The organism is Kitasatospora sp. NPDC032121, from assembly GCF_055580145.1.
The window spans coordinates 1,074,767-1,131,259 of sequence record NZ_JBVILX010000001.1 but is presented as its reverse complement, the minus strand read 5'-3'; the positions used below and the strand labels follow the sequence as shown (position 1 = coordinate 1,131,259).

The 56,493-nt window shown below is 70.0% G+C and carries 54 protein-coding genes, 6 tRNA genes and 1 pseudogene (1 of these 61 running past the window's edge); 50 read left to right on the top strand and 11 right to left on the bottom strand.

What is annotated here, in order from left to right:
* The 6 genes from ACZ5OX_RS05235 to ACZ5OX_RS05210 form a co-directional block, all read right to left on the bottom strand.
* Positions 1-488: the 5' portion of a hypothetical protein gene (locus tag ACZ5OX_RS05235; RefSeq protein WP_465628776.1), read on the bottom strand. Its footprint begins 835 nt before the window's first position; the window shows 488 of its 1,323 coding nt (coding positions 1-488); the start codon lies at positions 486-488; its stop codon lies off the left edge, out of view.
* 270 nt (positions 489-758) lie between these two features.
* Positions 759-1,181: a phage terminase small subunit gene (locus ACZ5OX_RS05230; protein WP_465628775.1), complete on the bottom strand. Its 423-nt coding sequence runs from the start codon at positions 1,179-1,181 to the stop codon at positions 759-761.
* Between the two features lie 236 nt (positions 1,182-1,417).
* Positions 1,418-1,493, bottom strand: a tRNA-Ala gene (locus ACZ5OX_RS05225).
* A gap of 57 nt (positions 1,494-1,550) precedes the next feature.
* Positions 1,551-1,626: transfer RNA gene (locus ACZ5OX_RS05220), tRNA-Trp, on the bottom strand.
* A 31-nt stretch (positions 1,627-1,657) separates the two neighbouring features.
* Positions 1,658-1,730 (bottom strand) — tRNA-Pro (locus ACZ5OX_RS05215).
* Positions 1,731-1,766: 36 nt separating this feature from the next.
* Complete coding sequence (locus ACZ5OX_RS05210) at positions 1,767-2,024, bottom strand: HNH endonuclease (RefSeq protein WP_465628902.1); 258 nt, start codon at positions 2,022-2,024, stop codon at positions 1,767-1,769.
* Positions 2,025-2,482: 458 nt separating this feature from the next.
* Here ACZ5OX_RS05210 and ACZ5OX_RS05205 point away from each other — a divergent pair, with 458 nt between their 5' ends.
* The 20 genes from ACZ5OX_RS05205 (at position 2,483) to ACZ5OX_RS05110 (ending at position 15,969) form a co-directional block, all read left to right on the top strand.
* Positions 2,483-2,980: a hypothetical protein gene (locus tag ACZ5OX_RS05205; RefSeq protein ID WP_465628774.1), complete on the top strand. Its 498-nt coding sequence runs from the start codon at positions 2,483-2,485 to the stop codon at positions 2,978-2,980.
* Between the two features lie 234 nt (positions 2,981-3,214).
* Positions 3,215-3,571 (top strand): hypothetical protein, encoded by a 357-nt coding sequence (locus tag ACZ5OX_RS05200; protein ID WP_465628773.1) that lies wholly within the window; start codon positions 3,215-3,217, stop codon positions 3,569-3,571.
* 4 nt (positions 3,572-3,575) lie between these two features.
* Positions 3,576-4,334 carry a PD-(D/E)XK nuclease family protein gene (locus tag ACZ5OX_RS05195; protein WP_465628772.1) on the top strand — a complete coding sequence of 253 codons (759 nt, stop codon included), beginning with the start codon at positions 3,576-3,578 and terminating at the stop codon, positions 4,332-4,334.
* 203 nt (positions 4,335-4,537) lie between these two features.
* On the top strand, positions 4,538-5,272 hold the full coding sequence (locus tag ACZ5OX_RS05190) for an AAA family ATPase (protein ID WP_465628771.1): 735 nt from the start codon (positions 4,538-4,540) through the stop codon (positions 5,270-5,272).
* A 23-nt stretch (positions 5,273-5,295) separates the two neighbouring features.
* Entirely contained in the window at positions 5,296-5,646 is a 351-nt protein-coding gene (locus ACZ5OX_RS05185; protein WP_465628770.1) for a hypothetical protein, read from the top strand.
* Complete coding sequence (locus ACZ5OX_RS05180; RefSeq protein WP_465628769.1) at positions 5,639-6,064, top strand: endonuclease VII domain-containing protein; 426 nt, start codon at positions 5,639-5,641, stop codon at positions 6,062-6,064. The genes ACZ5OX_RS05185 and ACZ5OX_RS05180 overlap by 8 nt, the downstream gene beginning before the upstream one ends.
* A gap of 115 nt (positions 6,065-6,179) precedes the next feature.
* The gene (locus ACZ5OX_RS05175; protein WP_465628768.1) at positions 6,180-6,569 is read left to right on the top strand and encodes a CHC2 zinc finger domain-containing protein; all 390 of its coding nucleotides are present in this window, start codon (positions 6,180-6,182) and stop codon (positions 6,567-6,569) included.
* Positions 6,493-7,095: a toprim domain-containing protein gene (locus tag ACZ5OX_RS05170; protein ID WP_465628901.1), complete on the top strand. Its 603-nt coding sequence runs from the start codon at positions 6,493-6,495 to the stop codon at positions 7,093-7,095. Before ACZ5OX_RS05175 ends, ACZ5OX_RS05170 begins: the two co-directional genes overlap by 77 nt.
* Entirely contained in the window at positions 7,092-7,406 is a 315-nt protein-coding gene (locus ACZ5OX_RS05165; RefSeq protein ID WP_465628767.1) for a DUF3310 domain-containing protein, read from the top strand. The genes ACZ5OX_RS05170 and ACZ5OX_RS05165 overlap by 4 nt, the downstream gene beginning before the upstream one ends.
* Positions 7,306-7,515: a hypothetical protein gene (locus ACZ5OX_RS05160; RefSeq protein WP_465628904.1), complete on the top strand. Its 210-nt coding sequence runs from the start codon at positions 7,306-7,308 to the stop codon at positions 7,513-7,515. The genes ACZ5OX_RS05165 and ACZ5OX_RS05160 overlap by 101 nt, the downstream gene beginning before the upstream one ends.
* The gene (locus ACZ5OX_RS05155; protein ID WP_465628766.1) at positions 7,512-8,324 is read left to right on the top strand and encodes a metallophosphoesterase; all 813 of its coding nucleotides are present in this window, start codon (positions 7,512-7,514) and stop codon (positions 8,322-8,324) included. The genes ACZ5OX_RS05160 and ACZ5OX_RS05155 overlap by 4 nt, the downstream gene beginning before the upstream one ends.
* Positions 8,317-8,868 (top strand): RNA polymerase sigma factor, encoded by a 552-nt coding sequence (locus tag ACZ5OX_RS05150; RefSeq protein WP_465628765.1) that lies wholly within the window; start codon positions 8,317-8,319, stop codon positions 8,866-8,868. Before ACZ5OX_RS05155 ends, ACZ5OX_RS05150 begins: the two co-directional genes overlap by 8 nt.
* 19 nt (positions 8,869-8,887) lie before the next feature.
* Positions 8,888-10,930 (top strand): ribonucleoside-triphosphate reductase, adenosylcobalamin-dependent, encoded by a 2,043-nt coding sequence (gene nrdJ / locus ACZ5OX_RS05145; protein ID WP_465628764.1) that lies wholly within the window; start codon positions 8,888-8,890, stop codon positions 10,928-10,930.
* A gap of 77 nt (positions 10,931-11,007) precedes the next feature.
* Positions 11,008-11,529, top strand: a complete 522-nt coding sequence (locus ACZ5OX_RS05140; protein ID WP_465628763.1) for a hypothetical protein — start codon at positions 11,008-11,010, stop codon at positions 11,527-11,529.
* A 100-nt stretch (positions 11,530-11,629) separates the two neighbouring features.
* Complete coding sequence (thyX, locus tag ACZ5OX_RS05135; RefSeq protein WP_465628900.1) at positions 11,630-12,316, top strand: FAD-dependent thymidylate synthase; 687 nt, start codon at positions 11,630-11,632, stop codon at positions 12,314-12,316.
* A gap of 400 nt (positions 12,317-12,716) precedes the next feature.
* On the top strand, positions 12,717-12,899 hold the full coding sequence (locus ACZ5OX_RS05130) for a hypothetical protein (RefSeq protein ID WP_465628762.1): 183 nt from the start codon (positions 12,717-12,719) through the stop codon (positions 12,897-12,899).
* A gap of 94 nt (positions 12,900-12,993) precedes the next feature.
* Positions 12,994-14,808 carry a DNA polymerase gene (locus tag ACZ5OX_RS05125; protein WP_465628761.1) on the top strand — a complete coding sequence of 605 codons (1,815 nt, stop codon included), beginning with the start codon at positions 12,994-12,996 and terminating at the stop codon, positions 14,806-14,808.
* A gap of 20 nt (positions 14,809-14,828) precedes the next feature.
* On the top strand, positions 14,829-14,969 hold the full coding sequence (locus tag ACZ5OX_RS05120; protein WP_465628760.1) for a hypothetical protein: 141 nt from the start codon (positions 14,829-14,831) through the stop codon (positions 14,967-14,969).
* 135 nt (positions 14,970-15,104) lie between these two features.
* Positions 15,105-15,353, top strand: a complete 249-nt coding sequence (locus tag ACZ5OX_RS05115) for a hypothetical protein (RefSeq protein WP_465628759.1) — start codon at positions 15,105-15,107, stop codon at positions 15,351-15,353.
* 70 nt (positions 15,354-15,423) lie between these two features.
* Positions 15,424-15,969, top strand: a complete 546-nt coding sequence (locus ACZ5OX_RS05110) for a deoxycytidylate deaminase (protein WP_465628758.1) — start codon at positions 15,424-15,426, stop codon at positions 15,967-15,969.
* A 121-nt stretch (positions 15,970-16,090) separates the two neighbouring features.
* On the opposite strand, the gene ACZ5OX_RS05105 is transcribed toward ACZ5OX_RS05110, so the two are convergent.
* On the bottom strand, positions 16,091-17,704 hold the full coding sequence (locus ACZ5OX_RS05105) for a recombinase family protein (RefSeq protein WP_465628757.1): 1,614 nt from the start codon (positions 17,702-17,704) through the stop codon (positions 16,091-16,093).
* Positions 17,705-18,582: 878 nt separating this feature from the next.
* Here ACZ5OX_RS05105 and ACZ5OX_RS05100 point away from each other — a divergent pair.
* The 5 genes from ACZ5OX_RS05100 (at position 18,583) to obgE (ending at position 25,868) form a co-directional block, all read left to right on the top strand.
* Entirely contained in the window at positions 18,583-19,383 is an 801-nt protein-coding gene (locus tag ACZ5OX_RS05100; RefSeq protein ID WP_465628756.1) for a TIGR03936 family radical SAM-associated protein, read from the top strand.
* 397 nt (positions 19,384-19,780) lie between these two features.
* Positions 19,781-23,410, top strand: coding sequence for an Rne/Rng family ribonuclease (locus ACZ5OX_RS05095; RefSeq protein WP_465628755.1), 3,630 nt, complete (start codon positions 19,781-19,783; stop codon positions 23,408-23,410).
* A 227-nt stretch (positions 23,411-23,637) separates the two neighbouring features.
* The gene (rplU, locus tag ACZ5OX_RS05090; RefSeq protein WP_045696828.1) at positions 23,638-23,955 is read left to right on the top strand and encodes a 50S ribosomal protein L21; all 318 of its coding nucleotides are present in this window, start codon (positions 23,638-23,640) and stop codon (positions 23,953-23,955) included.
* A gap of 14 nt (positions 23,956-23,969) precedes the next feature.
* A complete protein-coding gene (gene rpmA / locus ACZ5OX_RS05085) occupies positions 23,970-24,227 on the top strand; it encodes a 50S ribosomal protein L27 (RefSeq protein WP_030058248.1) in 258 nt (85 codons plus the stop codon).
* Positions 24,228-24,386: 159 nt separating this feature from the next.
* Positions 24,387-25,868, top strand: coding sequence for a GTPase ObgE (gene obgE / locus ACZ5OX_RS05080; protein ID WP_465628754.1), 1,482 nt, complete (start codon positions 24,387-24,389; stop codon positions 25,866-25,868).
* An 84-nt stretch (positions 25,869-25,952) separates the two neighbouring features.
* Here obgE and ACZ5OX_RS05075 read toward each other — a convergent pair whose 3' ends face one another.
* Positions 25,953-26,723 (bottom strand): hypothetical protein, encoded by a 771-nt coding sequence (locus ACZ5OX_RS05075; protein WP_465628753.1) that lies wholly within the window; start codon positions 26,721-26,723, stop codon positions 25,953-25,955.
* Between the two features lie 319 nt (positions 26,724-27,042).
* On the opposite strand from ACZ5OX_RS05075, the gene proB reads away from it, so the two are divergent.
* From proB to ACZ5OX_RS05050, 5 genes are all read left to right on the top strand, one after another.
* Positions 27,043-28,179, top strand: coding sequence for a glutamate 5-kinase (gene proB, locus ACZ5OX_RS05070; protein ID WP_465628752.1), 1,137 nt, complete (start codon positions 27,043-27,045; stop codon positions 28,177-28,179).
* Between the two features lie 165 nt (positions 28,180-28,344).
* Positions 28,345-28,869 (top strand): hypothetical protein, encoded by a 525-nt coding sequence (locus ACZ5OX_RS05065; RefSeq protein WP_392869914.1) that lies wholly within the window; start codon positions 28,345-28,347, stop codon positions 28,867-28,869.
* A 126-nt stretch (positions 28,870-28,995) separates the two neighbouring features.
* The gene (locus ACZ5OX_RS05060) at positions 28,996-30,318 is read left to right on the top strand and encodes a glutamate-5-semialdehyde dehydrogenase (RefSeq protein WP_465628751.1); all 1,323 of its coding nucleotides are present in this window, start codon (positions 28,996-28,998) and stop codon (positions 30,316-30,318) included.
* 89 nt (positions 30,319-30,407) lie between these two features.
* Entirely contained in the window at positions 30,408-30,992 is a 585-nt protein-coding gene (locus ACZ5OX_RS05055) for an SCO2584 family spore wall biosynthesis protein (RefSeq protein ID WP_465628750.1), read from the top strand.
* A gap of 171 nt (positions 30,993-31,163) precedes the next feature.
* Positions 31,164-32,228, top strand: a complete 1,065-nt coding sequence (locus tag ACZ5OX_RS05050) for an SCO2583 family membrane protein (protein WP_465628749.1) — start codon at positions 31,164-31,166, stop codon at positions 32,226-32,228.
* A gap of 87 nt (positions 32,229-32,315) precedes the next feature.
* Here the strand turns inward: ACZ5OX_RS05050 and ACZ5OX_RS05045 are convergent, their stop codons facing one another.
* Positions 32,316-33,446 carry a M48 family metallopeptidase gene (locus ACZ5OX_RS05045; protein ID WP_465628748.1) on the bottom strand — a complete coding sequence of 377 codons (1,131 nt, stop codon included), beginning with the start codon at positions 33,444-33,446 and terminating at the stop codon, positions 32,316-32,318.
* 334 nt (positions 33,447-33,780) lie between these two features.
* Between ACZ5OX_RS05045 and ACZ5OX_RS05040 the strand changes: the two genes are divergently transcribed.
* From ACZ5OX_RS05040 to ACZ5OX_RS04965, 16 genes are all read left to right on the top strand, one after another.
* The gene (locus tag ACZ5OX_RS05040; RefSeq protein ID WP_392869904.1) at positions 33,781-33,927 is read left to right on the top strand and encodes a hypothetical protein; all 147 of its coding nucleotides are present in this window, start codon (positions 33,781-33,783) and stop codon (positions 33,925-33,927) included.
* Between the two features lie 209 nt (positions 33,928-34,136).
* Positions 34,137-34,292, top strand: a complete 156-nt coding sequence (locus ACZ5OX_RS05035) for a hypothetical protein (protein WP_181970583.1) — start codon at positions 34,137-34,139, stop codon at positions 34,290-34,292.
* Positions 34,293-34,415: 123 nt separating this feature from the next.
* Positions 34,416-35,048 carry a nicotinate-nucleotide adenylyltransferase gene (gene nadD / locus ACZ5OX_RS05030; protein WP_465628747.1) on the top strand — a complete coding sequence of 211 codons (633 nt, stop codon included), beginning with the start codon at positions 34,416-34,418 and terminating at the stop codon, positions 35,046-35,048.
* Between the two features lie 14 nt (positions 35,049-35,062).
* Complete coding sequence (locus ACZ5OX_RS05025) at positions 35,063-36,925, top strand: LytR C-terminal domain-containing protein (RefSeq protein ID WP_465628746.1); 1,863 nt, start codon at positions 35,063-35,065, stop codon at positions 36,923-36,925.
* 204 nt (positions 36,926-37,129) lie between these two features.
* On the top strand, positions 37,130-37,588 hold the full coding sequence (gene rsfS, locus ACZ5OX_RS05020) for a ribosome silencing factor (RefSeq protein WP_355265854.1): 459 nt from the start codon (positions 37,130-37,132) through the stop codon (positions 37,586-37,588).
* A complete protein-coding gene (locus ACZ5OX_RS05015; protein WP_465628899.1) occupies positions 37,585-38,235 on the top strand; it encodes a histidine phosphatase family protein in 651 nt (216 codons plus the stop codon). Before rsfS ends, ACZ5OX_RS05015 begins: the two co-directional genes overlap by 4 nt.
* Before the next feature lie 204 nt (positions 38,236-38,439).
* Positions 38,440-38,512: transfer RNA gene (locus tag ACZ5OX_RS05010), tRNA-Ala, on the top strand.
* 43 nt (positions 38,513-38,555) lie between these two features.
* Positions 38,556-38,628: transfer RNA gene (locus ACZ5OX_RS05005), tRNA-Ala, on the top strand.
* A 378-nt stretch (positions 38,629-39,006) separates the two neighbouring features.
* A tRNA-Ala gene (locus ACZ5OX_RS05000) sits at positions 39,007-39,079 on the top strand.
* Between the two features lie 98 nt (positions 39,080-39,177).
* Complete coding sequence (locus ACZ5OX_RS04995) at positions 39,178-40,473, top strand: hypothetical protein (protein ID WP_465628745.1); 1,296 nt, start codon at positions 39,178-39,180, stop codon at positions 40,471-40,473.
* Between the two features lie 403 nt (positions 40,474-40,876).
* Complete coding sequence (gene leuS, locus ACZ5OX_RS04990) at positions 40,877-43,768, top strand: leucine--tRNA ligase (protein WP_465628744.1); 2,892 nt, start codon at positions 40,877-40,879, stop codon at positions 43,766-43,768.
* A 425-nt stretch (positions 43,769-44,193) separates the two neighbouring features.
* On the top strand, positions 44,194-45,021 hold the full coding sequence (locus ACZ5OX_RS04985) for a hypothetical protein (protein ID WP_465628743.1): 828 nt from the start codon (positions 44,194-44,196) through the stop codon (positions 45,019-45,021).
* A 138-nt stretch (positions 45,022-45,159) separates the two neighbouring features.
* Positions 45,160-46,005: a DegV family protein gene (locus tag ACZ5OX_RS04980; protein ID WP_449791794.1), complete on the top strand. Its 846-nt coding sequence runs from the start codon at positions 45,160-45,162 to the stop codon at positions 46,003-46,005.
* Positions 46,006-46,229: 224 nt separating this feature from the next.
* Positions 46,230-47,258, top strand: coding sequence for a helix-hairpin-helix domain-containing protein (locus ACZ5OX_RS04975; protein WP_465628742.1), 1,029 nt, complete (start codon positions 46,230-46,232; stop codon positions 47,256-47,258).
* Between the two features lie 84 nt (positions 47,259-47,342).
* Positions 47,343-50,030 carry a ComEC/Rec2 family competence protein gene (locus ACZ5OX_RS04970; protein WP_465628741.1) on the top strand — a complete coding sequence of 896 codons (2,688 nt, stop codon included), beginning with the start codon at positions 47,343-47,345 and terminating at the stop codon, positions 50,028-50,030.
* 140 nt (positions 50,031-50,170) lie between these two features.
* Entirely contained in the window at positions 50,171-50,551 is a 381-nt protein-coding gene (locus ACZ5OX_RS04965; protein ID WP_465628740.1) for a hypothetical protein, read from the top strand.
* A gap of 13 nt (positions 50,552-50,564) precedes the next feature.
* Here ACZ5OX_RS04965 and ACZ5OX_RS04960 read toward each other — a convergent pair.
* Positions 50,565-51,908 (bottom strand): annotated as a pseudogene (locus ACZ5OX_RS04960) (tetratricopeptide repeat protein).
* Positions 51,909-52,125: 217 nt separating this feature from the next.
* On the opposite strand from ACZ5OX_RS04960, the gene ACZ5OX_RS04955 reads away from it, so the two are divergent.
* The 3 genes from ACZ5OX_RS04955 to ACZ5OX_RS04945 are packed head-to-tail and all read left to right on the top strand — an operon-like array spanning position 52,126 to position 53,884.
* A complete protein-coding gene (locus ACZ5OX_RS04955; protein ID WP_465628739.1) occupies positions 52,126-52,662 on the top strand; it encodes an ATP-binding protein in 537 nt (178 codons plus the stop codon).
* A gap of 53 nt (positions 52,663-52,715) precedes the next feature.
* Positions 52,716-53,408 carry a phytanoyl-CoA dioxygenase family protein gene (locus ACZ5OX_RS04950; protein ID WP_465628738.1) on the top strand — a complete coding sequence of 231 codons (693 nt, stop codon included), beginning with the start codon at positions 52,716-52,718 and terminating at the stop codon, positions 53,406-53,408.
* Between the two features lie 44 nt (positions 53,409-53,452).
* Positions 53,453-53,884, top strand: a complete 432-nt coding sequence (locus ACZ5OX_RS04945; RefSeq protein WP_465628737.1) for a hypothetical protein — start codon at positions 53,453-53,455, stop codon at positions 53,882-53,884.
* Positions 53,885-53,945: 61 nt separating this feature from the next.
* Here ACZ5OX_RS04945 and ACZ5OX_RS04940 read toward each other — a convergent pair whose 3' ends face one another.
* On the bottom strand, positions 53,946-55,157 hold the full coding sequence (locus ACZ5OX_RS04940) for an MFS transporter (protein ID WP_465628736.1): 1,212 nt from the start codon (positions 55,155-55,157) through the stop codon (positions 53,946-53,948).
* 249 nt (positions 55,158-55,406) lie between these two features.
* Between ACZ5OX_RS04940 and ACZ5OX_RS04935 the strand changes: the two genes are divergently transcribed.
* The gene (locus ACZ5OX_RS04935; RefSeq protein WP_465628735.1) at positions 55,407-56,246 is read left to right on the top strand and encodes a protein kinase domain-containing protein; all 840 of its coding nucleotides are present in this window, start codon (positions 55,407-55,409) and stop codon (positions 56,244-56,246) included.
* Positions 56,247-56,493 lie beyond the last annotated feature (247 nt).

The following is a 56,493-nucleotide window of genomic DNA, read 5'->3' as shown; positions in this document are numbered from 1 at the left end:
AGCCAGTAGCCCTGACGGACCATCTCTGACTCGTGGATCTGCTGAGCAACCGAATCTTCGTTCGGATTGTAAGCATTTGTGGTGGAGACCCATCGAGAGCCTGCGGAGGTAGTCTTCTCGATATTTCGTTTGAGGGTTTGGAAGAAGTCCGGGCCCCCATTTGACCCTACCCAGTGATGGCATTCGTCCATCAAGCAAAACGATGGGCGGTTACCTTCGCTGGTGCGGCCAGCAGTTGCCTTCGGTCGGATCGTTCCCGGCTTGCCGCTCTTGAACTGGATGACGGCCTTGCCAATGTCGAGGCCGTATTCTGCCTCGGCCGGCGACTCCGACAGCATTCCACGGATCATCTCCATGGTCTGGTCGGTCTGGTCGAGCGCGGTCGCGCCAATCTGCACCGTTGGCAGAGGCACCCGCTTAGCTACTGGTAGCCCAAAGGCATCCCAGTGCGAGAATCGGCAGGGGCCGATAAATTCAACGATCGCCAAAGCGGCGAGAAGGGGGGTCTAACTTTCCCCAGCCCTTCGCACGCCGCAGCGTGCCGGCTGAGTAGACCCACCTCCCATCCGGCTTAATCCGGTAGAAGTGGAGGACAAAGCGGAGCTGTTCCGGGGTGAATTGCCAAGGCTCTCCAGCCCTCTCACCATCAGGCTGGACGATGTACTTCTGACACCACCGGATGACCTGGTAGCCGAGCGTTTCGTTCGGAGCTGGAACCCCTGCGGGCAGGTTGCCTGTCTGCAAGGGCTCACCTCTCGTTACGAATTCAGTAGTCGGAACAGCTCCTCATCGAGGTCTGTGGTCTCGGCCGGCGCCTGGTCGGCGTCCTCGGCCTGGTCCTCGTCGTCCTTGATGGACATGCGGAGGCGGGCGCGGTCCTCGACCGTGCCGCCCCATTTGCTCGTTCGCTGCCGGATCTCACCGGCGTGCCGAAGGTCGCCCTGGTAGAGGGCGTCAACGAGGCGAGTGGTGATCTCCAGTTCGGCCCAGTCGGTCTCAGCCCAGGCGGCTGACTGCGGCGAGGTGGCCCAGGTCTTCCAGAACCTTTTGGCACCGCTGGTGGAGATCCCGAGGCCTCGGGGGAGTTCCCGGCCGGGCTGGGCAAGGGCCGGTAGCTCCTGCGCGTGCTCGTGCTTGTTGCGCCTGACGGCGTTCGGTTTGGGCTGCGGGCCTCGGGTCATCGGAGCCTCACCCGGCTCACGTCGACCTCGTAGAAGTCGGCCAGGTCCTCCAGCTCGTCACGGGCGTCCTGATGCCAGTCGCGGCGGCGAACCGCTCGCGCGTGCCAGGCCGGAGCCGGCCGACTGGACATGCAGTCGTCACAGCCCCCAGTGCAGCGGGTAGACGACATGACGAGCCTCCGAGAGTGGGTGAGGCCCGCTCCCCTATATAGGGGACGGGCCGGGAACGTGGTTGGTGGTGTGCTGGACCGGATTCGAACCGGCGTTGCCTCCCTGCACGGGAGGAGTCCTAGGCCGCTGGACGACCAGCACCGCCCTTCTGCCCTCCTGGTACCGGGAGGGGTTCCGGGCCTGCGGGAGCTACCCGCATGGCAGGAGTGGGAGGGCTCGAACCTCCGGCACGCGGTGTTGGAGACCGCTGCTCTACCAGCTGAGCTACACCCCTGTTTCCCGTGTTACACGGCACGGGCACCTCGTCTGATCGGCAGGACTCGAACCTGCGGCCCCTCGGTCCCAAACCGAGTGCGCTACCAACTGCGCTACGACCAGAAAGCCGGACTAGATCCCGACCGGCGGGGAAGGCGTTTAAGTGTGGCGGTCGTCGCCGTATGTCTTCAGGCGGTGACAGTCACGGCAAAGAGTCCACAAATTGTCCGGCTCCCAGGAGCCACCGCGGGCCACCGGTACGAGGTGATCCACCTCCAGGCGCTCACGGCCTCCGCAGAGCTGGCAGCGGAACCGGTCCCGAGCCAGGACCCGAGCCCGCCGGGAGCCCCAGTCACTCGGACGGGCCGCATTCCGGGCCGAGGTTCGATCCCAGGATCGTCGGGTTTGGTGGCCCACACACCGCCCGTCCCGCACGGTCACGGAGGTGCACCCGCTCTTCAGGCAGATGGATTTGGCTCTGGGCACGGGCACCTCCCTGGGTGGTCGAAGTTGGGCCCCGGCTGGATGCTGGACTGGCAGCCGGGGCCGGCCTCCTTAACTCTGGAGTCTCACCAGAGACTCAACTGAGAGGAGGAGATGAAGGAGATCGAGGAGTTAGTTCGAGTTTGAACACAGATTCCGTTTGGAAAGTGTCGTTCGCTCGTTTCTCTCGCTCTCTCACTAATGATGTATGTGTCAACTGGTGTGGAGGTAGGACACCTTTCGACAAAGTGAGACCCGGGTCACATTGGGCCGTGCGAACAGACGTTCGAACGACTTGACGTAACTTGCAACTGGGGCGTATGGCCCGTAAACTCCGCTCCAACTTGATCATTAATAGACATCGCTGAGACAGACATAACGAGAAGGTTCGGATGCCCGAATACAAGCTGCCGAGCGACAGTGAGCTAAGTAAGCGCTTCATCGAAGGCAAGAGCGACCCCGAGATTGCGGCGCTGTACGGCTGCTCCAGGCAGGCAGTCAACCTTGCACGGCATCGGCTCAAGTTCACGCGCCGGCCTTATGTCAATCAGGCCAATGCCCTGATCGGCTCCGTCTGGAGAGTGCAGACCTCAGCGGGACACCAGAACGAGGGGCCGATCCAGGCGCTCAGAGTGTGGGTGCGGATGCGGCTCGGGGATGACTCCCTCAGTGCGAAGCAGAAGCTCACGGCGACGAACTTTCAGGCCCGCATACAGAGGGAGGAGGTCGTACTACAGTACGACCCTTCGTCTAGCAAGGGGTTTTCCTACGTGCCTAGGGAGCCGAAGGACGGTGACCTAGTGATCCGGTGGCCTGAGCTCAGCCCCGGCGAGGTGCGCAATCCCGAAGCTGAGAAGTACCTGAGTCTCCCTGCCGCCCCTGCGTCCTAGCCCCCATAACTCCGTCCTGATCCTCACAGGCTCCGCACAGGAAGCGGGGCCTGTTTTGTGTTTCTGACGATTCGTTAAAGATCCTGGGATCACGATTTGGTATCGAAACAGCCAAGTCGGTGTATAGGTGAGTTAGGTCACCATTAATGCGGAGGAGGTATCGGAGCGAGTGCGGTAAGTTATGCCCTGACCTCGCCGGAAACCCCTAAGCGAGGCTGATCGCGGAGGCGGTAAATGCTCGCAGTGCTTAGCCTTACCTCATCCAGCAAAGCCGAGGCAGTGGCTGCACAGATTGCGGACAGCGAGACTCGCTCATCGTCCCTCTTCCAGTCGGAATGCCTGGTGATCGCCCACCACCTCGCGACAAAGGTGGGCGAATATTGGGACATCGTCTATGCCCCGTGCATCAATGATGACGAGATTGATGAACTCGTGGACCTGGAGGAACGGGTCTTTCAGCGCTACGGGGTCCGCCTTGAGCGGCTGGTTGTCGAGAGGACAGAAAGCACTCGGCCACACCCCTGGTTTCCACACTGCACCTCCTACACCTACGTTCGACTCTGCCCGAGGATGGCCCTTGACTTCAATTGAAAACATGCCCCGAAGCGTCAGCCAGACTGAGCAGTATGAGAAGTGCGGCTGGCGCTTTTTCCTACAGCGCGTCGAACGCGTCACGCCCCTGCCGGCGGCCTGGAGCCACCACGGAACCGCCTTCCACAGCGCGGCCGAGGCCGTTGAGAGGAGCGGTCGACGGATGGGAGAGGAGGAGGCCGTGCAGCTCTTCTCCGACGAGTACGCGGCCCTGGTGAACCGGGCCCTGGACCAGGAGCCCAACACCGATCGTTGGCTGTCTGCCTCCGGCCCTGGTGGCGCCGACATCGAGCGGCGATACGTCCTCGGCCAGGAGCAGACAGCCGAGTACGTTCGGTGGGCCCAGGAGCATCAGCCGGCCATCTGGCAGACGGCCAAGGACAAGCCGGCTCTTGAGCTGTACTTCAAGGTCGAGCTGGGCGGCGTCGCGGTACGCGGCTACATTGACCAGCTCATCGCCGAGGCCGACAACTCGGTAAGGGTCCGAGACCTCAAGACCGGTGTGACGAAGAGCCGCTTCCAGCTTGAGACGTACAAGGTGGCGGTGGAGCTGGCGCACGGCATCCAGGTGAACCGAGGGGACTGGTACCTCGCGAAGAAGAGCGGGTTGTCCAAGCCTGTAGACCTTAGGGCAGTCACCGCGGATCAGGTGGGTGAGCGATACGCGGCCATGGATGAAGGTGTCAAGGCTGGGAGGTTCGAGGCCAGCCCTGGATTCCTTTGCCGCTTTTGTGACGTAAGGCACAAGTGCGATTTTTTTTAGTTTTTTACTTGCAACTGGGGAAGTTGTCGACGTAAGCTCAGAGTGTGAGGGCAGCCCGCTGAAGCGGGCCTATTTTTTCCCCTCTTACTTGCAACTGGGGAACCTCATCGGAAAGGACTGCTATGTATTCCCTGACACAGTCCGTGGACATCAGAGGTGCGGCCGGTGAGCCCATCCCGAACCCGTTCAAGGGCCTCAGTCGGATGGAGGTCGAGTTCCTTCGCGGCGCGTTCAGTCTGGGCGTTGCCGGACCCGGCACGGGCAAGTCTCTGTTCGCCCTGAACCTGGCGCTCTACGGGAACGTGCCGGCCCTGTACTTCTCGGCGGACTCTGGCGCGGCAACACAGGTCAGCCGTGCGACCTCCATCATCACGGGAGCGGATTCCAAGGAAGTCAAGCGCCGACTACTGGAAAACGACTTCGGTGACTATGCCGAAGTGCTCGGGGAACGCTGGTGGGTCCGATTCGTCTACGAGGCCCGGCCTACGCTGGCCGACCTGGAGACGACCATCGCGGCCTATTTCGAGGTCTTCGGGTGTTACCCCCACCTGATCGTGATCGACAACATCACGAATATCGATGTGGGGGGTGTGGGAGACGCGGAGAGCTTCACGTTCAGCCTGGAGGGGCTGTGTGAATACCTTGCCGAGATGGCCCGGGAAACCAGGTCTCACGTCCTCGCCCTGCACCACGTGACCGGTGAACACTCGGACGGCATGAACCCCATTCCGCTCTCCGGCGTGAAGGGGAAGATCGGCCGCGTACCGAGCCTGATCCTGACCATCTTCAAGGAGATCGACGGAATGGACGGCCGGGTACTTCACGTGAGTGTCGTGAAGAATCGAGAGGGCTTCGAAGATTCCTCCGGCAACACCTTTGCTTCCTTCGAGCTCAACCAGTCGAATTTGCGTCTCACTGACGTCACCCTCGCCTTCTGACAACGACGAGAGAGATAAGCGCCATGACTCACTCCTGCACCGGCGGCTACAGCATCAAGAAGGAAATCGTTGACCTCCTCCTGATGGAGAATGAGGCGATCACGGCCGATGAGGTCGAGGCGGCCGGCGGCGGCGTCGTGGCGGTGGTCCTCCAGGTCGAGGACCCCCGCAGGCTGAACCTCCGGTCGATGCTGCGGGATCTGCTCCAGTCGTCCGGGAAGGGCATCAACGTGGCGGCGGTCGGCCTGGTGGACGACGGCGGAGCCACGGACTGGCGGGTCGTTTCGCTCGACTACCTTCGGGGCCTCGTTGACGGCGCGGCCGACATGCGGCGCATGCTCCGTCTGGAGTCCTCCCTGCGGGCCCGTGGCTGAGCCGAGGGCTGGCTACCGCAAGTGCTCGAAGTGCGCGAAGAACCGGGCCAGCAGGTTCTTCGTCGGCCCGAGAGGCCGGGTCTGCGAAAAGTGCCGCAAGGCTACTAGTCGCGCCTCCTCTCGGGCCGCTCGCCTCCAAGCTACCTACGGGCTCTCTGCCCAGGACTATCAAGCCCTTTTTGAGGCACAAGACGGCCGGTGCGCGATCTGCCGGGAAACCCGTCGTACGAATTTGGCCGTGGACCACTGTCACAAGACAGAGGCGATCCGCGGCCTTCTTTGTCAGCGCTGCAACGGACAGTTGCTAGCCCGCGGTGCGAGAGATCGCCCCGAGGTCTTGAGGCGGGCGGCTGATTACCTCGAAGACTATCCGGCCTGGCGGGTTCTCGGGCCGAGATTCACGTTCGACAAGGACTGAAACAACATGCCCAAAGGCATTCAGTTTGACTTCCGAAAGTGGCGCGGAGAGCACGAGACCGCGAACAGCGCCTTTCGCCGATACGACTTCCCCGTGACAATTCGAAGGGTCGGGAATGAGCCCCAGCCCGAAGCCGCCGATAAGTGAAGTCCTGCGGCACTACTACGGAATAGCCCTCCGAGACCGTGGAGGGTGGCAGAAAATACTCTGCCCACTCCACTCTGAGGAGAACCCGAGCGCGAGCGCGAACACGGAGAAACAGCGGTGGAGTTGCTTCGTGTGTGATGTCTCGGAAGACAGCTACGACGTGATTCAAAGAGAGGAAGGCATTGGGTTCAGAAGCGCTCAAGAGTTCGCACATACCCGGTTCGGTGGAAGCGGCGAAGGACTACTTCGGCCAGTACACCAACAGCCCGGCCGAGAAGTACATGAACGCCCGCGGTTTGGGGGAAATGGCGAGCCGGTTCGGAATCGGATACGTCGGTTCGGCCAGAACGGGGCATGAGCGGTCTAGGGGGATGCTGGTCATCCCATACGCCCGGCCGGCGGGCGGAGAACACGGCGTCGCGACACTCCGTTTTCGGTGCATCGCCGAGGAGTGCGTGAAGGACGAGGCCGGCGAGTACCTGGCCCCGGACCGCAAGGAGAACCACCAGGGCCACGGCAAGTACCAGTCCCTCCCCGGTGACCATCCCCGCCTCTACAACACCGGGGCCCTGATCGTCCCCAGCCCGTACATCGCTTTGTCTGAGGGTGAGTTCGATGCCCAGGCGTCCGAGCTGGCCGGCGTCCCGTGCATCGCGGCTCAGGGCACCTCTGCTTGGCGCCCCCATTTCAATCCGGCCCTCGCCGGCTACGAGGTCGTTTTTATCGTTGCGGATAACGACGAGCCTGGGATCGCAGCGGCAGACAAGCGCGCCGCCGAGCTGCCGAACGGCAAGGTCATCATCCTCGGTGATCAGGGAACCGACATCAATTCATTCGTTCACAGTCATGGGGCTGCCGCATACCGGAAGGCGCTGGGTCTGTGAAGCCGGAAGTGGAATCGGATGCCGTTAACCACCCGAGTCACTACACGTGGCTTCCGGTAGAGGTCATTGAGATTACCCGGCATTTCAACTTCGTACGGGGAAACGCGCTCAAGTACCTCCTGAGGGCCGACCTCAAGAACAACACGGTCGAGGACCTGAAGAAGGCCCGATGGTATATCGACTATGAGATTCGACAGTTGGAGGCCCAGCATGAGGCGGATCCAGTTCGGCGATATCGACCTCGCCGGAATGCACTTCTTCGAGGTTCAGACCTTTGGCGGAAGGTTCGTCGGAATCGATCTCGTCTATGACGGACCGCAAGGCATGAAGCGGGTTGCTGTCAACATCTCGGCCCGAGAGGCCCGCTGCATCCGGCGGGCGCTCAAGAAGGCCATCCACCGGATAGAGGAGAAGGCTTGAAGCGAGTCGTCGTAATCAGTGACACGCAAATTCCGTTCGAGGACAAGCGGGCGCTGAAGAACGTCATCGCGTTCATTGGCGAGTACCAGCCGGACGAGGTGATCCAGATCGGCGACCTGGTGGACTACCCGGCTCCGTCCCGCTGGTCGGCCGGCACCCGGGCTGAGTTCGAGGGCAATGTCATCAAGGACTCCGAGTACGCGAAGAAGGTCTTCCTCTCCCCGCTCCGCGAGGTCTACGGCGGCCCGGTGAAGGTCCTCGAAGGCAACCACGACGAACGGCCGCGGAAGTACCTCGCCAGCCGGGCGCCGGCCCTCGCCGCCGAGGATCAGTTCTACAAGTTCGAGAACCTGTTGGACTTTCAGGCCTACGAGGTAGAGAAGGCAGAGCCGTACTACCCGTTTGCGCCTGGATGGCTTGCGATCCACGGCCATGAGTCCCCGGGGCTCAATCAGGTACCCGGTGCGACTGCCCGAATGAAGGCCATCAAGGCCGGCGTCTCGGTAGTCATGGGGCACACCCATCGGCTAGCCATCTCGCCGCACACCACCGGCCACAATGGCAAGCTCAAGACCATTTATGGATTTGAGGTCGGACACCTGATGGATGTGCGTCAGGCAAGCTACCTCAAGAATGGCCCGGCAAATTGGCAAAAGGGCTTCGGTCTTTTCTATGTCGGGAAGTACAGCGCAACCCCTCACGCCATTCCGGTGGCTGACGACGGCTCTTTTGTGGTCGAGGGCAAGCGGTTCGGAGAGATCAAGCGCGTTGGCGGAAAATTCGCCAAGGGGGAGAACAAGAGTGCCTGAGCTGGACTGGGATCGCCTTGACGGGATCGCTTACAAGGTTGCCCGTGAGATGGCGCTGAAGTGGCCCATCGTTGAGGCCGACGACGTGCGCCAGGAAATCATGGTCCACATCGTTGAGCAGGCTGAGCACGTGGCGAAGAAGGCCGACGATGATGAATTCATTCGTCAGCTTTCCTGGCGGGTCGCCAAGTCGTACGCCAGTCGAGAGCAGAATCAGCGCGATTTGCTCGATGACCAGTACTACTACACGCCGGACGAGGCTCGCACCGCGCTCCGGTCTTTCCTCCACACCGACGAGGAGATTTCCTCTCTGATCGGGAAGAAGGATGACCTCACTCGGTGTCTGATCTCCGACAACATTTTTTCCGCGCGAATGGATGCCTCGGCCGGCCTCCGAAAGCTGACCGACCGGTACCGGGAAGTCCTCACGCGGATCTACATTCAGGGACTCCCTCCAAGGGATGACGCTGAACGGCGAACTTCGTATCGAGCTGTCGATGCCCTCGCAGTGGCAATGAATAGCCATGTCCGCAGCAAGCGGTAACCAACTAGAAAGAGACTGCATGACCTTCAAAACTGAGACCGCACAGACCGTCTATGAGCGCACTTACCGCCGGGAAAAGGCTGATGGCACGCTGGAGACTTGGACGGAGACCGTAGAGCGGGTGGTGAGCGGAAACCTCTCGCTGGTCCCGGCCCGGTACATTGAGCCGGGTGAGCGCGAGGCCCTGACTGCCCTCATAGAGTCGTTCAAGGTGCTGCCCGCCGGCCGACACTTGAAGTCCTCCGGGGTGAACGACTTCGCGCTCAACAACTGCTGGGCCGCAGGCTGGGATTCGAGCCGCCCGGAAGAGCACTTCACCTTCACCCTGCTCCGCCTGGCCGAGGGCGGTGGCGTCGGATCGAACTACTCGGCCCGGTACCTCGCTGAGTTCCCGGCCGTGGAGAACACCATCCGGGTACACATCGTCTGCGACCCGGATCACCCCGATTACCTCGACCTGGTCGATGCTGGCCTGATCTCCGATGAGTACGCCCACACCTGGGCGGGGGCCTACGCGGTTGAGGACTCGCGCGAGGGCTGGGCGAGCGCCCTGGGTGACCTGATCCAGACCGCGCACCGGAATGACCTGTGCCGCCTTGTGCGGCAGGACCGTGTGTACGACGTGAGCCGGGTCCGCCACAAGGGCGCCGCGTTGCGGAAGTTCGGCGGTACGGCCTCCGGGCCGGTTCCGTTCGCCTCGATGCTGATCGAGGTCGGCAAGGTCCTGGCGGGTGCGGCCGGCGGGCCGCTCACTGGCATGGACGCCATGGCCATTGATCACGAGATCGCTCGATGCATCGTGTCTGGCGGCGTGCGCCGAAGCGCCCGGATGTCGATCATGCATTGGGCTGACCCGCAGATCAGTGAGTTCCTGGCCTGTAAGGAGGACCAGGGCCAGCACTGGACGACCAACATCAGCGTGGAAGTGGATGACGCTTTCATCGCCTATGCCCGTGGCGAGGTCGTCGAAGACATCGGCCCTGGCGGCACCGAGGCCGCTCGGGACGTCCTGTCGCGCCTGGCGGCCGGCGCGCTCGGGAACGGTGAGCCCGGATTCTGGCACTCGGACCTGACGGCCGTTGGTGAGGTGGACGGCACATTCACGACCAACCCATGTGGAGAAGCGACCCTTACACCCTGGGAGCCGTGCAATCTCGGCTCGGTGAACCTCGGCGCTTACGTGGACCAGATGGGGCACGTCGACTTCGAGGGGCTCCACCAGGCCCACCGGCTACTGACTCGCTACCTGATCCGGGCGACGTGCGCGCCGGTGGCTGACCCGCGATCCGCGGAGGCCATCAAGCGGTATCGCCGCATCGGAGTGGGGCACTTCGCGTTCGCCGATTTTCTGGCGAAGCAGGGCGTGAAGTACTCGGACGCGCCTGACTTCTGGTTGATCGCGGCGAACCTCCGCGAGTTCGCGGCCGTCGTGGACCAGGCCGCCGCGGACTACTCCAACGAGCTTCGCATCCCGAGGCCGATCAAGAGCCGCGTGATCGCCCCAACAGGGACCATCTCCAAGCTGGCCGGCGCATCGGGGGAGGGGATTCACGCGCCCTTCGCGGACTACTTCATCCGCCGCATTCGCTTCTCGACCGTAGAACCTGCGGAGGCTGCACAGGTCGAGGACTACCGCCGACGCGGCTACCACGTCGAGCCGTGCGTCTACGCGGCCAACACGATGGTGGTCTCGATCCCGACCAAGGATCCTCTGGTGGATGAGGTCCTGGACCCGGAGTACGTCCAGCACGCTGGACAGCTGACCCTTGAGGACATGCTTCGGGTCCAGCAGCTCTATCAGGAGCACTGGGCCGATCAGGCCGTGTCCTACACGGCCTCCGTCGATCCCGAGCGGTACACCGTCGAGGACGTGAAGCGGGTCTTGCTCGACTTCATGCCCACCCTGAAGGGCAGCACGATTTTCCCCGAGCTGAGTCGTGCCCAGGCTCCTTACGAGCGGATCACCCGAGAGGAATACGAAACGGAGGCAACTCGCCTCGGAATCCGGGTGTCTGATACCTCGTATGACGAAATCTGCGCATCGGGCGCATGCCCTGTGTGAATGTCGTCACCAAAATCTAACTTGCAACTGGGGAAGTTGCTAAGCAATACTGAACCCAGAGGGAAGGAAGCCCGCTAATGAGTTCCTATCCGGCCCCTTTCGATGAGACCTCTCCGTGGGATGAGCCGCAGCCGGCACCCACGACCGACACCACCCCCAATGCCTCGGAGGCGCCTATGTCCCAGCCTGAGCCCGTCAAGACCTTCCAGCCGGCCCCCGAGAACGTAACGCTCTCTTTCAAGGGTGGATCTGGCTATGACGCCTCACTCCTGGTCCTCCGCGCTGGCAGCGTCGGTGAGATGGATGACCTGCTGAATTCCCAGTCCGCAGCGCTCAAGAGCCTGCTGGAGCGGGCCGCGAAGGTGCAGGCCTTCAATACGGGCCTGAATGCGCCATCCGGCTCCGGGGCAGCTCCGAAGCGATTCGAGGGCGGGAAGGTCACCCCCAAGAACTCGGCTGACGACGGCGATAGCTGCCCCCACGGTCGGAAGCTTTTCGAGAAGGCAGACTGGGCGGCAATGTTCTGCCAGGCTCGCGAGAAGTCCGATCAGTGCCCGCCTCTGTGGCGACAGAAGGACGGTTCGTTCAAGCCGAAGTAGGCCGCAAGGCCTTATTTTTTTGCTCTTTTACTTGCAACTGGGGGCCGGGCCTCGCGCCCGGTCCCCGCACCCGGGGAGAGACATGGAAATCCGCTCGGATATGCGCGTGGATCTGATCAAGCATGCCGCCGAGGACGCTGATGTGACCTTCGCCGCCAGGGTCTCCACCCTGGGAGGCGAGACGCGTTTCGTCGAGGCGACGGAGAAGGACGCTGGCCTGATCAACTACCTGATGCGCGACCGACACGGATCGCCATTCGAACACGCCAACTTCACGTTCTACATCGAATGCCCCATCTTCGTGGCCCGTGAATTCATGCGTCACCGCGCGGGCTGGAGCTACAACGAGGAGAGCGGGCGCTACAAGGAGCTTCAGCCGGTCTTCTACGCACCTGGCCGACACCGGAAGCTGGTCCAGGTTGGTAAGCCGGGCGCCTACGAGTTCGAGGCCGGCACCGCAGCCCAGCGGAGTGCCCTCGAACGAGACCTCTACTCGGCATTCATCTGGGCCACCGACCACTACCGCTCAATTCTGAGTCGTGGGATCGCCCGGGAAGTCGCCCGGGTCGTACTTCCGGTAGGCCTCTACACCTCGTTCTACGCGACGTGCAACGCGCGCTCGCTAATGCACTTCCTGAGCCTCCGGACGAAGCATTCCGCGGCCTCCGTCCCTTCCTTCCCTCAGCGGGAGATTGAGATGGTCGCGGAACAGATGGAAGAGCAGTTCAAGAAGCTCATGCCGGTGACCTACGCCGCATTCAACACCCACGGAAGGGTAGCCCCGTGAAGTTCCTAGTCCCATTCGTGGCCCTGGTGGCTGTTCTTGCGGTTCCCGTCGTCGCCCTTTGGATCTGGGCAGCAGCCCCCTGCGGGGTGTGGTCCTGGACCCGGGCGGGTGACACGCCGGCCCGCTGCCTCATGGAGCGGTGATGAGCCGGCTTATGCACTTCTACGTCGAGGGCTGGGAAAACGGCGGCGTAGAACTTACTCACGGCCCTTGTAAGGAGTCCGTGGCCTCCGGCGGGTGCACCTGTTGCGAGGGCCAAGCGGTGACCCTCTTCGACCTCATACAGGCCTCCAAAGACCATCTCTGCGAAGAGAAGGTGGCTTGCTAGAAGTCCTGTCTCACGTGCCCGGAATCCTGCTGGGCTACATCATCGGTCGTCTTCTTCTGAAATGGGTGAAACGTGGCTAACAAGATTCGAGTGACGGTCGTTTACGAGTACGAGCCGGACATGAAGGATTATCCGGGCTGTGGAGACGTGCATGCTGCTGCACTTCTCGATGCCGAGGAGAACGATATCCGCCTGTTCCCCGAGGCGTACGACGAAGACATTGTGTCGGTCCGCTACGAGGGAATCCCCGGCTGATGGCCGCCGCCCTCGTTACCTGGGGAGTGATCGGGTTCGCCGTGGTCTACCTGATCGCACACATCTACCTTGAATCTAGGAAGTAAGGAGCCCAATGCAGGTCATCACCTACAAGATTCGGCGGCAGACCGTACGGATCCACGTCGTAGAGACGGTGATGGACCTCTGGGGCTTCATCGACTTCGTAGAAGCCAACCCGGTCATGGGTTTCGACACCGAGACCACGGGCCTCAACTGGTGGGATTCTGACCGAGGTTTCCGAATTCGTCTGGCTCAGTTCGGTAATGCCAGCGAGGCGTGGGTTCTGCCCGCTGAGCTGAGCCAGGAGTTCCGGCAGGCCGCGGCTTGGGCTCTGCGAAGGGCAGAACGCCTTATCGCGCACAACGGAACATTTGACCAGCACGTTTCGGAGCACTGCCTAGGGGTGCCGCTCGAAGAGCTGGCGCCCAAAACCCTCTGCACGAAGATCACATCCCACCTCGTGGACCCGCGCCAGGTCAAGGAAGGTGGTCCGGGGCTCAAGCTGGAAGAGCTGACCAAGTGCTACATCTCTCCGGAGCTGGCCGAAGAGGTCAAGGGCTCCATGACCCGAATAGCCCAGCGCTACAAGGTCAAGAAGGATGACATCTGGCCCGTCGTCAGACTTTTCGATGAGGAATACCTCCTTTACGCAGGTATGGACCCCATTCTCGCTTACCGGCTGTTCCACATCCTCTATCCGCTCATCCCGCTCCGCAGTCGACGCAAGGGCCTATTCGGCTGGGAACACCGCCTAGCACACATCACAGCCAAGATGGAGCGAACGGGCTACCTCCTCGATCCGCAGTATGCAGAGGCGCGAATAGCGGAGCTGAAGGCTGAGCAGGAGCAATGGGAGGCCGTAGCCCTTCAGCATGGCGTCGAAAACGTCAACTCGAATGCCCAACTCATCGATGCCTTCACCGGGTTCGGGATCAAGCTCACCAAGCGGACCAAGCCGAGCAAGAACCACCCTCGGGGCCAGCCGGCCATGGACGACGAGGTTCTGTCGTCCATCGAGCACCCGCTAGCCGATGCGGTCATGAAGGCCAAGAAGGCCGGGAAGTGGCGGAAAACCTGGTTCGAGCGAGCTCTCAACGGGATGGACTCGCGGAATCGCGTACATGCCTCGATCAATTCTCTCCAGGCCATCACGGCAAGGATGTCGATCACGGGCTCGGTGCCGGCTCAAACCTTCCCGGCCGGCGACGGGTACGTAAGAGGAATGTTCTTGGCAGAGGAGGGCCATGTAACGGTCTGCATCGACTTCGGAAACATGGAGTTGAGGTTCCTCGCCGCCGAGTCCGGAGACCCCGTGATGGTGGATGCATTCCTGAACGGCAAGGACTTGCACCAGATCACCGCGGATGCCGCAGATGTGCCCCGTAAGACGGGCAAGATGGCGAATTTCTTGACTGTCTTCGGCGGAGGCCCGAAAGCTCTTTCCGAACAGGCCGGGGTGCCCTACTCCGTGGCCAAGCGAGTTATCGACGCATTCGGCAGCACTTACAAGAAGGTGGATGACCTCGCGAAGCGCCTCATGGACGAGGCGCGGAAGACCGGGTTCATTTTCACCGTCACCGGGCGGCGCATTCCGGTGGAGTACCGTCGAGCGTATGCCGCCCTCAACTACTACATCCAGAGCGGGAGTCGAGACATTACCGCTCGTGCCCTCATCGCTCTCGATGCAGCGGGCTACACGCCCTTTATGCGGCTCGTAATTCACGATGAGATCGTTTTCAGCTTCCCCAAGGAAAGGGCCGTAGAGATGGCCGAGGAGGCAGCCCGAATCATGGAATTCACTGTCAAGGGCGTCCTAGTGCCGGCCGAGGCTGAGATCGGTGACCAGTCGTGGGGATCGGTCCTGGACCTTGAGGAGAGCAAGCACTGAACGGGCAGAGGATTCAGTACGTGATTTACGACGAAGTACTCAGGTTCACCGAAGAGGAATGGGAAGAGCTCTCCCAGAAGGCCCGAGAAATACACGAAGAGATCGTGGCGGCCTATTTCTTCGGCAGCGTTCAGCGCTGGGTCCTCGGATGGGGACAGTGAATCCGACGACTGATGACGTTGAGGACTGCGAATACTGCCAGAACTCGGCTGCCATCGGCCTTTTCTTGATAGGCGAAGTGGACACCGGCCTGTGCGCCGTGTGCGCTGAAGACAACGACGTTGAGGAGTACTTCTATGAGTGAGAACCCGGACAATGCATTCTCTGAGATCCTGAGTGAGATCGAGGCCGATTTCAATCAGGCACTTATGGAGAAGCGCCTAATCGCAACCGTACTGGTGGCCGAGGGTACCGGCCTGGTCTACACCCGCGCTGTCGCGTCGGGCGTCCCTCACGACCTCGCTCAGGCCATGGCTGCGGAGTACTGGGACGCCGAGACCAACCAGGCTGCCGGCGGCGTCGAGCCGGAGACCGACGAGGAGTGAGACGACCGCTCCTGATCGGGGCTGCCGTAGTGCTCGCTGCGGCGGCTCTGGTGGGCTGCGACGACCGGCGGTGTCTCGAATCCCACACCAACCTGATGACCACGGTCGTAGCAGGCCCCAAGGGCCAGACGCACGTTCAACTCATCCCAGTGACCACCTGCGACCGATACGAGGAGAGGCCTTGAGCTGTCATCACCGGGGCTTTGGGAAGGCCTGGGCCCGTCCGTGCTGGGATTGCTATTTCCTCGGCCTGGCGCAAGCCGTCAGCGCCCGCGGAGACTGCATCCGAAAGCGCGTCGGTGCCGTCCTCGTGGGCAACGACCACAGAGTCCTCAGCACGGGCTACAACGGGAGCGCACCGGGTCAGCCGAGCTGCAAGGCCGGGGGGTGCGATCGGTGCCTCTCTGCGACCCCTTCGGGCTCCGATTACACCAACTGCATCGAGTACCACGCCGAGTGGAACGCGGTCCTCTGGTCTCGCCCGGAGGAGAGGGCCGGCGCCACGCTCTACGTCACGTGGGAGCCCTGCGGCGACTGCCTGAAGCTCATCAAGGGCGTCGGCATCGTCCGCGTGGTCTGGAAGGCCGGCGACCAGATGAAGGAGATGACGCTGTGACCGTCACCAGCGAGATCGTCATCGTGTACGAGGACGGCCGGGAAGAACCGTACGACCCCAACCGGCACTGACAACGAAGAAGCCCCGCGCCAACTGGCGCGGGGCTTCAGGCATTCAGCTCCTACAGCTTGGCTGCAAAGTCGTCTTCCTTTATGACCAAGCGCTGTCGGAAGTCCTTAGGGATCTTGAGCTTCAACTTCACCTCGGGGGCGCGCTGCCCCTTGACCTTGATGCGGGTGACCTCACATGTCACGCCGATGCGCACGAGGTCTTGAGCCATGGCCTCCATGCCGCCCTCTTGCCAGTGCTGCCGGAACGTCTTGCCGTTGCCCACGTTGACCCACCGGTCCTGTGTCGTCTCGGGGTCGATCTCTCCCAGGTCCGTAATCAGCTTGTCCAGGGTTGTTTCAGCCTGTTCGCGGGTGAACCTGGTCTTCGTATACCGGCCTCCGGGCTCCAGCTCCTTCATGTAGTAGGCAATGGACTCTTCGAGCTGGGCGACCCGAGCGCGGACCTCCGCGCCACGGGCGTACTCGCGGAGCTGCACCGGTTCGTCGCCGAGAACGGACAAGACGTCCATGGCTACCTTCATGTAGATCACCTCAGGGTTTGGCGCGCCGAGCCCGCCACTCTTACAGGTCTGGCATCGCAGGTATGCATATTCGCCGTGCTCGTTGGTGGTCTTCTTGACCGTCATGTTGGTTGTGCAGTCCACGCAGATGAGGACACCAAGGAACTTCGTTGCCCCGCCCGGCTGGCGAGTGGGCTGCTTCTTGCTGCGCTTGTCTAGGTCGGCCTGCAACTCGTTGAACTCGACCTCGGTGAAGATGCCTTCGGCGACCCTGATTGGCTTGCCCTTCTGGTCCAGGACCAGCTTCGACCGCCGCGCACGTCCCTTCATCTCAACCTCGACTCGGAACCCCAACAAGCCTGGGTTCCGCAGTCGACTGAGCAGCGTGGACGTCGTTAGGCCCTCGCTCATGAGCTTCGAGCGCTTCAGGACCTTGACCATCCGCGTGGCAGAGACACCCCTCCGAGCCATGCGCCGGCACCAGTGCAAGGCCTTGTAGGCGTCGGGCTCTATATAGAGGACAACCTTCCCGTTCTCGTCCTCCCCGGTCACGTAGCCGTAGGAGGGCTTGCCCACCAGCCAGTCACCCTGAGTCTTGGCGTAGTCCCAGAGGCTCGCCACCCGCGTGCTGGTGTTGGCGGCCTCAATCTCCGCGATGCCGCCGAGCAGGGCGACCATGATCTTTCCGACGACCGTCCGCAGGTCAATCGTGTCGTTGAGGGAGATCAGGTTCTTCCCGTACTTCAGTGCCCAGTCGATCATGACGTTCAGGTCCGACAGGCGACGGATGAAGCGGTCCAGCTTCCAGAACAGCAGGACGTCGAACTCGGGCGCGCGGTTGTTCAGCCAGTCGCCCAGCTGCTTCCGCTTCCACGGGGGCACCTTCGTGGCGGACACGTTCAGGTCGCTGGCGACGCCGACCACGCGGAAGCCCTTGTGCAGGGCCTCGCGCCGAAGGTCCAGCTCCTGACGGACGGGGGACGTGGTGTCCTCCGTAAGTACAGACAGGCGGATGGAGAGGAGAGCCCGCGGTGCGTCGTCCGGCAGGGCAGCCTCGGCCTTCTTCAGGTCCTCCAGGATGGCCAGGTCCGCAGGGGTCCACTCGAAGTCAACGGTGTAGTTCTTCTGACTGGCTGCGGAGGCCGTACGGCTGCGTTTTCCCATGTCAGAGACCCTATGTCTGGATGTCCCCCTGTGTCGATCTGCCCCCAGATGGACACCCAGATCCAGATCGGCCCGACGGGCAAGAAGCTGCTGCCGTTGACGGTCGTCGGCGCCGACCAGCAGAAGTAGCCCGTCGCCCGGAGCGACGTGTGGAGCCCTCCCCGGGTTTTTCGGGGAGGGCTCCACTGGTTCTGCGGGTGGGGTGGTGCCGGTCGCGGGCTACGGCCTGAGGGGCAGTGCGTCACGCAGCGGGCGACGGTCCACTGTTCATGCCGGGTCGGTGTCTCGATCCGGGCGCACCTGCGCTGTTCGTCGCCGCGAAGTACCGCCACGAAGCCGGGAGTGGAATCCAGCGACGCCTCGCTGTCGGGGAAGTAAGTAGTGCCGGTAATTGCGCACCTGGAACACTCCGTCCGGCCTGATTGAGGTCGCCGGGCAGGTCCGGGAAACGCCACAATCTGAGGATTTCCGCGATCACCGTGATCGCGATGGCGCTCTTCTGGAGGGTCGCGGGACGTTTGGGCGCGGCATTGTTCGCACAGTCGCAAGAGGAATGAGAGTGGGCATTGCGCATTCCATGTCGGGGTGATTCCCCGGATCGCCGTGCATGGCCGATAGATAAACGGATGACATTGCTAACACTGCTGTCGTTGGATGGATGCTGCCGAGCCCTGCGGTCGTGCGGGCCCGCCGGCCGGCTGCCTTTCGGGCGCGAGCGGGGCGAAGGGGCCAGGACCGGCGGGGAAAGGGAGCGGGCGGGGCGCGTACCCTTACTGGTGACAGATGTCCGGTGCAGTGACCCGGACCGGGACATAGTGACGAAGGACTGAGCAACCCTGGCACGCCGTACGCCCGACGGTCCGCCGCCCGCGCCGACGGTGCAGCGGATTCGCCTCCGCTACACCAAGCGCGGCCGGCTCCGCTTCACAAGCCACCGCGACTTCCAGCGCGCCTTCGAGCGCGCCCTGCGCCGGTCCGCCGTTCCGATGGCCTACTCGGCCGGCTTCACCCCGCATCCGAAGGTCTCCTACGCCAACGCGGCCCCGACCGGGGTGGCGAGCGAGGCGGAGTACCTGGAGATCGGCCTGGCCGCGGTCCGCGACCCCGAGCAGCTGCGGGCGCAGCTGGACGAGTCGCTGCCGACCGGCCTGGACGTGATCGACGCGGTCGAGGTGCGGACGCCGAACTTCGTGGAGCGCCTGGAGGCCTCCGAGTGGCTGGTCCGGCTGGACGGCGTCGAGCCCGACGTGGCCGCCGAGGCGGTCGCGCGTTTCCTCGCCGCCGAGCGGGTCGAGGTGGAGCGCCGCACCAAGAACGGCCTGCGGGTCTTCGACGCGCGGGGTGCGGTTGCGGCGCTGGAAGCCGTCCCGGCGCAGGTCGAGGCCGGTACGGATGCCGGGGCCGGAACCGGCCGCGATGTTCGGACCGGCCGTCCCTGTGCGATACTGCGCCTGGTAGTACGACACGCCACACCCGCCGTACGACCCGACGACGTATTGTCCGGTCTCCGTGCGACGGCCGACCTGGCGCCGCCGGTCCCCGCAGAGGTGACCAGGCTGGCGCAGGGGCCGCTCGACGAGGAGGCCGGCACGGTGACCGACCCGCTGGCGCTCGACCGCGCCGCGGCCCCGGTCGGCTCGGAGCCGGCCGCAGGGCCGCACGCTACCGCGTCCGCCTAGCGGGGGGAGGCCGGGCCCAGTGCCTCACTGGGCCCGACGGTCCTCCAGGGTTCCCGCGGCTCCCCAGGGGAGCGAGCGTCGTCGCAGCACAGGCCTGCCACCCCGGGGCCTGCCGACCGCGAAGGTCGGCCGGTCCGGGACCCCGTCCGGGAGCCACCCGGGGTTGGGGGAAGGCGCAGCTTGGGAAAACCTCAGAAGACTGGTCAGACCAGAAGACTTTCGACACCCCGCCGAGCGCGGGGCGCCGAGCGAGACTACGAGCCCCTGTGCGGCCTCGCGTCCGCGCGGCGGCACCGTCAAAGGGTCCGGTCCCGGCATCGTCGCGATGCCGACCGCCCAGCGGTGCCGTGCCGTGCCCGGATGCGGAGCCCGGGGGCCTGACGGGAGATCCACCCGCATGCTCGATAACACCGATCCGCAGCAGAATGCGGCCACGGAACAGAACGAAACCGCCGCGACCGGTGGCGAGGGCGCGTCCGCCGCGCCGCCGCGCCGTCGTCGCCGGGCGGTGTCCCGCCCGGCGGGCGCCCCGCAGGGTGCGGCCACCGAGGCGGCCGAGACGGTTCTGCCGGCCGACGCGCCTGCGGCCGTCACCGCTGCGGCTCCGGCCGCTGAGACGGCCGCCGAGCCGGTCGCCGAGAAGCCGGTCCGGGCCCGCCGGACCCGCAAGCGCGCCGAGGCCCCGGCCGGGGCGCCGGAGGCCACCGCGATCGTGGTGACCGCGCCGGAGGCCGTCGAGGCCCCGGAGGCCGAGGCCACCGCGAAGGCGCCGAAGGCCGCCAAGGCCACGAAGACCGAGAAGGCGGCCAAGAGCGACAAGGCCGAGAAGGCGGAGACGGCCGAGAAGCCCGCCCGGGCCCGCCGCACCCGCAAGCGCGCCGAGGCGCCCGCCGGTGCCCCCACTGCCGAGGCCGAGGCCCCCGCCGTCGAGGCGCCGGTCGTCGAGACCCCCGCCGTGGAGGCGCCGGTCGTCGAGGCCCCCGCCGAGCCGGCGGCCGAGGAGGCCCCCGCCGCTCCGGCCCGCCGCACCCGCCGCCGTCGCGTGGTCGAGGCCGCGCCGGTCGTCGAGGCCCCGGTGGAGGAGCCCGCCGCCGAGGAGCCGCAGGCCGAGGAGCCCGAGGAGGAGGCCGTCGAGGCTGCCACCGAGGCCCCCGCCGCCCAGCCCGCCGTTGCCGCCCCCGCCGCCCCGGCCGCCGAGGCCGAGCCGCACCACCGGGTGCGCCGCCGCGCCGTCCGCCCGGCCACCGCGGTCTTCCAGGCCCCGGTGTTCCAGGAGCCGGCGCCCTTCGTCGCGCCGGCCGCGCCGGAGCAGCCCGCCGCCGCCCAGGCTCCCGCCGTCGCCCAGGCTCCCGCCGAGGCCCCGGCCGAGGCCGGGCGCGAGGAGGACGACGAGTTCGAGTACAGCGGCGTCGGCCGTCGCCGCCGGGTCCGTACCCGGGTCGAGCCGACCCGCCGCAAGCCGGCCGCCCAGGCCCCGGCGAAGGCTCAGGCCAAGGCGCCGGTCGCGGCGCCCGTCGTCGAGGCCCCGGCCGTCGAGACGCCCGCCGTGGAGGCCCCCGCCGCCGGTCCGGAGACCGAGGACGAGTGGGAGGACGGCCGTCCGTCGCGCCGTCGCCGCCGGGGCGGTCGCCGCCGTCGCCGCGGCGAGGCCGAGGACTTCGAGGCAGCCGAGGCCGTCGAGACCGAGCAGCCCGCCGCCGAGGAGCCGGCCGAGGCCGTCGCCGAGGAGGAGGGCGAGGAGGACGACGACCTGGCCGGCGGCCTGTCCTCGTCCCGCCGTCGCCGCCGCCGTCGCCGTCGCAGCGGTGAGGCCGGCGCCGTCGAGACCGCCGAGACCACCGAGGACGGCGTCCGCACGGTGGTGAAGGTGCGCGAGCCGCGCCGCCGCTCCACCGAGCCGTCCTTCGACCCGGACGAGGTGCAGTCCATCAAGGGCTCGACCCGTCTGGAGGCCAAGAAGCAGCGCCGCCGCGAGGGCCGCGAGCTGGGCCGCCGCCGGGTGCCGATCATCACCGAGGCCGAGTTCCTGGCCCGCCGCGAGTCGGTCGAGCGCGTCATGGTGGTGCGCCAGAGCGGCCAGCGGACCCAGATCGGCGTCCTCGAGGACGGCGTGCTGGTCGAGCACTACGTCAACAAGGAGCAGGCCACCTCGTACGTCGGCAACGTCTACCTGGGCAAGGTCCAGAACGTGCTGCCGTCGATGGAGGCCGCCTTCGTCGACATCGGCAAGGGCCGCAACGCGGTGCTGTACGCCGGCGAGGTCAACTTCGGCGCGCTGGGCGGCCACGGCGGCCCGCGCCGGATCGAGTCGGTGCTGAAGTCCGGCCAGTCCGTGCTGGTGCAGGTCTCCAAGGACCCGATCGGCCACAAGGGCGCCCGCCTGACCAGCCAGATCTCGCTGCCCGGCCGCTACCTGGTGTACGTGCCCGAGGGCTCGATGACCGGCATCTCGCGCAAGCTCCCCGAGAACGAGCGCGCCCGCCTGAAGCAGATCCTCAAGAAGATCGTCCCGGACGACGCGGGCGTCATCGTGCGCACCGCGGCCGAGGGCGCCTCCGAGGAGGAGCTGACCCGCGACGTCCAGCGCCTCCAGCAGCAGTGGGAGGACATCCAGAAGAAGGCCACGACCGGCAACGCCCCGGCGCTGCTGTACGGCGAGCCGGACATGACCGTCCGGGTCGTGCGCGACATCTTCAACGAGGACTTCAGCAAGGTCATCGTCTCCGGCGACGAGGCGTGGAAGACCATCCACGAGTACGTCTCCCACGTGGCCCCGGACCTCGCCGAGCGGCTCCAGCGGTGGACCTCCGAGGTGGACGTGTTCGCCACCTACCGGATCGACGAGCAGCTGATGAAGGCGCTGGACCGCAAGGTCTGGCTGCCCAGCGGCGGTTCGCTGGTGATCGACCGCACCGAGGCGATGGTCGTCATCGACGTCAACACCGGGAAGTTCGTCGGCCAGGGCGGCAACCTGGAGGAGACGGTCACCCGGAACAACATCGAGGCGGCCGAGGAGATCGTGCGCCAGCTGCGGCTGCGCGACCTCGGCGGCATCATCGTGATCGACTTCATCGACATGGTGCTGGAGTCCAACCGCGACCTGGTGCTGCGCCGCCTGCTGGAGTGCCTGGGCCGGGACCGGACCAAGCACCAGGTGGCCGAGGTCACCTCGCTGGGCCTGGTCCAGATGACCCGCAAGCGGGTCGGCCAGGGCCTGCTGGAGTCCTTCTCCGAGCCGTGCGTGCACTGCAACGGCCGCGGCGTGATCGTCCACATGGAGCAGCCGAGCGCCCACGTCCACGCCCCCGTGGCGGCGGGCGAGGTCGGCGGCGGCAAGCGCCGTCGCCGGGGCAAGGGCGGCGCGGGCCACGAGGAGCCGCAGGCCGTCGAGGCCGCGGTGGCCGTCGTGGCCGAGCCGGTGGTGGTGGAGGCCGTCGCCGAGCCGGCCGAGCCGGTGCGCGAGGAGATCGAGGGCCAGCTGGCCCTGGAGGTCCCGGGCGTCGAGGCCCCGGCCGAGGCGGCCGCGCAGGCCGTGCCGGCCCCGGTCGTCGAGGCTCCCGTGGCCGAGGCCCCGGCCGCCGCTCCGGCGGGCCGTCCGCGTCGTCGCGCCGTGCGCAAGGCGACCGCTCCGGCGGGTTCCCCGGACTCCGCCGAGATCGTGGTGCTCCAGGCCAAGGCCGAAGCGGCGCTGGAGGCGGCCCTGGAGGCCGCCGCCCCGGCGGTCGCGGAAGCCGCTGCCGAGGCCGCCGCCGAGGCGCCGGGCGAGCCGGTCGTGGTCGCGGAGGCCGCGGTCGCCGCCGAGGCTCCGGAGGCCGCCGAGGCCACCGAGGCCGCTGCCGAGGCTCCGGCCGAGGAGGCGCCGGCGCCGAAGAAGCGGGCCGCCCGCAAGACCGCCGCGAAGAAGACCGCCGCCAAGAAGACCACCGCGGCGGCCAAGAAGACCACCGCCCGCAAGACCGCGACCAAGCGGACGAGCGCGGCGGCCAAGAAGGCCGCGGCCGCCGAGGGTGATACGGCGGCCGAGTAGTGCCCACGCCCGGGGCGGGAGCGATCCCGCCCCGGGCCGTACGGGCCGGTTTGCCCCCCGGGCGGCCGGTCCGTATTCTTGACCATCGGCGTGTCTACGCCATGCTCCCGAGCACATCACCTTCCGAGGTCGCCGCGTTCGCGCGGAGGGCCGGGGAGAGGCTCCTGTGTCCGTACCCAGGTGGCTGGCGTCGGGGGTTCCGACCGAGCAAGGAAAGCAGGTACCGCATGTACGCGATCGTTCGCGCAGGCGGCCGCCAGCACAAGGTCGCCGTGGGCGACGTGCTGGAGATCGACCGTATCGAGGCCAAGCCGGGTGACTCGGTCGAGCTCTCGACCATCCTCGTCGTCGACGGTGACGCTGTCACCTCCGACCCGTGGGTCCTGGCCGGCGTGAAGGCTCACGCCGAGGTGGTCGACCAGACCAAGGGTGACAAGATCGTCATCCTGCGTTACAAGAACAAGACCGGCTACCGCCGCCGTCAGGGTCACCGTCAGCAGCACACCGCGGTGCGCATCACCAGCATCGACTCGGTCAGCAAGTAAGGGGATAGCGAAAAATGGCACACAAGAAGGGCGCAAGCTCTACTCGTAACGGCCGTGACTCGAACGCCCAGCGCCTCGGCGTCAAGCGCTTCGGTGGCCAGGTCGTCTCGGCCGGCGAGATCCTCGTCCGCCAGCGCGGCACCCACTTCCACCCGGGTGCCGGTGTCGGTCGCGGTGGCGACGACACGCTGTTCGCGCTGACCGCCGGTGCGGTGCAGTTCGGCAACCGTCGCGGCCGCAAGGTCGTCAACATCGTGGCCGTCGAGGCCTGAGTCCCCGCGGACTCCCGAGTCTGAGCGGACCCACCGGGTCCGGGTGGACTCACCGGGTCTGAGAAGACTCACAGTGAAGGGTGGGCCGGAATTCTCCGGTCCACCCTTCGCGCTTTACGCAGGTAGCAAGCAGACTCTCGCGCACTGGAGGCACACCCCATGACCACCTTCGTGGACCGCGTCGAACTTCATGTCGCCGCGGGTAACGGGGGCCACGGCTGCGCCTCCGTGCACCGCGAGAAGTTCAAGCCGCTCGGCGGGCCGGACGGCGGCAACGGCGGTGAGGGCGGCAGCGTCATCCTCACCGTGGACTCGCAGGTCACCACCCTGCTCGAGTACCACCACTCGCCCAAGCGCAAGGCCACCAACGGCAAGCCGGGCGCCGGCGGCCACCGCACCGGTGCGGACGGCGAGGACCTCGTCCTGCTGGTGCCGGGCGGCACCGTGGTGCTGGACCGCAAGGGCAACGTGCTGGCCGACCTGGTCGGTCACGGCACCAGCTTCGTCGCCGCCCAGGGCGGCCGCGGCGGCCTCGGCAACGCCGCGCTGGCCTCGGCCCGCCGCAAGGCGCCCGGCTTCGCGCTGCTCGGCGAGCCCGGCGAGGCCCGTGACATCGTCATGGAGCTCAAGTCCGTCGCCGACGTGGCCCTGGTGGGCTACCCGAGCGCCGGCAAGTCCTCGCTGATCTCGGTGCTCTCCGCCGCCAAGCCGAAGATCGCCGACTACCCGTTCACCACCCTGATCCCCAACCTCGGCGTGGTCACCGCGGGCGACACCGTCTACACCATCGCCGACGTGCCCGGCCTGATCCCGGGCGCCAGCCAGGGCCGCGGCCTGGGCCTTGAGTTCCTGCGGCACGTGGAGCGCTGCTCGGTGCTGGTGCACGTGCTGGACTGCGCCACCCTGGAGCCCGGCCGTGACCCGCTGAGCGACCTGGAGACCATCGAGGCCGAGCTCGCCGAGTACGGCGGCCTGGAAGACCGCCCGCGCCTGGTCGCGCTCAACAAGGTCGACGTCCCGGACGGCCAGGACATCGCCGACCTGACCCGTGCCTCCCTGGAGGAGCGCGGCTACCGGGTGTTCGAGGTCTCCGCCGCCTCCCGCAAGGGCCTGCGCGAGCTGAGCTTCGCGGTGGCCGGGATCGTCGCCGAGGCGCGCGCCGCCAAGCCGGCCGAGGAGTCCACCCGGATCGTGCTGCGGCCCAAGGCCGTCGACGACGCGGGCTTCACCATCACCGAGGAGGACGGCGCCTACCGCATCCGCGGCGTCAAGCCGGAGCGCTGGGTCCGCCAGACCGACTTCGCCAACGACGAGGCCGTCGGCTACCTCGCCGACCGGCTGGCCCGCCTCGGCGTCGAGCAGGAGCTGTGGAAGGTCGGGGCGCACGAGGGCGACACCGTCATCATCGGCCCGGACGAGAACGCCGTCGTCTTCGACTGGGAGCCGACCATGGCCGCCGGCGCCGAGATGCTCGGCCGCCGCGGTGAGGACCACCGCTTCGAGACCCAGCGCCCGGCGGTCGACCGCCGCCGCGAGAAGCAGAAGGGCCGGGACGCGGCAGAGGCCGAGTTCCTCGCCTTCGAGGCGCTCTCCAGCGGCCGCCAGGCCGCCATCGAGGGCGACGACGACGAGGACTACTGAGCGCGCTGAGCGCTTCACGCCGGACGGCCCCCGCCACCTGTCGAGGTGGCGGGGGCCGTCCGCGTGTTCAGCGGCGACGGAGCGTCACTTGGTCCAGGAGGCCTGGAGCTTCAGCGGGTCCACCAGGTCGGTGTAGCCGACCGCGGCCGGGGTGTTCCCGGGGGTGGTGATGATGGTGCAGCCCTTGACCTCGGCGCCCTTGGCCACGCCCTGGAACTTCGCGCCGGTGCACTTGGGCAGCGGGGTCGCGGCGGTCATGGCGTTGAGGCCCTTCTTGCCCGTGGTGTCGAAGAGCACGAACTTCGAGTCCGGGGCGGTGAAGGAGAGGCTGGCGTCCCCGAGGTTCTTGATGGTGTAGCTGACGTACATCGGGGTGCGGCCTTCCAGGCCGACGAGGTTGATCTTGGCGGCGGTGAAGTCCTGCAGCGAACCGACCTCGACGCCGGTGACGGTGATCTCCAGCTTGGTGGCGACCTTGGCGGTCTTGTCGGCGAAGTCCACGGTGGCGGGCTGGCCGATCTTCACGCTGCTCGCGGCCGCCGGGATCGCACCGGCACCGGCCCCGCCGTCCGCGGTGCCGGCCGTACCGGCCCCGCCGGCCGTCGCGGCGCCGCCCGCCGCCGCACCGCCCGCGGCAGCGCCGCCGGTCGCCGCGCCCGACGGGGCCGCGGTCGAACCGCCGGCCGCGCCTCCGGCGGTGGCCCCCGGGGCCGCGCCGCTCTGGGCCGGGGCAGCGCCGGTGGCGCCGCCGGTACCGGCCGGAGTGTCCGCGTTGTCCGGTCCGCAGGCCGCGAGCGACAGGGCGGTGGCCGCCGCGAGCGCGGCGAAGGTCAGCTTGGTGGTGTACGAACGCATGGTGCGCTTTTCTCCTGGGCGCACGGCCGCGACCGTTGCCGGCCTTTGCCCAGTGCGGCGCCGCCCGTCGTGAACAGGAAGGGTCGATGACGACATGGGTCCAGCGGGCAAGAAGCCGTCCCCCGATCTGGCTTGCGGTCAGGGACCATACCAGGCCCCCGGATCGGCGGCCGGGCTGTGGCGAGCCCGTGACCTGCCCGGGTCCAGACGGTGAAACACCCCACGGGTGACCTGCGCCGATCGCGTAGATTTCGGGGGTGACGGCCGGGCCCGGGCCCAGCCGCACCCGCACCACCACACCGGAAGGGCGTACAGCGAGATGAGCGAGGACTCTCTGCGCGAGGAGGTGCTGACCGCGCGACGGATCGTCGTCAAGGTCGGTTCCTCCTCCCTGACCACGGCGACCGGCGGCCTGGACGCCGACCGCGTCGACGCCCTGGTGGACGCGCTCGCCAAGCTGCGCGGCCGCCCCGAGGCACCGGAGGTCGTGCTCGTCTCCTCCGGCGCCATCGCCGCCGGGCTCGCCCCGCTCGGCCTGGACCGGCGGCCCAAGGACCTGGCCCGCCAGCAGGCCGCCGCCAGCGTCGGCCAGGGCCTGCTGGTCGCCCGCTACACCGCCTCCTTCGCCCGGTACGGCATCCGGGTCGGCCAGGTGCTGCTCACCGCCGAGGACGCCAGCCGGCGCGCCCACTACCGCAACGCCTACCGCACCCTGGACCAGCTGCTGGCGATGGGCGCGATGCCGATCGTCAACGAGAACGACACCGTCGCCACCGCCGAAATCAAGTTCGGCGACAACGACCGGCTCGCCGCGCTCGTCGCCCACCTGGTCCGGGCCGACCTGCTGGTCCTGCTCTCCGACGTGGACGGCCTGTACGACGGCGACCCGTCCCGCCCCGGCACCAGCCGGATCGCCGAGGTGCGCGGCCCGCGGGACCTCGACGGCATCGAGATCGGCAGCGCGGGCAAGGCCGGGGTCGGCACCGGCGGCATGGTCACCAAGGTCGAGGCGGCCCGGATCGCCACCGGCGCGGGCATCCCGGTGGTGCTCACCGCCGCCAGCCAGGCCGCCGACGCGCTGGCCGGCCGGCCCACCGGCACCCTCTTCCTGCGCACCGGCAGCCGCACCTCCGACCGGATGCTCTGGCTGGCCCACGCGAGCAGCCCGCGCGGGTCGCTGCACCTGGACGAGGGCGCCGTCCGGGCCGTCGTCTCCGGCGGCGCCTCGCTGCTGCCGGCCGGGGTCACCCGGGTCGAGGGGGAGTTCGCCGCGGGTGATCCGGTGGACCTTCTTGCCGAAAACGGCCACATCGTGGCTCGCGGACTGGTCAACTTTGATGCGAGGGAGTTGCCCCGCCTGCTCGGCCGGTCCACCCGCGACCTGGCCCAGGAGTTCGGCGCCGCGTACGAGCGCGAGGTCGTCCACCGCGACGACCTGGTCGTTCTGCGCGACTGACCGGCCCGGCGGGCCGGCACCGGCCGATCGGCGCAGCGCGGACGGCGGGCCGCTCCGTACCGGGAGCGGCCCGGCCACGGGCGAGGAGGGGCGCAGCCGTCCCGCTCGGCCGAGGCCGACGGGGCCGGTGGGGACGACAGGACATCGCCGAACAGGAGGCCGCCGGTGGAACGCAGGCGCGAGGCAGCGCTGACCGCAGGGACGGCGGGCCGGCGGCTGACCAGCATCGACGGCGGACGCGGGGACGGCCCCGCCGAGCCGGCCGGTCCGCCGTCGCAGAGGCCCGGCGGGGTGCGCAGGTTGCGGCCCGAACGCGACCGGGCGGCCCAGCCGCCGACCGTGCCCGAGCAGGCCCGGCTGTGGCACGTGGTGCTGAGCGTGGCCGGGCAGGTCACCCCGCTGCCCTCGCTGCGCGCCTCGCTGGAGCAGCTGGCGCACGACCACTCGTTCTTCCTGACCGCCCGTTACGCGGCCGACCACGCCGAGATCCGCTACTGGGAGCAGGCCCGGGACCTCCACGACGCGGCGGCCATCGCGCTGCGGCTGTGGGGCGAACACAAGGTCACCGCGAAGCTGCCGCCCTGGGAGATCGTCGGGCTGGAGGTGGTCGACCGGGCGACGTACCACAAACGGGTGGCGGAGGGCTTCGGTGATCCGCCGCCGCACCTGGGCGGGGTGCACCCGTACTGAGCCGCGCCGCCCGGTCGGGGCGGGGCCGTCGGGCTGCGGGCCGCCGGGGCGGGGGCCGTCGAGGCGGCGTCTCACCGGGCGAAATACCGCCCGGGCGGGGCCGGTGCAGTCGCTACTCTTGGCGGCATGACCAGCGATCTCGCCACCGCCGACAGTCCCGTCCTCGCCGTAGCGCGCCGAGCCAGGGAGGCGGCCGCCGCGCTCGCCCCACTGCCGCGCGCCGCGAAGGACACCGCGCTGCTGGCGATCGCGGACGCACTGGTGGCCCGCAGCGCCGAGATCGTCGCGGCCAACGCCGAGGACGTGGAGCGGGCCCGGGCGGCCGGCACGGCCGAGTCGGTGGTCGACCGGCTGACCCTGACCGACGAGCGGATCGCCGCGATCGCCTCCGACGTGCGCGACGTGGCCGGCCTGCCCGACCCGGTCGGCGAGGTGGTGCGCGGCTACACCCTGCCCAACGGCCTGGACGTGCGGCAGGTCCGGGTGCCGCTCGGCGTGGTCGGCATCATCTACGAGGCCCGCCCGAACGTCACCGTGGACGCCGCCGCGCTCTGCCTCAAGTCCGGCAACGCGGTGCTGCTGCGCGGCTCCGCCTCCGCCTACCGCTCCAACACCGCGCTGGTCGCCGTCGTGCGTGACGCCGTCGCCGCGGCCGGGCTGCCCGCCGACGCGGTCCAGCTGGTGCCGGGGGAGAGCCGGGACTCGGTGCAGGAGCTGATGCGCGCCCGCGGCTACGTGGACGTGCTGATCCCGCGCGGCGGCGCCTCGCTGATCCGCACCGTCGTCGAGGGCTCGACCGTCCCGGTGATCGAGACCGGCACCGGCAACTGCCACGTCTACGTGGACGCCGAGACCGACCTGGCGATGGCCGTCGGCATCCTGCTGAACTCCAAGGCGCAGCGGGTCAGCGTCTGCAACGCGGCCGAGACGCTGCTGGTCCACCAGGACGTCGCGGAGGCCTTCCTGCCGCTCGCGCTGGCGGCGCTCGCCGAGGCCGGGGTGACCGTGCACGGCGACGAGGCGGTGCGGAAGGCCGCCGAGGGCGGCCCGGCCACCGTGGTGCCGGCCACCGACGAGGACTGGGGCGCCGAGTACCTCTCGCTGGACCTCGCGGCCGCCGTGGTGCCCTCGCTGGACGCCGCCGTCGCGCACATCCGCCGCTGGTCCTCCGGCCACACCGAGGCGATCGTCACCACCTCGCAGGCCGCCGCCCGCCGCTTCACGCGGCTGGTGGACTCCACCACGGTGGCCGTCAACGCCTCCACCCGCTTCACCGACGGCGGCGAATTCGGCTTCGGCGCCGAGATCGGCATCTCCACCCAGAAGCTGCACGCCCGCGGCCCGATGGGCCTGCCCGAGCTGACCAGCACCAAGTACATCGTCACTGGTGACGGGCACGTGCGCGGCGAGAGCACGCAGACCGTCGGCGGCGCCGCGGACGGCCGCTGAACGCCGTGTGATGGGTGTCCGTCACACGTGTGACGGACCAACTGCCGGGAGCCACAGACAAATCGCCCGGCCGGTAATACGCTGAATCCGTGGCTGAGGATGTGGGGGGCTTCCCGTACCCCGACGGCGCCGACCACGGTGGTGCGGACGACGAGTTCGCCACCGTGGTCCTCGATGAGGCCTTCGTCCGGTCCGCCGCCGTGCACGAGCCGACCGCCAAGGAGCGGCAACTCGCCGCCGCCGAGGCCAGGTTCGAGCCGGACACCGCGGGTCCGGGCTGTGGCCGTGACGTCCCGGCCGGGGACGGGTTGCCGCTGGAGCTGCGCCCGTACCCGAGCGGGCTCGACGCGGACCACCTCTACCCCGACCCGTGGTCGGGGCCGGACCGGGCGGGCGACCGCAGGGCCCGGCGGCGGTGGCGACGCGGCTACGACCCGGTGCGCGCCCGCGGGCGGTACGTCGCCCAGCAGCGCTGGCACCGGCCGGTGGCCTGGGTACTCGCCGTGATCATGGGCGTGGGCCTGGTGGCGGTCGCGGTCGCGGCGGTCTACCAGGGCGTGGGCGGCTCAGCGGGCACACCCAGACGCCCCGAGTCCGGCAGCAGCAGCGCCGGGGTCGGCCCGGGGCAGGCCCCGGCGGAACCCCCGCTGGTGGTCACGGCGCCGACCGGGTAGCCCGGGCGGCGCGGTCGGCGGGTCGGTTCGGTCTGCTGGGCGGCGCGGTCGGCGGGTCGGTGCGGTCGCCCCGGGCGCGGGCGCACGCCCCGGGGCGGTGGTCACGGAGCGTTCCCGGGAATGTACGCCCGGACCCTCGTGGCGGCGCTGGTGTCCGCCTACCCTGGTGGTGTGGGTGACCCGCGAGAGCCTCCTGAGGGTGCGCCCGAGGGCGGTTCCGGCAACGAGGACGAATTCCGGTCCGTCGTCTTCGACGAATCGTTCGTCCGGGCTGCCCGGATCCGGGAACTGTCCGCCCGGGAGCGGCTGTCGGGCTCCTTCGGCAAGGCCACCCGGCCGCGGGTGCGGCTCGGCCCGCTGGGCACCGTGCCGCGCCAGGCGCTCGTGCTGCTGCTGCTCATCCTGCTGGCCTTCGGGGCCGCGGTGTACTTCGGGGTGACCTCGCCGAAGGGGACCACCGCGCGGCCCGAGGGCAGTCAACTGACCGTCAGCCTGGTCGCGTTGGCCCCGGCCTCGGCCGTCCAGCCGGTCGCCGACGGGGCGGACCCGTTCGCGGCGCTGCCGGCCGGGTACGGGGACGGCGCGCTCGGGCTGAACACTCCGACCGGTGCCGCCACCGGGCACTTCAGCCGGGCCGAGGTGGCCAAGGCGCTCGACACCGTCCAGCGCTACCTGGTCGCCTCCTCGTTCTCCCCGGCCGTGCTGGTCCAGGGCTCCACCGCCGAGGTGCGGGACTTCGTCACGCCCGGTGAGCAGGCGGAGTTCGACGCGAGCGTGGCGCAGCCGGTGGACGACCGGCACCACGCGGTGACCGGCTGGATGGTCCGCTTCGACCCGGCGCAGGTCGCACTGGCCTCGAACACCGTGAAGGTGGCCGGTGCGATGCGGGTCGACGAGGCGGACAGCGGGACGCTGCAGATCACCACCGACCACACCTTCGTCTACGCGCTGAAGCCGGCCGGGGCCCCGGTCGGAGCGCCGGTCACCCTGGAGACCGTGCGGCGGCAGCTGACCTTCGAGTTCGACCGGGTGGACCTGGCCGCGGGCCAGCTGCGGCTGGTGGACTCGGTGGTGCAGGCCGGGCCGGAGCCCTGCGGCACCTCGGCGGCGGGCTTCCTGCAGCCGGTGCTGGCCACCGCGCAGGGCACGGTGGTCGCGCCGCCGACGCCGGTCGACCCCGGCAACCACGCCCGGCCGGGCTGGCAGGTGTGCGGGGTGCTGGCGGCGGGCGGCTGAGGCGCGCCGGACCCGGCGGGGGCCGGGAACGGCGCGGCGGCCGGGGCCCCGGGCGGGACACCGGCCGCCGTCGCGTTCGCGGTGGGCTCAGCTGCCGTCGCGGTCCGCGGAGCCGTTGCCCGAGGCGCCGGTGCCGGACGAGCCGTTGCGCGAGGAGCCGCTGCCCGAGGAGCCGCTGCCCGAGGAGCCGTTGCGGGCGCCGTTGCCGGTGAAGGTGTCGCGGAGCTTGCCGCCGACGGTCGCCGCGCCGCCGGCGACGTCCCGGAGCAGGCCCATCAGCGGGTCCTTGCTCTCCTTGACCGAGGTCGTGTAGTGCTCGGCGGCGGCCTTCCACTGGTCGGTGACCGAGGCGTCCGGGTCGTCCGAGCGGCGCGGGTAGGCGCCGGCCATGATCGAGCGGTAGTCGTCACTCTCCGCCCACTTCTTCAGCTGGGCGACCCGGACCACCGCGAAGGGGTGGGTCTGCGGCAGCAGCTGGAGCACCTTGAGCACGCCGTCGCGCAGGTCGCCGGCCTTCTCGTACTCCTCGGCCTGCTCCAGGAAGGCGTCGACGTTCATCTCGGCCAGGTTGTGGCCGCCGGCCAGCTTCATCAGGGCCCGCATGGAGGCCTGGAGGTCCTGCCCGGCGAGCAGGCCGGCCCGGTCGCTGGACAGCTCCGCCTTGCGGAACCACTCCTTGAGCGCGGTGATGATCGCGGTGATCGCCAGGTTGCCCAGCGGCACCCAGGCGATCCGGGTGGCGATGTTGGTGAGGATCATCAGCATCGTCCGGTAGACGGCGTGGCCGGACATCGCGTGGCCGACCTCGTGGCCGATGACCGAGCGCAGCTCCTCCTCGTCCAGCAGCTCGACCAGGCCGCTGGTGATCACGATGATCGGGGTGTCGATGCCGATGCAGTACGCGTTGACCGTCGGGTCCTGGGAGACGTACAGGTCGGGGACCTGGTCCAGGTCGAGCACGTAGGCGGCGTCGCGCACCATGTCGTGGAGCTCCGGGAACTGGCGCTCGGAGGTCTTCACGGCGGTGGCCAGGAACATCAGCCGGATCGCCCGCTCGGAGACCAGGCCGGCCAGCTTCTTCAGGATGTCGTCGAAGCCGGTCAGCCTGCGCAGCGCGACCAGGGCCGAGCGGTCCGCCGGGTGCTCCCAGGCCCGGGTGGAGATCCCGGGGAAGCGCTCGCGGCGGCGGCTCGGGGTCTTCGCGGTCGTGTCGGTCATGGTCTGAGTACCCTCCTGGTCGACGGCGGCCGCGGCCCGCTGGCCGGCCCCCCGCTGGTCTTCGCCTGCAACGACTGTCTGTGCAACGTGTGCGGTTGCGTACTCGTCCCCGAGGGGTCAGCGTACGCGCGGTCCGCCCGGCGGGCGGCGGGGGCGGACGGCGGACGGCGGGGGCGTCACGGGGCGGGTGGGTACCGGGGCGGTGGGTGCCGGCCCGGCGGGCGCGTCACCGGGGCCGGTGGGCGGCGCCGGTGTGAGGCCGGTTTAACCTGAGGCCTGGACGACCGAGACCGGATCCGGCCGCGGTACCGAGCAGTTCGAGGAGCCCCCGCAGATGTCCACCGAGACGCTTGTCAGCCTGGCCGCACCCATCTCCGACGAGACCGGTCCGGGCCTGTTCCTGCGGATCATCGTGATCGCGTCCTTCGTGGGCATCGGCCTGCTGGTCTGGATCATGGCCCGCGCCTTCAAGAACAACTAGGCCGGCCGGTTCCCGGTCCTTCCCCGCCCGTTCCCGGTTCTTTCCCCGGCCCGTTCCCGGCCCTCCCGCGGGTGCGCGCTCACGCCCGGTCAGCGGCGGTGGGCCGCCGAGCGGTTGCGGTGTAACCCCCCGTACGATGACGGGTGGGCCCTCACCGGCCCGGAACCACCCCCAGGTCCGTTCACCGAGCCGAGAAGGTCCCGCCGACCATGAGCACTGCTGCCGCACTCCCCGTTCTGAACCTGCTCGCCGAGGGCGAGGGGGGCAACCACGACAGTCTGAACCCGGCCCTGACCGGTGGCGCCGCGCTGGTCATCCTGCTGGTCCTGCTCTTCATCACCACCCGCTTCAACCGGGACCGCTGAGCCCGGTCCTGGGGCCGCTCGGGGAGCGTCCGGCCACCGGCCGGCCGCTCCCTCACGCATCTGCGGAGAACCCCCACCCGGCCGTTCCCGCACCGTAACGGGTGTCGCGTAAGGTGTGGCGGCATGGGAGAGCAGGCCGGGAATCCCGGCGGACCGGAACCGGCGAAGAAGCGCCTCGGCGTGATGGGCGGCACCTTCGACCCGATCCACCACGGCCACCTCGTCGCCGCCAGTGAGGTCGCGAGCGCGTTCCACCTGGACGAAGTGGTCTTCGTACCGACCGGACAGCCGTGGCAGAAGAGCGACCGCCACGTCACCCCGGCCGAGGACCGCTACCTGATGACGGTCATCGCCACCGCCGAGAACCCGCAGTTCTCGGTCAGCCGGATCGACATCGACCGCGTCGGCCCGACGTACACCGTCGACACCCTGCGCGACCTGCACGCCCTGCACCCGGACGCCGACCTCTTCTTCATCACCGGCGCCGACGCGCTCGCCCAGATCCTGTCCTGGCGCGACTCCGACGAGCTCTTCTCACTGGCCCACTTCATCGGCTGCACCCGTCCCGGGCACCCCCTGTCGGACGCCGGGCTCCCGGTGGGCGGGGTCTCCCTGGTGGAGGTCCCGGCGCTGGCCATCTCCTCCACGGACTGCCGCAACCGGGTCGCCAAGGGCGAGCCGGTCTGGTACCTCGTCCCGGACGGCGTGGTCCGCTACATCGACAAGCGGGCGCTGTACGCGCCGCGCGGGGACTGAGCCAGGAGCGGTGCATGACTGATCGCAACGACGGCCGGCGGCCGGAGGACTGGTCCACCGGGCAGTACCAGCAGCCGTACCAGGGATACCAGCAGCCGCAGGCGCAGCAGCCTCAGCAGCAGCAGCAACAACAACAACAGCAATCGCAGTCGTACGAGCAGCAGCAGTACGACCAGTACGGACAGCCGGTGTACGGGCAGGACCCGTACGGCTACCAGCAGCAGGGCTACCAGGGGTACGACGGGTACCAGCAGGGCGGCCACACCGGGCAGTTCCCGCCGCAGCAGCCGCAGTCGTACGGGCAGCAGTACGAGCAGCAGCAGTACGACCAGTACGGGCAGCCGGTGTACGGGCAGGACCCGTACGGCTACCAGCAGCAGGGCTACCAGGGGTACCAGCAGCAGCCGTACCAGGCCGCCGCCCCGGCCGCCGTCGAGCCGCAGGCCGAGGCGGCCGCGCCTCCCGCTGCCGCGCCCACCGCCCCCACCGCTGCCGCCCCGCCGCGTCCGCGGGTGCCCCGGCCCGCCGCCGAGCCGGAGTCGGCGACGGCGCCGGCCAAGGCCGGGCCGCCGTCCGAGCAGGTCGCCGGGGCACGGGCCGGGAAGGCCGGGAGCAAGGCGCCCAGGGACAGTTACACGACGGGCGAGTTCACCTTCGTCGACGAGGAGGCGGAGGAGACCGAGGACGTCATCGACTGGCTGAAGTTCGCCGAGTCCCGCAGCGAGGTGCGCGCCGAGCGCCGCCGCAAGCTGCGCAACCGGCTGATCGGCCTCGGTGTGGTGGTGGCGCTCGCGGCCGGCGGCGTCGGCGGCTACCTCTTCCTCGCCGGCGACAAGCCGAGCGCGGCCACCGCCGCCGGCGGGCGCCAGGTCAACGTCGTCCACCTGCGCGACCTCCAGGGCAAGGTGTCCAGCGCGCTGCTGGTCAACGACGCCTCCGGGAAGAAGGGCACGGTGCTGCTGCTGCCCGACAACCTGCGGCTGCCCGGCCCGGGGGACCCGCCGGTCACCACGATCGGCCAGTCCATGGACGGCATCGGCGCCTCGGCGACCCGCGAGGGCCTGTCCACCGTGCTCGGCGCCCCGGTCGCCGGCACCTGGCGACTGGACACCCCGTACCTGGAGCTGCTGGTCTCCCAACTCGGCGGCGTCCGGGTGGACACCAACGCCGAGACCCACGAGGGCGGCAAGCCGGACGGCAAGCTGTTGTCCGCGGCCGGGAAGAACACCATGCTCAGCGGGAAGGCGGCGGTCGCGTACGCCACCCTGCAGAACCCCGGCGAGAACCGGGACGCCCAGCTGGCCAGGTTCGGGCAGGTCATGGACGCCGTGGTGCGCACCATGCCGACCGAGTTCAAGGACGCGAAGGACGACGTGCACCGGATGAACGCGGTGCTCGACCCCTCGCTGCCCGAGGACGCCCTCGCCGGGGTGCTCGTCCAGCTCGCCCAGCAGGCGAAGGACGGCCACTTCGGGACCACCGCGCTGACCGTCAAGCCGGACGGCAGCCTGGACGAGGCGACGGCGGGCAAGCAGGTCAAGGACGTGCTGGGCGGCACCGTGAAGTCCGCGGCCGTCGGCGACGCCCCGGCCCGGGTCGCGCTCCAGGACGGCAGCGGCAACGACGCCGCGGCGGCCGCCGCGCAGGTCCAGATCGTCAACTCCGGCCTGACCTTCATCCCGGGCGGCGCCAAGACCGCCCCGCAGGCCGCCAGTGAGATCCGCTACACCGACGACACCCGGCAGGGCGCGGCGAAGTCGCTGGCGACCAGCCTCGGGCTGCCGGACACGGCGGTGAAGAAGGTGACCGGCGACACCCAGAACGCGGACCTGCTGGTCGTGCTCGGCAAGGACTACCAGCCGCCGAAGAACCAGTAGGGCGGTGGCCCGGCCCCGATCCGGGGCCGGCTCAGGCTCCGACCGGCCCCGACCGCCACCGACCGGCACCGGCCCCGGCCCGGTGACGGTCGGGGCCCGGGGGCGCGTAAATCGGTTCCGGGCCCGCCCGGGCGGCGTGAGATCCTGGAAGGCGACCCCGGCCGCGCGCCGGGGCGCCCCAAGCCGCCGAGCCGGAAGAACACCGTGACCGTCACCGACCACAGCCAGCAGCTCATCACCGTCGCCGCGCAGGCGGCGGCCGACAAGCTTGCGCACAACATCATCGCCTTCGACGTCAGCGAGGTGCTGTCGATCACCGACGCCTTCCTGATCGCCTCCGCGAACAACGACCGCCAGGTCCGCTCGATCGCCGAGGAGATCGAGGACCAGCTGCGCGAGCAGCTGGACATCAAGCCGGTGCGCCGCGAGGGCGAGCGCGAGGGCCGCTGGATCCTGCTCGACTACCTGGACATCGTCGTGCACGTCCAGCACTCCGAGGAGCGCTCCTTCTACTCCCTGGACCGCCTCTGGAAGGACTGCCCCGAGCTGCCGCTTCCCGAGGACGCCCTGGCCTCCCGCAACCGCCCGGACGCGTACACCGACGAGGCCGGCAACGCCGTCGCCCCCGCCGACGACTTCGGCAAGCCCGAGGACCTGCACTGAGCCGGGGCACGCGGGGCCCGCGCGTCGTCTTCTGGCGGCACGGACAGACCTCCTGGAACCTCGAATCGCGATTCCAGGGCACCACGGACATCGAGCTGACCGGCCAGGGCGTCCTGCAGGCCCAGCGGGCGGCCCGGCTGCTCTCCGGGCTCCGGCCCGACCTGCTGATCTCCTCGGACCTCCAGCGGGCCCGGCGCACCGCCGCGGAGCTGGCCGAGGTCACCGGGCTCGACGTGCAGCACCACGAGGGCCTGCGGGAGACGTTCGCGGGCTCGTGGCAGGGCCTGACCAACGCCGAGATCCGTGAGCGCTACCCGGAGGAGTACGAGGCCTGGGCGGCCGGCGAGCCGGTGCGGCGCGGCGGTGACGGCGAGCTGGCCACCGAGGTCGCCGACCGCTCGGTGCCGGTGGTCCTGGAGGCCGTCGGCAAGCTCCCGGAGAACGGCACGCTGGTGGTGGTCAGCCACGGCGGGACGATCCGCACCATGCTCGGGCGGCTGCTCGACCTGGAGCCGGCCCAGTGGGAGCGGTTCGGCGGGTTGTCCAACTGCTGCTGGTCGGTGCTCGGCCACGGGGCGCGCGGCTGGCGCCTGCTGGAGCACAACGCGGGCACGCTCCCGCAGCCGGTCATCGGCGACGACACCTGACCGTTGCCGCACCGGCTCGGGCGGCAGCGCGTGCCGGGGGCCCTCAGGGGCCCTCGGCCGGGGCGCGGCGGGGGGCTCGGAGGGGAGGCTCGGCGAGGGTCCGGAAGGGCGGATTTCGCAGTTCCGGCCCTGACCAGCTAGAGTCTTCCTCGTTCGCAGGGAAGGAACGCGGCCCGGAAGGGAAGCGGGAGATCCGGTGAGTGCGGGGCTATAGCTCAGTTGGTAGAGCGCTTGCATGGCATGCAAGAGGTCTGGGGTTCAATTCCCCATAGCTCCACTCCGCATCGGCGGTCGTGGTCAGCCAGGGTCGCCCGTGTCGCGGGGCTATAGCTCAGTTGGTAGAGCGCTTGCATGGCATGCAAGAGGTCTGGGGTTCAATTCCCCATAGCTCCACAGGAGTTCGGAAGGCCGTCACCCAAGGGGTGGCGGCCTTCCGGCGTTTCGGGCGCTCGGTGTTTCGGCCCGGCGGTCCGGCCTTCCGGCGGCGGCTGTCGATTCCTGGGGGGACGGTGGCGGGGCGTGCGATGGTTGCCGCGCGCCCGGGGCGGGAGGCGTGCGCCCGGGGTGCGGGGGTAGGGCATCGGGGCGCGGGAGGTGGCGTCCGGGGCGTGGGGGCAGGGCATCGGGGCCGGGAAGTGGGGCGCCCGGGGCGCGTGGTGCGGGCCTCGGGGAATGGATTTCAGGAGCACGCCCCGGACCGTGTAAAGTAGTCGATGTCGCCGAGGGAAACGGCCGGAAACAACCGGGAACCACGGTGACATCGCAGGTCAAGGGGCTATAGCTCAGTTGGTAGAGCGCTTGCATGGCATGCAAGAGGTCTGGGGTTCAATTCCCCATAGCTCCACAGTAGTCGAGAGCCGCCTCCCGGAATCGGGAGGCGGCTCTTCGCCGTTCTGCCCCCGCCACCGGTCGCAGAGCCCCGAATCCCGCTACCGTCGTGCCATGGCCGATCTGGAGCGAAGGCGGAACGAGGAACTGGCCCGGATACTCCACCAGCTCGGCTGGAGTCCGGAACGGCTCGCCCGTGAGGTGAGCCTCGCCCTGCCGCCGGGCCTCGCCATCAGCTCCACCGCCCCGTACAAGTGGCGCGACCGCGGCATGGTGCCGCGCAGCCCGCACGACCAGGCGGTCTGCGAGGTACTCAGCCGCACCCTCGGCATCGCCGTCACCTACGAGCAGCTCTGGGGACGGATGGGCGGCCACCGCGGCGCCAAGATCCTCTCGCCCCGGCTGCTCACCGACCCGTGGACCGCCGACACCGCCCAGACCGCGCTGCGCGAGGCCGCCACCGACGCCGGACCGGTCCGCCTCACCGACCTGTTCCGCAGCGCCGACCTCGACCAGGCCGCCGCCCGCCTCGACTCCCCGCCACCACCCGTCGGCGGCGGGGAGGGCGCACTGCGCGTCGAACCCGGGCTGGCCGGCGAGCTCGGACTGTCCTACCGCAGCAAGCAGAAGCTCGAACGGGCCTGCGGCGGCGGCCTCGTCCTCGGCCCCGTCCGCGCCGAACTCGCCATGCTGGCCAAGCTGTTGGAACTCGGCGCGTACGACGAACGGCTCGGCCGCGAGCTCTACGGCACGGCCAGCAGACTCGCCCGGCTGGCCGGCTGGGCCGCGTACGACCTCGGCCACGACGCGGCCGCCCAGCGCGCCTTCGTCGCCGCGCTGCGTGCCGCCCACGTCAGCGGGGACCCCCGGCTCGGGGTCCCGGTGCTCGGCGCACTGGTCGTGCTCGCCACCCAGGGCACCGGCGGGCGCGGGCTGGACGCCGTCTCCGCGCTCGCGACCGCCCTGGACACCCACGGTGCCGCGCTCGGTCCCACCGCCCGGGCCCGCCAGTACGGCCGGCTCGCCCGCGCGTATGGCCGCCGGGGCGAGGCCGAGCAGGCCGAGGCCGCCGCCGCCCGGGCCTTCGCCGAACTGGACGGCCTGCCCGGCGCCGAGGAGGCCCGGGCCGCCCTCGCCGGGATGGTGGGGGAGGGGCGGCTGGCGCTCGGCCAGCACCGGCTGGCCAAGGTGCTGCTCGCCGAGGCCGTGGCCGGGCTCGGGCCGGGGCGGGCCCGCTCCAAGGCGCTGCTGATGGTGAGCCTCGCCGAGGCCCACCGCAGGCTCGGCGACCAGCGGGAGGCGGCCCGCACGGCTTCGCTGGCGCGCTCGGCCGCGGCGGGGATGCAGTCCGAGCGGCTGGCGAAGGCGCTGCGGGACTTCGACGCGGCGGGGCGGGCGGCGACGCGGTAGGGCGGGGACGCGCCGCCGGGGCCGTGCCGCTGGGGCCGCACGGCCCCGCGCGCCCTCCGTGCGGGCCCCTGTGGGCGTCCGTGCGGGCTCCTGCGGGCCTCCGTACCGGCCCTCGCGGGCATCCGTACGGGGCCGTGGGCCCGCGTGCGGCCGCCCCGGCGGTGTACCCCGCAGCCCGTCGAGCGGCTTGCGGTACCCTGAGCCCATGCGAACCGTGCGCCTGCTCCTTAGCCGGCCGCGCTGACCAGGACCGGCTGCGCCCTCGGGCGGTGCCGGAGTCGGCGTGGCGTCCCCTCCTGCGAGGGGATTTTTTGTTTTCCGCCCCCGACCCCGTCCCGGGCCGGGTTTCCGGGCCGGCCGCCTGTGCGGTTCGCCAACTGACATCGATGGAGCTTGAAGGACCATGAGCGAGACGACCCCTGCGTCCGGCGCGGCCGAGACCGCGACCGAGCCGTTCCGGTACAGCGCCGCGCTGGCGGCGGAGATCGAGTCCCGCTGGCAGGACATCTGGGAGAAGGAGGGCACGTTCCACGCCCCCAACCCCACCGGTGCGCTGGCCGACCCGGCGGCCGGCGACGTCGCCGCGAAGCCGCACAGCTTCATCATGGACATGTTCCCGTACCCCTCGGGCGCGGGCCTGCACGTCGGCCACCCGCTGGGCTACATCGCCACCGACGTCTTCGCCCGCTACCAGCGGATGACGGGCCACAACGTGCTGCACACGCTGGGCTACGACGCCTTCGGCCTGCCCGCCGAGCAGTACGCGGTGCAGACCGGCACCCACCCGCGGGTCTCCACCGAGGCCAACATCGCCAACATGCGCCAGCAGCTGCGCCGGCTGGGCCTGGGCCACGACCCGCGCCGCTCGATCTCCACGATCGACCCGGAGTACTACCGCTGGACCCAGTGGATCTTCCTGCAGATCTTCAACTCCTGGTACGACGAGGACGCCCGCAAGGCCCGCCCGATCACCGAGCTGGTCGCCGACTTCGAGTCCGGCGCGCGTGAGGTCCCGGGCGGTCGCGCCTGGGCCGAGCTGTCCGGCGCCGAGCGCGACGAGGTGCTGGGCGAGTACCGGCTGGCCTACGCCAAGGAGGTGCCGGTCAACTGGTGCCCCGGCCTGGGCACCGTGCTGGCCAACGAGGAGGTCACCGCGGACGGCCGCTCCGAGCGCGGCAACTTCCCGGTGTTCAAGTCCAACCTGCGCCAGTGGATGATGCGCATCACCGCGTACTCGGACCGGCTGATCGAGGACCTGGACCTGCTGGACTGGCCCGAGGCCATCAAGCTGCAGCAGCGCAACTGGATCGGGCGCTCCGAGGGCGCCCGGGTCGACTTCTCCGTCGACGGCGGGAAGATCACCGTCTTCACCACCCGGCCCGACACCCTGTTCGGCGCCACCTACATGGTGCTGGCCCCCGAACACGACCTGGTCGACTCCATCGTCCCCGCCGCCTGGCCCGAGGGCGTGCCCACCGAGTGGACCGGCGGCGCCGCGACCCCCGCCGAGGCCGTCGCCGCCTACCGCGCCACGGCCGCCGCCAAGTCGGACGTCGAGCGACAGGTCGAGGCCAAGGTCAAGACCGGTGTCTTCACCGGCGCCTACGCCGTCAACCCGGTCAGCGGCGAGTCCGTGCCGGTCTTCATCGCCGACTACGTGCTGATGGGCTACGGCACCGGCGCCATCATGGCCGTCCCCGCCCACGACCACCGCGACTTCGCGTTCGCCCGCGCCTTCGCGCTGCCGATGCGCTGCGTCGTCGAGCCGACGGACGGGCGCGGCTCCGACCCGGCCGAGTGGGACGACGCGTTCGACACCTACGACTCCGTCATCGTCAACTCGGCCCGCTCCGAAGGCGATCTGTCGCTGTCCCTGGACGGGCTGAGCGTCGTCGAGGCGAAGGCCCACGTCACCGCCTGGCTGGCCGAGCGCGGCATCGGCGAGGGCACCGTCAACTACCGCCTGCGCGACTGGCTGTTCAGCCGCCAGCGGTACTGGGGCGAGCCCTTCCCGATCGTCTACGACGAGGACGGCGTCATGCACGCGCTGCCCGAGTCGATGCTGCCGGTCGAGGTCCCCGAGGTCGACGACTACTCGCCGCGCACCTACGACGCGTACGACGCCTCCTCCTCGCCGGAGACCCCGCTGTCGCGCAACGAGGCCTGGGTCAACGTCGAACTGGACCTGGGCGACGGCGTCAGGAAGTACCGCCGCGAGACCAACACCATGCCCAACTGGGCCGGTTCCTGCTGGTACGAGCTGCGCTACGTCGACCCGTCGAACTCCGCGGCGGTCGTCGACCCGGCCAACGAGCGGTACTGGCTGGGCCCGACGGAGACCAAGCCGGCCGGTGGCGCCGACCTGTACGTCGGCGGCGCCGAGCACGCCGTGCTGCACCTGCTGTACGCGCGCTTCTGGCACAAGGTGCTGCACGACCTGGGCCACGTCTCGTCCGTCGAGCCGTTCCACAAGCTGTTCAACCAGGGCATGATCACCGCCGACGTCTACCGCGACGAGCGCGGCTTCCCGGTGCCCGCCGCCGAGGTCGAGGAGCGCGACGGCCAGTACTTCTGGCAGGGCGAGCCGGTCAAGCGCGAGGCCGGGAAGATGGGCAAGTCCCTGAAGAACGCCGTCGCGCCGGACGACATCGCCGACGAGTACGGCGCCGACACCCTGCGCCTGTACGAGATGTCGATGGGCCCGCTGGACGTCTCCCGCCCCTGGGACACCCGCGCCGTCGTCGGCTCGTACCGCTTCCTGCAGCGCCTGTGGCGCAACATCGTCTCGGAGACCACCGGCGAGCTGGTCGTCACCGAGGAGGAGGCGGACGAGGCGACGCTGCGCGCCCTGCACAAGGCGATCGACGGCATCCGCGGCGACATGTCCGGGCTGCGCTTCAACACGGCCGTCGCCAAGGCCATCGAGCTGAACAACTACCTGGTCAAGCGCGGTTCCACGCCGCGGACGGTGGCCGAGCAGCTGGTGCTGATGGTCGCGCCGCTGGCCCCGCACATCGCGGAGGAGCTGTGGCGCCGCCTGGGCCACGGCGACTCGCTGGCGCACACCGACTACCCGGTCGCCGACCCGGCGTACGTGGTCGACGAGACGGTGACCTGCGTGGTCCAGATCAAGGGCAAGGTCAAGGCGCGGCTGGAGGTCTCGCCGGGCATCTCGGACGCCGAGCTGGAGGCGCTGGCGCTGGCGGAGCCGGTGGTCGTCGCGGCGATCGGCGGGGCCGAGGTGCGGAAGGTGATCGCGCGGGCGCCGAAGCTGGTGAACATCGTCACCGGCTGAGTGCGGTCGTTGCCGCGGGGCTCTCGCGGGGTTCTCGCGGGGGGTTCTCGTGGGAGCTGCTCCCCGCAGGGGTCGTGCGGGGGCTGCCGCAGGGGCTCCTGAGGGGCTCTTGCGGGAGTTCTGTGGAGCTCTTGCCGGGCTTGATCGGGCGGGTGTCCTTCGGGGCGCCCGCCCGTCCGGCGTTTCACGGGGCGTGCCAGAGGGGTGTCCCACGGGGGTGTTCCACGGGGGCGCGAGGGGTGCTCGCGGGGGCGTTCGCCGTGGTCGGGGCCCTCGGGGAGATCCCGGATCTGACCCTGATCTCCGTCTGCGGGGGCCGCTCGAGCTGCCCTCGGGCGGCTTCCGGAGGCTACCGTGGAACCCTCGGCGATGCGGCCCGCGTTGGGCCCGGTGGGGGCCGGAACGACGGCGGAAGGTGGCGCGCGATGGACGTGTTCGGCGTGATGATCGGCCTGGTCCTGCTCATCGGGGTCGCGGTGATGGCGCTGGCCGTGGTCGGCACCGTCAAGGCCGCCAAGGCCGTCGGCGCGAAGATCGAGAAGCACGAGGCCAACGCCCGTCGGGCCGTGCAGACCGCCACCCTCAAGGCGAAGAAGTACACCACGGTCGGCCCGGCCGCGCAGATCGCCTCCGTCCGGCTCGGCCTGCGGACCTCGCTCGACGGCACCCGGCAGGTGCTGGAGAGCGGCCTCGCACAGGACGGCCAGCTCGGCGAGTCGCTGGCCCTGCTGAAGCGGCTCGACGAGCACGCCGCCGAGCTCGACGGCGAGCTGCGGATGCTGGAGCGCGAACCCGACACCGCGCGGATCGCCGTCAAGCTGCCCCAGCTGCGCGAGCGGGCCGAGCGGATCACCCACTCGGCGGAGACCATGCGCTGGGCCGCGCAGGACCGGATGCACCGGTTCGCGGAGGACGAGCTGAGCCGGCTGAGCCAGGAGTGCGAGAGCGAGGCGGGGGCGCTGCGGCACTGGGTCGCGGGGGGCGGTTCCTCCGGGGGCGCCTCGGGTGGCTCGGGTGCCGGGCGTACGTCGGGGGCCGCGCGCTCTTCGGGGTCCGCGGGTGCGGCGGGTACGGCAGGGTCCGCGGGGGGTGCGGCGGGGTCCGCGGGGGGTGCGGCTCGGGCCGGTCTGACCGACGGGAAGGGGCGTCCGAGCGCGGAGGAGCTGCTCGGGCTCGCCGATCCGCTGGCCAAGCTGGCGCAGCGGCTGCGCAAGCCCTCGGCCGGGCCTTCGACGGGGCCCTCGGCGGGCTGAGCCGGCGGCGCGTCACGAGGCCTTCGGCCGACGGTTCGACCGACGTTCGACCGAGGCTTTCGACCGGTGCGGGGCCCGGCACCGCCGTCCCGGACCAGGCGCTGTCCTCCCGGACCGACGGGGAGTAACCTCCGGCTCATGCCCTCCGACCTCGCGCTTGTCACCGATTCCACGGCCTATCTGCCGCAGGAGGCCCTCGACCGGCACGGGATCACGGTGGTCCCGCTGAGCGTCGCGGTCGGTGACTCCGTCCTGAGCGAGGGCGTCGAGATCTCCCCGAAGGACGTCGCCGAGGCGCTGCGCGGCAAGCAGCGGGTGACCACCTCCCGGCCGAACCCGGAGGCCTTCGCCGCCACCTACCGGGCCGCCGCCGAGGCCGGGGCGAAGGGGATCGTCTCGGTGCACATCTCCGGCGAACTGTCCGGCACCGTCGAGGCCGCCCGGCTGGCCGCCGCCGAGGCGCCCGTACCGGTGCGGGTGGTGGACAGCCGACTGGTCGGGATGGCGCTCGGGTACGGGGTGCTGTCGGCGGCCGAGGCCGTCGCGGCCGGACAAGGCCTGGCGGAGGCGGCCGAGGCGGCCGTACGGCGGGCGGCCGGGACCAGCGGGTTCTTCTACGTCGACACCCTGGAACACCTGCGCCGGGGCGGTCGGATCGGAGCGGCGCGGGCGCTGCTCGGCTCGGCCCTGGCGGTCAAGCCGCTGCTGCACCTGGACGGTGGGCGGATCGAACCGCTGGAGAAGGTGCGGACGGCGTCGCGGGCGATCGCGCGGCTGGAGGAGATCGCGGTCGAGCGGTCGGGGGAGCGGGAGGTCGACATCACCGTGCACCACCTGGCGGCGGAGGACCGGGCCGAACCGCTCGCGGAGCGGCTGCGGGCCCGGGTGCCGGGGCTGCGGGAGCTGTACGTGGGCGAGGTGGGGGCGGTGATCGGCGCGCACGTCGGGCCGGGGCTGCTGGCGGTGGTGGTCGCGCCGCGCTGAGGCGGGCGGTGCTGGTGGTGGGGGCCTGTCGGCCGGCTGGGTCGGTCGGCCTGGTGGCGGGTGGGCCGTCGGTGGGGGCGTCGGTGGGCCCGTTGGCCGCTCGGTCAACTTCGGAGAGTCCTGTCCACTCTTGTGAGTGAGGCTTTTTGTCCACAACCCCCGGGTTATCCACAGGGTTTCGCCAATTTCCGCGCGCTCGCCCGAGGACTCCTACCGTCCTCGGCATGACGACCATGAGCCTGGGCGCGGCGAAGCGCCACGCGATCAACGAGACGGTGCGGCTGCGGATGGCCGCGCTGCTGCCGGTGGGAGACGAACCGGAGGGCAGCTCGGCCGGCGGTTCGCCCGGGGCGGCCTCGCCGCCGACGGGGGTGCGGGCTGCGGCCGACACAGGGTCGCCTCCGTCGATGTCACCGTCGATGTCGCCGTCGGCGGTGCCGTTGGCGTCAGCGGTACCGGCCGGAATGCCGGTTTCGCCGGATGGGGGCGGCCTGCCGGGCCCGGGCGAAGCCGTGCAGCCAGCGGAGGCCGGGGCACATCCGCGGCCCCGTTCGTTCCCCTCGTTCCCCTCGTTCGCCTCGGCGCTGGCGCTCGACCGGCGTGCGGTGGCCGGGCTGGCCATCCTGCTGCTGTTCGCGGTCGGCTACGCCGTGCAGCACTTCTGGCTGGCCCGCCCGCAGGCGATCGCGGTGCCCGCGCTGGCGGCGGTCGCGGCACCGGCGGGGTCCGATTCGTCAATCCCCGCCGACGCCTCCGCCGCCGATTCCAGGGCCGGGCCCGCGCCCGGAGCCTCGGCCGTCCCCGGTGCCGGGGCGGCGGCCGTCGTCGTGGACGTCGGCGGGCGGGTCCACCTCCCCGGCCTCCACACCCTGCCCGGCGGCTCCCGGGTGGCCGATGCGCTACGGGCGGCAGGCGGTCCACTGCCGGACACGGACACCCGAAGCCTCAACCTGGCCCGATTCCTGACGGACGGCGAGCAGATCCTGGTCGGAGAACAGCAGCCCGCTCCCGCCCCGGCCGCCGTGAGCGGAAGCGGAGCTCCTGGGCCCGCCGCACCCCGACCACCCGTCAGCCTCAACCGCGCCACGCTCGAACAGCTCGACTCCCTGCCCGGCGTCGGCCCCACTCTCGCCCAGCGCATCCTCGCCTACCGCACCTCGCACGGCTCCTTCCGCTCCCTCGACCAACTCCGGCAGGTCAGCGGCATCGGCGCCCGCACGTACGCGGAACTCCGCCCGCTGCTGACCCTCTGACGCTTCCACCGCTGTCGCCCCCGCACGCTCCCCCTGCCCGCTCTCCCCTGCCCGCTTCCCCAGCCATCGAAGGGAGGTACCGCCGTGTCCGTCGCCACCATGCCGGTCGGTCCGGCCGCCGCGCCCCGCTCTCCGGGAGCCGACTTCCGGCTGCTGCTGCCCGCCGTCTCGGCCTGGGCGGTCACGGCGGCGCTCCTACGGCTGGAACCGGGGTGCGAGCCCCTCGTCCTCACCGCGGCCGGCACTGCCGCGCTCGCGGCCGTCCTGCTGCTCACCCGGCCGGGGGCCCTGCGCCGGCGCGGGGCCGCGGCGACGTTGGCCGCCGTCCTGCTCACGGGCGCGGCAGCCGCGATCGCCACCCCGCTGCACACCGCCGACCTTCACCGCGGGCCACTACCGGCGCTCGCCCGCGCGTCCACGGCCGCCGGACCACGAGCGCCGGGCGCGTCCGCCCCGGTGGTGGACGTGGAGCTGACCGTCGCCGGGGATCCGAAGATCCACACCTCCCGGGGCGGCACCGTCGGTGGGCAGCGGCTCCTCACCGTGGACGCGGTGGCCGACCGCGTCACCCTCCTCCCGGACGGGCGGAGCACCCGTACGCGCACGCCGGTGACCGTCATGGCCCGAGGGGCGGAGAGCGAGCCCTGGCAGCGGCTGCTCCCGTCCCAGCGGCTGGCCACGGAGGCCGAGGTACGGCCGGCGGGGGAGGGCCACGACAGCGAGTCTGCCGCACTGCTGGTCGTCCACGGGCCGCCCCGGCAGCTGGCTCCGCCGAGCCTGGCGCAGCGGATCGCAGGCCGGCTGCGCGAAGGCCTGCGCGCGGCCACCGACGGGCTTCCCGAGGACGCGCGCGGACTCCTCCCGGGGCTGGTCGTCGGGGACACCTCTCGGCTGCCCGACGACCTCGACGACGCCTTCCGGGCCACCGACCTGGTCCACCTGGTCGCGGTCAGCGGGGCCAACCTGGCGATCGTCCTGGGTGCGCTGCTGGGCGCGCCCGGGCGGGCCGGAACCCCGGAGCGGCGCGGGCTGGCCGCGGTGTTGGGGCTGTCGCTGCGCACCGGCGCGCTGCTGGGCACCGCGCTGACGCTGGCCTTCGTCACCGTCTGCCGTCCTGAGCCCAGCGTGCTGCGGGCAGCCGGGACGGGGCTGATCGGCATGCTGGCCCTGGCCACCGGCCGTCCCCGCAAGGCGGTGCCCGCGCTCGCCGGAGCGGTCCTGGTGCTGGTCCTGCTGGACCCGTTCCTGGCGCGCTCGTTCGGCTTCCTGCTCTCGGTGCTCGCCACCGCCGGGCTGCTCGTCCTCGGACCGCACTGGGCCGAGGCCCTGCGGGCCCGGCGCTGGCCGCACCACCTGGCGGGCGCGCTGGCGGCAGCGGCGGCCGCCCAGGCGCTGTGCGCTCCGGTGACGGTGGTGCTGTCCGGGCACATCAGCCTGGTCGGCATCCCCTGCAACCTGTTGGCCGAGTTGGCGGTGGCCCCGGCGACACTGCTCGGATTCGGGGTGCTCGCCCTGCAACCGCTCTTTCCGGCCCTGGCCCGTCTGCTCGCGGAACCGGCCGGGGTGCCGGCCGGTTGGCTCGCCCTGGTGGCGCGCCGCGGCGCCGAAGTGCCGGGCGGCCAACTGGCCTGGCCGGGAGGGTGGTTCGGAACGGCGACGGTCGCGCTGGCCGTCCTGGCGGCCTGCTGGGCGGCGCCGCTCCTGCTGCCCCGGCGGTCGGAGCCGGGAAGTCCCGCGCCCAGGCGGCGCTGGGCGCGGGCCCTGGTGACGGGGGCACTGACGGCGGTCCTGCTGGCTGTGCTGCTGCGCCCGCCACAACTCACCCGGATCGCCACCGGCTGGCCACCGCCGGGGTGGCGACTGGTGGTGTGCGACGTCGGGCAGGGAGACATGTTGGCCCTGTCGACCGGGGTGCCGGACAGCGCGGTGGTGATCGATGCCGGGCCGGATCCGAACGCCGCGGACAGATGCCTGCGCGATCTCGGCATCACGGCGGTGCCCTTACTGCTGTTGACGCACTTTCACGCCGACCACGTCGAGGGCGTCCCGGGCGTGTTGCGGGGCCGCAGGGTCGGCGCGGTCGAGGGCACCACGCTGGACGACCCACCGGGCGAGGCCGCCCGGGTGGCGGGTTGGGTCGCAGGCGCCGGTCTCCGATTGCTCAGAGCCGGTCGGGGTGAACGGCGGTCGGCCGGCCACGAGTTGGCCTGGGAGGTGCTGTGGCCCGTCCCCGACGCGGCCGTCGAAGCACCGGGCCCGAACAACGCAAGCGTCGCATTGATGGTGTCACTGACAGGAGGACTACGGATGGCACTGCTCGGAGATCTCGAACCGCAGGCCCAGTCGGCACTGTTGGGCCGGGTGGGGAGAGTGGACGTCATGAAGGTGGCGCATCACGGATCGGCCCACCAGGACTGGGACTTGGCGGGCGCCCTGCGGCCCCGGCTGGCCCTGGTCTCCTGCGGTGAGGGCAACCCGTACGGCCACCCGTCCCCGAGGACGGTCGACCACCTGCGCGCACTCGGCGCCACCGTGCTGCGGACCGACCGGGAGGGGGACATCGCGGTGACGGGCGACTCCCCGGCCACCCTCGGCGCCGCCGTCCACCCCCAGCCCACCCACGCGGCCCGCCACCCGCGCAGCCACGGCGGGCCCGGCGGGAACAGCGGGAACGGCGGGCATTCCCGTGAAGCCCACACCCCCGAAGCCCAAGCCCTCACCCCCGCCCACCCTGGGCAGACCCCTGCCGCCCCCCGAGCCCCGCCCCAGTGACCCCCGCGCTCTCCTCCTCCCACCAACCACGTGGGGCAGGGAATGGGGTAGGGGGTTGTGGGAGGAGGGGAGAGGAGCGGGAGCGGGGCCAGCAGAAACGTTCCGGCGCGCTCCGGGCCTGCCCGGAGCGCGCCGGAGAAATGCCACATGCGGACGCTGATCAGTCAGGGCTACGGTTCCCGGCCCGCGGCGGCACCCACGACCTGCTGGACTTCGAGACAGCCCGGACGGTCGCAGAGCACCTCAGCGAAGTGCACGAAGCCATCGACAGCGGCGAAGGTGTCTCCGGCCCGGCAGCCTGCCGCCTGATCCACGCTGCGACTCAGGAACACCATCGCTTCGGCGGCATGATCGCCACCGTCCGGCAGTCCCGCAGCCTGCTGGCCGACCCCACCTTGAACGTCTTCGAAAACAAGGAGGCCTTCCTGTTCTGCAACTACGACCGGGCCAAGGCCCTTTGCCATCCCGGCCGGGGCGGCAAGCGTGTCCAGCTGGGCTACTCTCGGCCTAACCCCCTTTGATTCGCGGGCCGGTCTAGCTTGGGCGAGGCGCTATCGGTCGGGCGCGTTCGAGGAGTTCGCGGACGTGGGGGTTGCGGTGGTGCGGCTGGGTCGCGGAGAGCATGGTGCGGATGCGGTCGTCGGCCCGGCCGGACTGGACGTGGGGGAAGTCGTCCAGGGCGAGGTTCCAGTTCTGGACGGCCTCCTCCAGCCGACCAGCTTGGAACTGCCATTCGGCGAGCATCGCCCGGTGGCGGACGCGGGCCCGGCGGTACACCGTGGGTCGGACCCTCTCGGAGTGCTGGAGCGCGCGAATCGCGCCTTCGCGGTCGCCGAGCTCGTAGTTGACCTGGGCAATGTGGTACGAGAGCGAGGCCGGGTCGTAGGAGCCGTGGGCCTTGGCCTTGGACTCGGCCTGCTCCATGGCGACTTCGGCCACGCGGAGCATGGCGAGCGCTCCGGCACGGTCACCGGTCTAGGCGAGGGCGTGGGCCTGTTGGCCGGCGAGGAAGGCCCGCATGCGAGGTCCGGCCTCGGGTGAGGCGGCCGCGGCGGCGTTCGCGTACCGCAACGCCGGAACACCGTGGCCGAGTTCGACGGCCTGGACGCTCATGCCGCGCAGGGTGGTGCAGTAGGTGAGGTGGTCGCCGGCGGCGAGCGCGAGCTCCAGGGCCTTGGTGTAGTAGGCCTGACCGAGCGGGTCGAGACGTTCGTCCACAGCCATGTAGCCGGTCAGGTAGAGGTGGTCGGCGGCGGCGGACAGCATCGCCTTGCGCACCTCGTCGTCGGCGGTGGCTTTCAGGTGCGGCACGATGTTGTTGACCATGAACGCGGCGGCCATCGGGCGGGCGGTCCGGCCGCCGAACTGGTCGTCCAGCTCGCTGATGCGCTCGGTCATGGCGATCACGGCCTCGACCTCGGCCATGCCGATCCTGGTGTGCGGGTCGGCCTTCAACCGCTCGAACCGCCCGATGACGTCCGGCCAGCCCGGAATGGTGAGGGCGACCGAGTACAGGCCCGCCCCGAGTACGCCCCTGCGCGATGGGTCCATGTCCATGCTCCCGAGGTCGATCAGCCCAGCCACCGTATCCCCGGACTGGGCCTGAACGTCAGGCCGATCGGCGAAGCCCGCCTCGAACGCGGTGACGGGCCGGCGCAGGCGGCGGGTCAGCGTCTCCAGGACAACCTTCTGGTACTTGGCCATGGGGCGGGTGCCCGAGAGCCAGTGTGAGACGGCGGATTCGTCGTACCGGAGCTTGTGCCCGGCCTCGGTTCCGGCTCGGTTGACCGCGCGGGCGAATTCGCCGTTGCTCGCCCACCGGCACTCGGCGACCAGTGCCGCGAGCTTGCTGTTGGGCGTCCGTTCGCGTGCTGCCATTGCCGCTCCCGCGTCAGGTTTCAAGGGTTTCAAGCGTCTGGGGTGCCTCTACCGTGTTCACGGCGAGCGCACGCCTGTTGACTCATTGTCAGGCCGAGCGAGAGCCCTCCCGAATGGGGGCTGCTTCGGCTCCACGATCGGCGGCATCGCCCACCTGTTCGTCCATTCCCAGGTGGCCGGTGCCGCTCTCCAGGCCAGTGCCGAAGGGTGCCCCACCGTGGTCGTGCATTCCCATGTCTTCTTCCTGACCAGAGATCCGCTCTCCGTGCCCGTCGCCCGCCGCAGGGTGCGGACCCGCATCGTCAGCTGGGGTGTCCTGCTCGACGAGGACGCCCGGCTCGCGTTGGACACGGTCACCTCCGAGCTGGTGACCAACGCCGTGCAGCACTCCGACCGGCCGATGCTCGCCGTCGCCGTCTACGTGAGCGTCCGGCTGCGGCGGGCCCTGGTCGAGGTCTACGACGGCTCGACCGCGTTGCCCCGACGCCGTCGGGCCGGTGCGGACGCGGAGAGCGGCCGCGGGCTGGAACTGGTCGAGTGCCTGGCCCTGGCGCACGGCGCGGAGCGGACCGAACGGGGCAAGCGAGTCTGGGCGGAGCTGGCCCTGCCCGAGCAGCTGGTGACCCGGCGCCAGGTCCTCGCCGGTCCGCGTCGCGCGGTCCGGGCCGTTCTCCGTGTGATCCCGCGTCCCGGGCGGTCTCCGATACGTCCGCCGTTCGCGCCCGGCAGTACCCGCCCTCGCACCGCTGCCTGAACAGGATCCGTCCGCAATGACCAGGGAAACCCGCCTCGAAGGGACCAGATCTGATGACCAGTGTGACCCGTGTTGGCGGGATCCTCGGCCGCCGTGGACTCCGCACCGGCATTGAGTGGTCCGCCCCCGGAGCCGCACGCGCCCGCGCCGCCCAGCTCATCGCCGAGCACCGCGCCCGTCACCAGGAGATCGTCCGCAACCCGCACCTGAGCACCGAGTGGGCCCGCGCGGCCGTCCGCGCCCCGCAGCTGCTGGCCGCCGTCCAGGACGTCATCGGGCCGGCCGTCGCGGTGGAGAACACCTTCCTCGTGGTGAAGTGGCCCCACCGCAGCTTCGAGATCCCCTGGCACCAGGACGGCATCGATGCCCGGGTCGAACTCGACCCCGACCGCTCGGTCTCCGCCTGGCTGGCCATCAGCGACGCCACCCTCGGCAATGGCTGCCTGCATGCTGTGGCCGGCTCGCACCAGTTCTGCTACCTGCCGTTCTCCTCCGAGGTCGAGAACGGCGCCGAGCGAGGCCGGGCCGACCAGGCGACCGGCTTCACCGCCGATGCCACGACCGCCCTGCCCCTACCGGCAGGGGCCGCCCTGCTGATGGACAGCCGCCTGCTGCACCGCTCCGGCACCAACACCAGCGACGGCGCCCGCGTCGGTCTGAACGTCCGCTACGTCGCCCCCGGCGGCATCCGCCGCCGCGACCCCCAGAGCCCCAGCCCCGACCCGATCAGCGGGCCGGGCTGGTAGCACCACCCAAGGGATCAACACCCCAGCGAGAGGAGCACAACGCCGTGACCATCCTCGAAGAGATCGCCACCCACGAGGACCTGGTGACCCGGGTCCGCGTCCTGACCGGGGAGGACGCCGCCGCGGTCCGCCGCGCCGACAAGACCCCGATCGCCAAGTCCGACTGCACCTACTACTGCCCCGACGCGGCCACCGCCGAGCGGTGCGTCCAGTCCCTGCGCGAGTCCGACGAGCGCCTGCGCAACCGCCCCGAGGAGCTCATGCTCTGGGACTGGCAGTGCACCTACTGGGAGGCCGAGCCCGGCAACCCCAACGGCGGCGGCACCGTCCTGCTCGGCGTTGCCTGGTACGACCGTGCGTTCTTCGACGACCGCCGCGACGCCTGGTTCGGCGCCATGCACCAGCGGATCTACAAGGAGCTCGGCATCCCGCTGGAGGACATCACCGTCACCCACTGGCAGCTGATCGCCAGCTGACCTGAGCACCACGAGCACACCGACCGGGCCCCGCATCGTGGGGCCCGGTCCATGCCCGTGCTCAGTCGCGGGCCGCAAGCTCCGGCACCGGCTCGACCTCCGGCAGCGACCGGCGTCCCCGCACCAGTGCCAGCACCAGTACGGCCCCCGTCCCGCCGACCACCGCCACCGCCAGGCCGCCAGCCAGGAACGCGGCCCTCGGACCGGTAGCGGCAAGCCCGGGGACGAACAGCATCGAAACCGTCCCGCAGGCGCGGATCACGGTCAGGTCCACCGTCAGTAGCCGCCTGCGAGCGGCCGGAGGGAACAGCGCAAAGTGCGTCGACAGCGCGATCTGCAAGAACGGCGACACCACCCCCGACAGCACGGACAGCGCCAGCAGCACCGGCAGCGACCCGGCCAGCCCGGTGCCGGCCAGCACCAGCCCGGACACCGACCACGCCCCGCAGTACACCGCCGTCAGCGGCGCCCGAAGCCGCACGTTCCCGGCCACCAGGTTGCCCGCCAGGGCGCCGGCGCCGGTACAGGCCAGCACCGCCGCGTAGGCAGAGGCCCCGACGCCGAGGCGGGTGGCCAGCAGCGCAGGCATCGCCAGCGAAACCGCCCCGGCGAAGATCCCGATCCCGTGCACGGCCAGCACCACCCCGGTGTCCGGATGGGTCCGCACCAGCGACCAGACGCTCGGCTGCGTCCCCACCGTCTGCGGCCCGGCCTGCGAGCCGACAGCAGTTGGCCGGACACGGGCGGCCAGCAGCACCAAGGCGAGGGCCGAGACGGCGAACGTCGCCGCGTCCACCCAGAACAGCCCGGCCAGCGGCATCACCCCCAGCAGCAACCCGGCCGCCCCGGGCCCGGCAATCCGGGCGATCCGGCCGGTCAGATCCATCAGCCCGCTGACGGCCTGGACCTCGCCCGGTCTGACCAGGTCCGGCACCATCGCGCCGAGGTTCGGGTCGAACAAGGCCCCACCAGCCCCCAGCAGAGCGGCCGAGGCGACCAGTCCCACCGTGCCGAACTCGGCCCACGCCCACGGCAGTGCGGTCACCAGGACCAGCCGTACCGCATCCACGACTGCCAGCGCCCGCAGCGACGCGAACCAATCCATCACCCGGCGCCCCACCGTGCCCAGCACGATGTACGGCAGCGACTCCGCGACGGCCACCAGTCCCATCGCCCCGGCGCCCGCGTGCTCCCACGCCATCCACATCACGGCCATCGCGTACAGCCGGTCACCGAACACCGACGCCGACTGCGCCCCCCAGAGCAGAAGCACAGGCCCACGCCGCAGCAACCGCACGTACCGCATGATCCACTCCACCCCAGGAAGCACGAAGTCCCGGCAGCGAGCCGCCACCGGGAACTCCCCACACCCTAGGGCAACTTGAAGCCCGGCCGATGCAGGCGCCCCGAGCATGGCGTCCCGTCGCCAGCGGCCACACCTCTCACTCGCATCCGGCCCCGGGACCGGGCAGGCTGGCCATCAGGAGACAGCCCGGACGGCGGCCATCCCGGAAGGACTTCCGTGCACCCTCTGATCACCGAGCTCGGCCTGGACGGCGACCCGAAGCTCCTGCACGAGCGACGCGGCACGACATTCTTCAAGGTGGGCGACACCGCTCTGAAGATCACCGATGGGCTGATGGCAGGCCGCGAAGGCCAGGTGCTCGAAGCCCTTGGAGCCGACCACTACCGGGCCCACGGCCGGTACGGAGACGGCACCTGGCTGGTCATGTGGTGGATCGACGGAACGAGCCTGTGGGACGCCCTGGAACCCGCCCACCGGGGCGACGACACCCCCGCCATCCGCCGCTCGATCATGGAGGCCGCAGCCAAGGCCGCCGAAGCACTCGCCGACCTGCACGCGGCCGGCTGGACCCACGGCGACCTCCAGCCCGACCACGTCGTCTTCGAGGACGACGCCGTACGGATCATCGACCTGGCCTGTGCCCAGGGGCCCGTCCCGGTGCCGTTCTACGTCCACCGCGGCGGCCTGGCCCACACCACCGCCCCGGAGGTCGCCGCCCTGATCATCGGCACCACCGACCACATCGTCACCACCCCCGAGGCGGACGTGTGGTCGCTGACGGCCTCCCTGTTCTGGTCCTGGACCCGCATCCCACCCACCGCCTACCGAGATCCCCAGGGTCGCCGTCCGGATCTCCTGGCCGACACCGCAGCCGGCCGACAGCACGACCTCACTATCGGGCGGCCTTGGCCTTTTCGCGGCTTTGAGGACGCCCTGCTCGCTGGTCTTGCCCACGACCCCCGGCAGCGGCCCTCCGCCAGTGCTCTGGCTCAGTTGCTCCGCGCCGCTACCGCCGAGCCCTCGGGGATCCTGCGCTCAAGCCCGAATACGCCATGACCTAAGTAGAGGCTGCCCTCAATTCGACGGTGAGGGCGGCCTGATCTGCGACGGCCAACCGCAAGCTCGCCGATCAGGCTGAGATCGCAGTTGCCGCCTCCAATAGCCTTGCTCTGAGAATCCGCTGACCAGTCGTGCGGCGCGAAGCCATGGGGGAACCGGTTGCGGGGGGGGGGGGGGGGGGGGGGGGGGGGGGGAGAGGAGGAGGGAAACACACCCTCGCGGAGGAGGGAGGGGGGGGGGAGGA

Excerpts from the sequence above, each read along its gene's own strand:
- ACZ5OX_RS05230 (WP_465628775.1), bottom strand. The coding sequence starts at position 1,181 with ATGACCCGAGGCCCGCAGCCCAAACCGAACGCCGTCAGGCGCAACAAG.
- ACZ5OX_RS05205 (WP_465628774.1), top strand. The coding sequence starts at position 2,483 with ATGCCCGAATACAAGCTGCCGAGCGACAGTGAGCTAAGTAAGCGCTTC.
- ACZ5OX_RS05200 (WP_465628773.1), top strand. The coding sequence starts at position 3,215 with ATGCTCGCAGTGCTTAGCCTTACCTCATCCAGCAAAGCCGAGGCAGTG.
- ACZ5OX_RS05195 (WP_465628772.1), top strand. The coding sequence starts at position 3,576 with ATGCCCCGAAGCGTCAGCCAGACTGAGCAGTATGAGAAGTGCGGCTGG.
- ACZ5OX_RS05190 (WP_465628771.1), top strand. The coding sequence starts at position 4,538 with ATGGAGGTCGAGTTCCTTCGCGGCGCGTTCAGTCTGGGCGTTGCCGGA.
- ACZ5OX_RS05185 (WP_465628770.1), top strand. The coding sequence starts at position 5,296 with ATGACTCACTCCTGCACCGGCGGCTACAGCATCAAGAAGGAAATCGTT.
- ACZ5OX_RS05175 (WP_465628768.1), top strand. The coding sequence starts at position 6,180 with ATGAGCCCCAGCCCGAAGCCGCCGATAAGTGAAGTCCTGCGGCACTAC.
- ACZ5OX_RS05170 (WP_465628901.1), top strand. The coding sequence starts at position 6,493 with ATGAACGCCCGCGGTTTGGGGGAAATGGCGAGCCGGTTCGGAATCGGA.
- ACZ5OX_RS05160 (WP_465628904.1), top strand. The coding sequence starts at position 7,306 with ATGAGGCGGATCCAGTTCGGCGATATCGACCTCGCCGGAATGCACTTC.
- nrdJ (WP_465628764.1), top strand. The coding sequence starts at position 8,888 with ATGACCTTCAAAACTGAGACCGCACAGACCGTCTATGAGCGCACTTAC.
- ACZ5OX_RS05140 (WP_465628763.1), top strand. The coding sequence starts at position 11,008 with ATGAGTTCCTATCCGGCCCCTTTCGATGAGACCTCTCCGTGGGATGAG.
- thyX (WP_465628900.1), top strand. The coding sequence starts at position 11,630 with ATGCGCGTGGATCTGATCAAGCATGCCGCCGAGGACGCTGATGTGACC.
- ACZ5OX_RS05125 (WP_465628761.1), top strand. The coding sequence starts at position 12,994 with ATGCAGGTCATCACCTACAAGATTCGGCGGCAGACCGTACGGATCCAC.
- ACZ5OX_RS05115 (WP_465628759.1), top strand. The coding sequence starts at position 15,105 with ATGAGTGAGAACCCGGACAATGCATTCTCTGAGATCCTGAGTGAGATC.
- ACZ5OX_RS05105 (WP_465628757.1), bottom strand. The coding sequence starts at position 17,704 with ATGGGAAAACGCAGCCGTACGGCCTCCGCAGCCAGTCAGAAGAACTAC.
- ACZ5OX_RS05095 (WP_465628755.1), top strand. The coding sequence starts at position 19,781 with ATGCTCGATAACACCGATCCGCAGCAGAATGCGGCCACGGAACAGAAC.
- rplU (WP_045696828.1), top strand. The coding sequence starts at position 23,638 with ATGTACGCGATCGTTCGCGCAGGCGGCCGCCAGCACAAGGTCGCCGTG.
- rpmA (WP_030058248.1), top strand. The coding sequence starts at position 23,970 with ATGGCACACAAGAAGGGCGCAAGCTCTACTCGTAACGGCCGTGACTCG.
- obgE (WP_465628754.1), top strand. The coding sequence starts at position 24,387 with ATGACCACCTTCGTGGACCGCGTCGAACTTCATGTCGCCGCGGGTAAC.
- ACZ5OX_RS05075 (WP_465628753.1), bottom strand. The coding sequence starts at position 26,723 with ATGCGTTCGTACACCACCAAGCTGACCTTCGCCGCGCTCGCGGCGGCC.
- proB (WP_465628752.1), top strand. The coding sequence starts at position 27,043 with ATGAGCGAGGACTCTCTGCGCGAGGAGGTGCTGACCGCGCGACGGATC.
- ACZ5OX_RS05060 (WP_465628751.1), top strand. The coding sequence starts at position 28,996 with ATGACCAGCGATCTCGCCACCGCCGACAGTCCCGTCCTCGCCGTAGCG.
- ACZ5OX_RS05045 (WP_465628748.1), bottom strand. The coding sequence starts at position 33,446 with ATGACCGACACGACCGCGAAGACCCCGAGCCGCCGCCGCGAGCGCTTC.
- ACZ5OX_RS05040 (WP_392869904.1), top strand. The coding sequence starts at position 33,781 with ATGTCCACCGAGACGCTTGTCAGCCTGGCCGCACCCATCTCCGACGAG.
- ACZ5OX_RS05035 (WP_181970583.1), top strand. The coding sequence starts at position 34,137 with ATGAGCACTGCTGCCGCACTCCCCGTTCTGAACCTGCTCGCCGAGGGC.
- nadD (WP_465628747.1), top strand. The coding sequence starts at position 34,416 with ATGGGAGAGCAGGCCGGGAATCCCGGCGGACCGGAACCGGCGAAGAAG.
- ACZ5OX_RS05025 (WP_465628746.1), top strand. The coding sequence starts at position 35,063 with ATGACTGATCGCAACGACGGCCGGCGGCCGGAGGACTGGTCCACCGGG.
- ACZ5OX_RS04995 (WP_465628745.1), top strand. The coding sequence starts at position 39,178 with ATGGCCGATCTGGAGCGAAGGCGGAACGAGGAACTGGCCCGGATACTC.
- leuS (WP_465628744.1), top strand. The coding sequence starts at position 40,877 with ATGAGCGAGACGACCCCTGCGTCCGGCGCGGCCGAGACCGCGACCGAG.
- ACZ5OX_RS04985 (WP_465628743.1), top strand. The coding sequence starts at position 44,194 with ATGGACGTGTTCGGCGTGATGATCGGCCTGGTCCTGCTCATCGGGGTC.
- ACZ5OX_RS04980 (WP_449791794.1), top strand. The coding sequence starts at position 45,160 with ATGCCCTCCGACCTCGCGCTTGTCACCGATTCCACGGCCTATCTGCCG.
- ACZ5OX_RS04975 (WP_465628742.1), top strand. The coding sequence starts at position 46,230 with ATGACGACCATGAGCCTGGGCGCGGCGAAGCGCCACGCGATCAACGAG.
- ACZ5OX_RS04965 (WP_465628740.1), top strand. The coding sequence starts at position 50,171 with ATGCCACATGCGGACGCTGATCAGTCAGGGCTACGGTTCCCGGCCCGC.
- ACZ5OX_RS04950 (WP_465628738.1), top strand. The coding sequence starts at position 52,716 with ATGACCAGTGTGACCCGTGTTGGCGGGATCCTCGGCCGCCGTGGACTC.